The organism is Corynebacterium sp. HMSC074C04 (assembly GCF_001838295.1).
Taxonomy (GTDB): domain Bacteria; phylum Actinomycetota; class Actinomycetes; order Mycobacteriales; family Mycobacteriaceae; genus Corynebacterium; species Corynebacterium amycolatum.
On the sequence record NZ_KV836272.1, the window covers coordinates 1,153,047 to 1,210,717 of the forward strand.

The window sequence follows — 57,671 nt, forward strand, 5'->3', positions numbered from 1 at the left end:
GGCGAGCCACAGCAACACGAGTGCCGGGCCTGCAACGATGAGGATTGATAGCCCTGCAGCTCTATTCGCACTGCCAGTGCTTGCGGCGCTCGACCCCGTGGAACCAGCCCCAAGTCCAATCATGCGCTGCAACCACTTCAGTCCACAGGACACCTCACGGGCACGGCCTGCCAGCGCTCGCGAGCGCACCGCCGCCGAGCTGTCCGGCCAGATAGCGACTGCCGCAGCCGCGCCCCCAATGAGTACGGTCACGCTAAATCCCTCCCCCATAGCTGTTAATCTCCCCGTCTAATCCCCTGACTTTCCCCCGGGTTATTCCACCGGTTATTCCACCGACTGTCCCCCGCCGACCAGCAACTTCTGCAACGTTTCCCACCCCGGCCCCGGCCCGTCCCGAGCAGTCCAAACCTCCACCACCTCCGGTGGGTTACCGCACAGCAGCCCGATCTGTGCCAGCCGGCGAACATCAGCGCGTTCGACCACCAACACCACCTGCACCGCAGAGACCAACTGCGCATGCAGCCCGGCGCGACCAAGGCCACCGATCAGCCCCAAAGCCTCAAAGCGCGCGACGACATCCCCAATCCGGTTGGCGTGAATTGTCCCCGCCCCACCGCGATGCCCCGTGTTCAACGCAGCCAGCAGATCCACCACCTCGGCGCCACGAATCTCACCAACGACAATGCGGTCGGGACGCATGCGCAACGCCTGCTTCAGCAACTCCTGCTGCCCAATCGCACCGGCCCCCTCCAAGTTGGCGGCTCTGGTCACCAGCTTCACCACATGCGGATGCTGCGGTTGCAACTCCGGAGTGTCTTCGATGCACACAATGCGCTGATCAGGATTAACTTCTGAGAGCATCGCCGCCAATAGCGTCGTCTTTCCCGCACCCGTACCTCCGGCGACAATAAACGACAGCTGTCCCGCCACGATTCCCCGCAACACCGGCAGAATCTCCGGTGGAAACAGCCCGACATCGCACAACTCCGCAAGCCCGCGACGAGCCGGACGCAGCACCCGCAGGCTAATCTGAGTGCCGGTCGCTGACGGTGGTGAAAGCACCGCATGAACTCGCACACCACAGCCGCCGACACCACCAGGAATATGGCCGTCGGCCCAAGGTTGCGCGTCGTCAAGCCTTCGTCCGCACCGCGACGCGAGCCGCACCGCATACGCGCGCACCTCGCCCTCGTCCGCGAAGGAAATCTCGGCCCGCTCCAGTCCGTTGCCGGCATCGACCCAGACCTCGCCGGGCGCGGTGACCAGCACATCGCTGACACCCGGGCGGCGCAACAGCGCATCCAACACGCCCGCGCCCACTGTTTCCTCACGAATTGTGCGCAGAATCTCCAACACCTTCACATCGGAGACAACCCCCGCGGTCTCCGCGCGAATGATGTCGGCGACCTCGCTATGCGATGCCACCCCAGGCCGCTCCGCAAGCGCCGTCCGCACCGCCGCCAACAGCCTGACATCATCCATCGCCACCACCGCCGACAAGGGCAAACATCGCTTCCAATCCCCGCGTCAGCTTGCCGACGGCCCCAGCGAGCCCGCCCACATCTATCTCGTGAGCTACTTTCTTGCAGTACTCAATCTCACCAGCAATGGGCAGATCGAGCGCGTACTCAACCTCTTCGACACTGATATCGCGGTGCTGCTGGTGCCGAACCGCAAGACTTGGCGTGAATCCTGCCTGTGCACAGACGCTGGCCAGGTGTCCACCGGCTGCGATAGCTCGGACAGAGGTGGGCAGGATGATGACGGTGTCATCGGCAAGCGCGCCGAGAGTGGTGACGTACTCCACTTGCTTCGGGCAGTCCACGATGACCGTAATTCCGGCATGAATAAGGCAACTAATGGTGCTGGCAATGTGTCGAACATCGTCGGGCCTGTCGGTTCTGCCGGGTCTGTCGGCGCTGTCGAATTTGGTGGCCGCCGAGGCGTGGTTGTAAGCCGTCTCGGGCGTGCGACTGCGAGTCCACGTCAACACTTTCAGCGCGGGTGATCGCGGGCAGGATGGCAGTGCTTCGTAGAGTGCCGCCCCGTCGAGACGGCCATCAGCAGCCGAGAAGTCTTGCCACCTCAGTCCCGGTTCCGTTTCCATCCCGAGCACCAGATCAATACCTCCCGCCAGCGCATCTGCGTCCACCAAGCAGATGGGCCTTTCGCGGGAAAGAACCAATGCACTCGCTGCCGCCGTAATGGAAGCACCGGCACCGCCGACCGCAGGAACCACCATCAGGCACGTTGCCGTGGAATCGGTTGTAGTTGCTGGCACGTTCGGTGCGGGTTCTGTACCTGGTGCTGTAATCACGTCTGCGCTCGCAGGTAACGCTGGGGTGTGTTGGTGGTTCAGAAGGCTCGAGCTGTGTTGGAAATCGGAGAGCCTCGGACCATCCGGGTGGACCTCGGCTCGGCCGAGCAGTTCGACAATATCGACGTTATCCGCGGGCAAACTAGCGCTGTAAACAGGAGCTAAAACCTTCGCCACCTGCGTATCTTCCGACTCAGTATCACTGCGGACCAGAAAGATTGCTCCCTCACAATGAGGCCGCCCGGCTAATCTTCGGGCTGCCGACGCATCAACGAACACCGCTGGTGCCCGACGCCACAGGGCCGATGAAACTCCCGCTCCGGTCAATGCGGGCACTGACGCTGTGGCTGATACTGGTGGTGATGCTGGCGACGATGTCAATGCTTGTGCGGCCACTGGCGCTGTAGCCACAGGTGGCACGGTCTCTTGCACACAGTCACGACCGGTAGCAGCGACTATGAGTGCAACCTCTTCACGCAGCGCTTCATCATCGACAGCGTTGACTACTGGATTTGCTGGAGCCTCGGTTCGCTGAGCCATGGACAGTTTCTTGATTGCCATGGCCATAGCGTGCACTAAAAGGCGGATTCAATGATGCTCGCAAGGGGCCAAAACCTCGCTGTCTGTGGATAATTTTCAGACTGTGGATAACTGCAGAACGTCATGTCGCCTTTGCCTTATGGCTACTGCGCGGCCTGGCCAATGCAAGTTAGTGACTGCGTTTATGTCAAAAATGGCACGAAAAAAGGCCTGAAAGTGTCATAAACTCGCACAGTTTCACATTTGCAGCCCGCACTTTTACTACATACCCCTCAACATTGGGCCCAAAAAAGGGGCGACGCCCCGCGCCGGGGGGGGGATTGGCGCGAGGCGTCTTTAACCGGCTCGGGGGGGGATTGAGCCGGGGCGGCCTCGCAGTCTGTTTCTAAAAAGAACTAGAAGGGGCCAGCCACGTCCAAGTATTACATATCCCGAGGAATCTGCAAATACCTTTTAAAGGATTTAATGCCCAATATGTTCGATGTCACGATATTCGATGTCACGTCTCCCCGAGCCCGACATCCATGGGTAAGCTCAGAGTCTATGAACACCGGCGAGAACAGGGCTTCAACAACGCCGCAGCCGCACGCTTCTACGAACACAGGCATCGTGGACGATGCTCCCGCCACCGCTAACTCTCGCGTCGCTGCGTTCTTTGACCTGGATAAAACCATTATTGCCAAGAGCTCGGCATATGCGTTCAACAAGCAATTCCTCGAGCGCGGCATCATTTCGCCGACGGACATGTTGCAAATGGCACTCAGTCACGCCCTGTACATGTCACAGGGACACGATGAGGTACAAATGGAGGCCACGCGCGAGCAGTTTTCCGCCCTTATCGCTGGTCACAGTGCCAGGGAACTGCGCCAGGTCGCGATCGAAACCCTAGAGCAGAACATCACGCCGTACATCTACGCCGAGGCCTTGGAGCTCATTCGTGAACACCGCGCACGGGGGCATCAGGTGTTCATTATCTCGGCATCGGCTCGGCAGATTGTTGAGCCCATTGCGCAGGCACTCGGTGTCTACAACGTGGTGGCCACCGAGCTGGAGGTCCGCGATGGGCTCTTCACGGGTGAAACGGAGTTCTTCTGCCGAGGCGAAAACAAGGCTGTGCAGATGCGTCGGATAGCGGAAAAGCGCCAGTTCAACCTGGCCGAATGCTTCGCATACTCGGATTCCATCACTGATGAGCCCATGCTGGCTGCAGTCGGCCATCCCGTTGTGGTCAATCCCGATCGCGCTCTGCGCAAGATTGCGGCGGAGCGTGAGTGGCCTGTGCGCCAATTCCGGAATCCCGTCCCGCTGTTTCGCGCGCCGTCGAAACGCAATGCTGCAATTCTTGCCGGCGTCACACTGGCGCTTGGCGCGGGTGCGACGCTGTTGGCACTGCGCAAAAATGATGACGCCCCAACGGCCGACTAACCCACCATCCAGCAGCCGGCCCGCCTACACCGCTTCGGCGATACCGCGCGCTTCCACGGCACCGGCCTTCAGTCCCTCCAGATGCAGGAGAATCCACGCACGCAGGCCATCGGCGCTTCCCGACGCGAATCCCTCTGCGGCCTCGAAATACTCCTGGCGGTGGCGGGTCCAGTAGACCTCGGGCACGGCCAAGCCACGCGGATCCAGGCCGGTTGCGACAGTCGTCAGCCGCGAGGCGGCGCGGGCGATGATGCCGTTGTGGTACTCAAAGGGGCGCAGAGTCAGCAGTTCACCGTGCACAATCGCCGAGAGCACACCAGCATGGACCTGGCTGCGGCCAGTGATGAAGTCACCGAGCACGTGCAGACGCTGCTCCTTCATCGCAGACGAGAGCTTGTCGTCACCGACTGGACGTCCGGCTTTCATCCGTGCCTCGGAACCGTCTTCAGTCTCACCTGCGGGCGATGCGTTCAACGCAAACTTGGCCAGCACCTGCTGCGGAGCGCGCTGCCACACGCGGGTGGTCTCACCAATTGACTCCGGGGAAATGGTGTCGGCAACCCGAAGGGCTGCTGCGAGTACGGGATCGGTGATGTTGCCGTCGTCGGGAAGCGATGGCTCGCCGCCTTCTAGCCACGCCGATGCCCGAGCGCCACGAAGGACCGACTCGGAGCCGGTGACGTTGTGCTTGCGCAGGTTGGCCTTGTGCCGGTGGACGGCCTGGATGGCCTTGGCCGAGACATCAGCGGCATGTGCAACGCCGTCGAGCTGCCACAGGGGCGCAAGGGGGTCCTTGGGGTCAAGCTGCGGGATAGCAGCGCCGGAAGCACCGTCAGCGCCATCGGCACCCGATTCAGATACCTTCGCCTGCGCTGCCTCACGCTCTGCACGCTTCTTCGCCGACACGGAGGACACACCCAGGCTCATCCCAGCTAGGCCACCTTTTCCGACGCCCACACCATTGCCAGCACCGGCACCAACTCCATCGGCTCCACGCACGTTCTCAGGCTGATTGTTCATATCCCACACCCTAATTCTTCACCGCTAAGTAAGTGACAAACTTATATAGAAATGGTCAAAGATGAGAAAAACTTCAACGAGTTCTTGGCTTTTTCGCCCTTATGGCGCGCCCTACCCACAATCAGAGGTAGTATGGCAGTTTGTAACTGCAGTTTTAAAGTTTCAAACCATCTTTTCCAACCATCTGCGTAGGAGGAAGTACACGTGAGCAACGACGATACGAAGGGTCTCTTTACCGACGGCACCGAACCGCGTGTTACCGCTATCCCGCTGAGTGATGTGGATAGCAACGCATCGGGTGATGCTAGCGTCGGCCAGCTCGTGTCTAATGCTTCTTCGCAGATTTCCGCTCTGGTTCGCTCTGAGATTGAGCTGGCCAAGGCCGAAATTGCTGGCGAGGCTAAGAAGGGCGCAGTTGGCGGTGGCTTCTTCGCGGTTGCCGGCGTCGTCGCACTGTACTCCTCGTTCTTCTTTTTCTTCTTCCTCGGCTGGCTGCTGGATGTTTGGCTGCCAACCTGGGCTGCGTTCCTCATCGTTTTCGTTCTGATGCTGGTCATCGCCGGTGTTGCAGCACTGCTGGGTCTGAAGAAGGTCAAGTCGATCCGCAAGCCGGAGAAGACCATCGAGTCGATGCAGGAGCTGAAGGGGGTCGTGCCGTCGGGGTCGGCGAAGAAGTCTTCGCAGTCGAACGGTATGTACACCTAAAGGCTTGAAAGAAATTGGGCGGGACTTTGTTGGTCTCGCCCTTTTGTCTTATTCAGTCCCGGTTTAAGCCCTTCGGATAAGGTATTTTCCCCTCATGACCTCCCTCCGCGATTCTCTCACTGGCCCCTGGCGTCATCGTCTCATTCACGTCCGCGGCCAGCGCCTACACATCGCCGAGTGCGGCCGCCCCTCCGATCCGCTCGTGTTGTTTATTCACGGCTCGACTGGCGGTTGGTTTGAATGGCGCGAGGGTTTGCCGCTGCTTAACGACGACTCGGGCGATCCCCTCCCCGTGCACGCTGTGGCTATTTCTATGCGTGGCTACGGTCAGTCCGACCGAACACCGCAAGGCTACGATCCGTTTGAGGCGGCCCAGGACATCGCCTCATCGATTCGCTCGTTGGGGCATTCGACCGCGCTGCTGGTCTGTCAGGGGTTCGGCACCTGGGTGGCGTGGACGTTGGCTTCGCGGCAGCCCAATCTTGTCTCCGGAATTATTGGTTGTGGTGCTGCACATCCGAAAGTGTGGCTGAACCAGTTGAAGAGCCCGTGGTCGGAGGACTTCCGCAGTAGCCTGGCTCCTCTGCTGCGCCGTTCGTGGTGGGACTCGCGGCCACGGGTACCGCAGTTGCGTCGCAATAAGTTCAGCACGCAGGCGGCTGAGGCTCGCCAGCAGCGGCTTATTGACCGCATCGTGCGCGAGTCCATGTCCACCACCGGGCAAGGGTTTGCCGAGACCCCCGAGGGAAAACAGACCGCGGAACTCATGGCTGACAGCCTGGCCAGTGGGGCACTCCGCCCTGCACTGGCTCACATGAATTGGTGGACGCGACCGGCTCCGGCCGCTTTCCGCAAGTGGTTGAGTGCGGTGGAGGGCTCGTCGAAAAGCGATGAGCACACGGTGCTGCTCGTCGGCGAGCAGGACACTCGTACCCCACGTGCGCTAGTGGAGCTCAGCTCGAGTCACGTGCGCGTTGTGCCGGATTGTGGGCACTTCCTGCCGGCAGAGAAACCTCAGGCTGTGGTGCAGGCAATCAGGGATCACCTGCACTGGTTGCCGGAGGGGTCTTAGACTCAGGCTCGGCTGAAGCTAGCCGGAACTCTCCTGCGGTTGCAGCTGGGGCTGACCTGCCCACAGACACACAACTTTCCGCTTACCCCGCCACACACTCCTGCGTGCTGATCGCTCCGTAGTTATCCATCGCCTCATCGATGTGTGGCTGGACCTCGGCGTGCGTCAGCGCGTAACCAGTCTGGTCATTGTTCACACCGGCACCGAAGACCAAGCCCAGGATCTGGCCCTGCGGCGTAATCAGTGGGCCGCCCGAGTTACCGTGGCGCACATCTGCCTTCAGAACATAGGACTGACGCTCGTGCCTGGTCGACGAATAAATATCCGGGCCTCGAATAATGATGTTCTCCGTCACGCGCGCAGGTGTGGCCTTAAAGGGGCCGGACTCGGGAAAGCCCAGCACTACCGCGTCATCGCCCGGACGAGCTTCCTGATCCGCCCACTGCATGGGCTCCAGGGGCAGGTCGGTGGTTCTGAGCAGGGCGACGTCGTCAAGCGGATCGTAGTGCACGACGTTCGCGTCAGCCATGCCGACCACGGTTTCCAGCCGAACAGTGGTGGCGCCGGCGACCACATGCGCATTGGTCAGAATCAGATCCGGCGCAATGACAAAGCCAGTACCCTGCAGCAAACGTTCGCACTGCGGGGCCTCGCCCAAGACGCGGACGATGGACGGTCGAATACTGTCGACGACACCCTGTGAAATCACATTGGGGTCGGCGGGTTCATCGGGGACGTTCTGCTTGTAGCCGAAAGGCGGAGCGATGGCGGGCATTCCATCATCGCGAAGCTGACGGAGGATGCCACTGAAGCCGTCGCTCCATTCGTCGGGCGCGACCTGGTCAATGAGGTTCATGCCCTTGGACTCACGTACCCAGTCGGCGAACTGCCCGGGCACGGCGGTGGCCAGGGGTACGGCGATCATCCATGTCACTACCAGCGCAGTCACGGACTGCACGATGGCACCGAGGCTCGAATCCAGGCCGACGGCCAACGGCGAGCGAATGGTATTCCGCAGCGACTGCCCTGCCACTGTTCCCACCGCATGACCAATCAACGCCAACAGAATCACCGTGCCGAGGCCCAAGAGAACCTTTCCCGACTGGTTCTCGACCTGCGCCATAGCTAGCGGCGCCAAGGGCACACCAATGACCAAGCCCAGGACAACGCCCAAAATGGCCATAATCGACGAGACGGCGCCCTGCTGCCAGCCGACGATAAGCGTGAAAATGAAAATCGCCAGCAGCGCAACGTCAAACACAGCGATTGCAGGCATCATCGTCGGCCTCCCTTCAGTACGGACAGTTTTTCACCATTAGCGGAACGCGCGAGCACTGGCAAAAGTTTCTGCACGTTGGTGTCGTCCCACGGTTCTGACCAGCCGGCCACGTCTAGCAAGTAGGACAGCACGCCGCCGGTAAAGCCCCAAACGACGAAGTCACCAACCTTAAATGCCGGTCCTGTCCAGCCGTGATAGCCCAGCATCATGCGGTTGTCCGGATTCGTCAGATGGCTAATTGGCACATTGAGCACCGATTCCGTCTCTGCAGGGTCGACCACACGCAGCGGATGCGGTGCATGCCAATACGCCAACACCGGATTCACCGCGAAGCCAGTCCGCGAAATGTCAATCGAGTCCAGCACCCGCACCGGCGTCACCGTCTCTCGGTTCAGGCCGGTTTCTTCCTCGGCTTCACGCAGCGCGGTATCGATTTCATCCACGTCCTCGGGATCGACACGACCGCCCGGAAAAGCCATCTGGCCTGCATGCTTACGCAGGGTTGTCGCCCTGTGCGTAAGTACCACGCTGGCATCCTCCGGCCGTTGGTGCGCCTCCGCATCACCGCTGATCAGCACCAACACCGCCGACCGCGCCGGATTCCGCAACGGTTTCTCCTGCGTCGAGGAGTCTCGCCGCAACTTCGCAAACGCACGCTTCACGCTTGACGACGAAGCGGAGCGACCGGCCACCTGCTGCTCCGAGTGGCCTGTTGTGGCGTGGCTGGCGCTGCTGGCGTGACCTGCCGCGTCGTGATCAGCACTGACCAGGTGCGGCGGCAAACTATTGGTCAACCACTTCGGCAGATACAGCCCCGAGCTTGCGTCACGATTCCACGACTGTCCCTGAGTCACTTCAATGCACCTCGCACGAGATCAGTAATCTGCTGCGCATCGGTGAATTCACCAGGATGAATGGCCGCCACCGTGCCATCTGCCTTAAACACCACGGTGATGGGCACAACTCGCGGTAGATTCAACGCTGGTCCGACCACGTCGACCGTGTCCGAGTAGGTCGGTAGCTTCACTCCGATTTCCTGCAGGAAGGCTTGGCCACGCCCCGCCTCGCGAGCCGCATGCACCGTCGCCACCTGCACATCTGGGTTGTCCTTGGCCCATTGCTCGATAAGCGGTAGCTCTTGGCGACACGGCGCACAGTTCCACGCCCAGACATTAAGCACCGTCGGCTTGCCCGCGACGACCTGCCCCATGTCCACCAGTTCCACTTGCCCAGCCTCGTTGTCCTGGCCTGCTGAGTCTCCCGACTCCGCCAACAGCGGCAAGCGCACACCGGTCAGTGAGCCACTACCCGCTACCGCCGCGATCTCATCCTTTGACATCGCTGGCGCTGCCGGTGCACCATCCACTTCACCATCACTGCCAGCGCCATCACCATTGCCAGCGCCATCCGCACCGACACTCACACCAGATCCGGTCCCACCACCGTCGGCCTCGTCATTGCCACCAGTGGTATTCACAATCGCGAAAATCACCAGACCCACAATGCTAACTCCCGCGATGAGCAGCGTAATCAGCGATGCCGAACGGTTAACGTCCACCTGCCGATCCTCATAGTGGCCACCATTGTGACTATGACCGCCCTGCTCATTCACGAAAAGTGCTCCTCGACTAGTCCTGTGTCGCTGTGGTGTTGCGCGCGCTATCCCCGTCGTCAAGCGCGGAAAGTTCCTCCCCACTGTAGCCGTCATTAAGACCGGCCAGGTAGAGAAGCCATTCCCTGTCGTCTGACTTAATCAACTTCTCCGCAGTCTCCGGCTCCGCCGGACCCTCGACGCCATACGACGGGCAATCCGCTGCCAAGAAGCACGCCCCGCACGCCGCCCGGCGCGAATGGCACACCCGGCGACCGTGGAAAATCAGGCGATGCGAAAACCACGTCCACTCCGCGCGCGGTAGCACCTCCATCATCTCGTGCTCAACGCGCACCGGATCTTCCTGCTCTGTGAGGCCCATGCGCCGCACCAGACGCCCAAAATGCGTATCGACCGTCAAACCCGGCACCCCAAAAGCATTCCCCAGCACCACATTTGCCGTCTTTCGCCCCACGCCCGGCAGCTTCACCAGCTCCTCCAACGTGCCCGGAACCTCGCCGCCGTGCTGCTCCATCACCCCCTGTGCAAAACCGATGATGTTCGCGGCCTTATTCCTATAGAAACCCGTCGGCCGAACGAGCTCCTCGACCTCCTCCTGGTTCGCAACCGCCAAATCGGCCGGGCTGGGGTACCTAGCGAACAGCGCCGGCGTGGTCATATTCACCCGCACGTCCGTACACTGCGCCGACAGAATCGTCGCCACCGCGAGCTCATACGGATTACGAAAGTCCAGCTCACAGTGCGCATTCGGGTACGCCACCGCCAGCGTGCGGTTGATTCGCCGCGCGCGCCGCACCATACCCAGGTGCGTCTCCTTCCCCCGCGCCGCCGGATGCGCCCCCACCGCCCGACGCCTCTTCGACGTCAGGGATCCCTGCGGGTGCGTGGGCTGGGGTTTGTTTATCTGGTGCGTGCTTAACGACGATGCCTTGCCAGTCGTATCCATGGTCGTAGTGTATCGGCTACCCCGGATTGCAATTCGCGTGCGCACCTTTCGCGGGCCGAATCCTTAGTTTCATCCGGGATGCGGATAAGACCGGTAGCAGCTCGGGCATATTCGGTCAAAAACCAAAAAGTCATGCCCCACCACATCTTGGAACACCGTTAGCGAATTATTAGTTATAAATACACAGTTCAGCGGCTTTTCACCAGAATTCCCCACAGGCGCAGTGGCTCTTTTGCTACAGTGGTGCTTATCACATCTTGGTGACGGCGTAGTTTTGGGATGCATCTGTAGAGGCGATTTGTCGTGAAATTCGCCCAGGGATGAACCTGCCTTGAAAGCTGGCAGCGGCGTTACCGGGAAAGACCGAAAGTAGTGGGACTAGTGGGACGGGGTAGTTTCTCTTCCTGTTTGGCCACTGCAATCTGTAGTCGAGTGCTAATTTGGCGGCTGCTGGCCTGTATTTACGGTGGTTAGTGGCCAAAGACAGGAGAATTTTACCGTGGATGACGTCAAGGAGATTCTCTCCCGGGCCGGTGTATTTCAGGGAGTCGACCAGGAGGCTGTGCAGGCCTTGCTCGGCGAGCTCGAGACGGTTCGCTTCCCGCGTGGAACCACCATCTTCAATGAGGGTGAGCCGGGCGATCGGCTCTACATCATTATTGATGGCAAGGTGAAGCTGGCTCGTCGCTCAGCCGACGGTCGTGAAAACCTGTTGACCATCATGGGCCCGTCCGACATGTTCGGCGAGCTCTCCATCTTCGACCCGGGCCCGCGCACCTCTTCGGCGGTCTGCGTCACCGAGGTTTCCGCCGCATCCATGAGTGCCGATCAGCTGCAGGAATGGGTTGGTTCACACCCGGATGTTCCAGCTCAGCTGCTGCGCATGCTGGCCCGCCGTCTGCGCCGCACCAACAATTCACTGGCTGACCTCATTTTCACCGACGTCCCAGGTCGCGTTGCTAAGTCCCTGCTTCAGCTGGCCAATCGCTTCGGTGTTCAGGAAGGTTCTGCTCTCCGCGTGAACCACGACCTGACTCAGGAGGAAATCGCACAGCTCGTCGGCGCCTCCCGGGAAACCGTGAACAAGGCTCTGGCAGAGTTCGCCCACCGCGGCTGGATTCGCCTTGAGGGCAAGTCCGTGCTCATCTCCGATACGGAGCGTTTGGCTCGACGCGCACGTTAGCTTGTTGCGCACGTTAGCTTGTGGCGCACGTGGCGCTGCCCAAACGACTCACATCCCGCAGCCTCTGCTTTTGGATCCTCGGTTCCCGTAGGAGCACATGAAACGCATGAGGCTCGCGGGATTTTTGTTGTCTTCCCCCGCTGGCCTGGCATGCTGACCTGGTATGCCGGCCGAGTTTGGCGCACTTATCGACGCTTTTCCACCACTTATCGATGCTTTCCCGGCACCTATCGATGCACCATTCACCGATTTCTCCTTGCATCAATCACTTATCGATGCGCTGTTCACTTATGCGCGCGCTATAGCTCATCGACAAGTGGATACCTCATCGATAAGTGATTGGGCTGGCCCCGACGAGGCCAACCCACCCAACCGGCACTAGCCCACCCCAACCAGCACTACCCCAAACAAAAAGCGCGCAACCCGCAAAACTGCAGGTCACACGCTCTTTTCATGCGGTGAGTCAAGCTCAGCTTCACTCAAGCTCGGCTTCAGCCTAGCCTCAATTAAGCCCAGCCCAGACCAGCCCAGCAACTGGCCCAAGCCGAAGCCAAAGCCAAAACCCAAGCCGAAGCCGAAGCCCAGCAACTACTCCCCGTGATCGCGCAGGTAGCGCAGGGTCACACGAGTCGACTGCTCAGCAGCATGACGCAGCACCGGATCGACATCGGTGTAAATCTCATCCACAATCTGGTCGACCGTAGCTTCGTCGCCCAGCTTGGCAACGGCATCCTTCACCTGCTGAAGGCGCAGCTTACGACGCTCAATGTACTTCTGCGTCATTACAGTGATGTCCGGCAGGTCAGCACCATGACCAGGCAGCAGACGAACACCCTTGCCGCGCGAATCCAGCATTTTCAGGGTTTCCATGTACTTACCCAGGTCGCCGTCGGTCTCCGAGATCATAGTGGTGTGGCGGCCAGCGATCGTGTCACCGGTAACGATGCCTTCAACATCGTCCTCACCATCACCAGTGTGGATGAAGAAGCAGACGGAATCAGCGGTGTGACCAGGGGTTGCCACGACCTCAATCTGCGGAGTCACTCCGTCGAGGACGATACGTTCGCCGTCGATAAGCGGATCCTGACCTCCCGCGCAGTACTGAGACTCCAGCTCACGAATCGGCGCGCCGGTGAGCTGGCGGAAACGTGCGGCGCCATCAGCATGGTCGCCATGACGGTGCGTCAGCAGAATCAACGCAACGTCGCCGGCATAACGCTGGAGGACGTTCAGGTGTCCCTCGTCCTCCGGGCCCGGATCGATGACAATGCTGCGGCTATCCCCCTCAGCCTTAATAACGTAGGAGTTCGTACCCTCCAGCGAAGAGTAGCTGGGGTTCGGGCACAGAACGACGCCCACAGACTGAGAAATCTGACGCAGTTGGCTATACGCAGGATGCTCCATGTCCTCTATCCTACGTGGTTGCGCAATCCGGGGAGCGCGCCACGTCGTCCAATTCGGCTCATTTGGGTGTAAGCACGCTTTACGACGCCCCGGAGAACGCAACATTCCCGCTGTTCACGGCAGCAAACACAGCAGCTACTGGGCTACTTCAACGATGATCTCGACTTCCACGGGAGCGTCCAGCGGAAGCTGATTCACACCCACTGCCGAGCGAGCGTGCTGGCCGCGTTCGCCAAAGACGTCGCCGAAGAGTTCCGAGGCTCCATTGATAACGCCCGGCTGACCAGTGAATCCGGCGGCGGAGTTGACGAAGCCGACGACCTTCACGATGCGGGTGACATTGTCGAGGCCAACCTCAGCATCGACTGCGGCCAAAGCGTTAAGAGCGCAGGTGCGGGCTGCCTCCTTGGCCTCCTCAGCAGTGACTTCTGCGCCGACGTGGCCGACGTGGGTGAGCTCGCCGTTAACGAATGGGAGCTGACCGGAGGTGAAAACGAGGTTGCCCGTGCGCGTTGCGGGTACGTAGGCCGCCACTGGCGCGGCAACTGCAGGCAGGGTAAGCCCCAGGGCTTCGAGGGCCTGGGAAGGAGTGCGAGATTCAGAGTTGCTCATTTAAGTTAAGCCTTTCCATGGCGGCTGGGGGCCGGGCGAATAAAGCCGGACAAAGCAAGATGGCAGCCAACAGTGAGTCAGCTGCCAATCGAAAGCACAACCGCCGTTGTTAGTTAGGTGCTAGACACCGAGGTAATTAGTCAGCCTTCGGGCGCTTGAAGTAACCGACGTGGTTTTCGCCGGTCGGGCCCGGGAGAACAGTGACAAGTTCCCAGCCGTCCTCACCAAAGTTGTCCAGGATGGCCTTGGTGTTGTGAATGAGCAGCGGTGCGGTGAAGTATTCCCATTTAGTAGTCATGGAAGCTACTTTATCTGTCCCCCAGCCTCGCGCGCCGGGGGTTTAGTTTTACTTCGGTCTAAGTTCGGTTTTTACTTAGCCAGCTTTGCCTTGCGCTGAGCTGCGTACTGCTCAGCGTAGAAGTCGGCCCACGAAGTAATTTCCGGGTGCTCGCGCAGCATTGCGCGGCGCTGACGCTCGGTCAGGCCACCCCAGACGCCGAACTCGACGCGGTTATCCAGAGCGTCGGCACGGCACTGCAGAACCACTGGGCAGTGGCGGCAGATAACTGCGGCTTCGCGCTGTGCGGCGCCGCGAACGAACAACTTATCCGGGTCAATATCGCGGCACTTAGCGCGCGGGACCCACTCCTGACGATCGCGGAAGCTCTCTACACCGAGCTCGTAGTCTGGCGTAGTAGCAGTGCGGTTGCGATCGGGAATCGTGGCGGTCATTGTAGCCTCCTCGTGCCTGCGATTTTCGTTATTTCGAAATAGTTTCAACTAAATAGTGCTGAAATTTTGTTGTAAGTCTATTCACACCACCCAAATAATGTCGATTGGGTCACACTGGGAGGGTGGACGTGGCGCAGCTCTAAATACAACAATGCAGGTGGGGCAACTTTTTCCAACAAAAGCACGGGGGTGATTTGCGTCACTATGAAAATCTTTTTCCGGAAACCACCACACGACGAGTTGCCCGGTATTGTAAGGGCGCTCGTAGCACTCCGCCCCCGCTCGCCAGGCGTTTTTCTGGGCTCGCCGGGCATGCCTCTAGGCGGATTTTCGAAAACTCACTTCGGCTCAATCCGCCCTACCTTGTAGTGTGATTGCTGTGAATAAAGGTTCGACGCTGTTCAAGCTCTCCGTTGCCACTGTGTTGGCTGCGTTGATTGTGGCCAGCGCCCTCTTTCCTCTTGTGGGCGGCTCGGCCTACCTCGTCGCGCGCACGGCTGATGAATTCGCGTCGGCGTCGCGGTCGGTGATTTCTAAGGACGCACCAGGGGTCACCACTATTACGGATCGGAATGATCAGCCAATTGCGTGGCTCTATGATCAGCGGCGGTTTAATGTGCCGTCGGAACGCATCTCGCCCGCTATGAAGGACGCGCTGGTCAGCGTGGAAGATAGGCGCTTTTATGAGCACTCTGGTGTGGACTGGAAGGGCACTGCTCGTGCGGCGGTAAAGAACTTCATGTCCCAGTCGGTGCAGGAAGGCGCCTCCACAATTGAGCAGCAGTTGATTAAGAACCACACGCTGCTGGTGGACGCAGAGTCGGAGTCGGAGCGCCGCGCTGCTACTGCCACGGATTATGGTCGCAAGATCCGCGAGATTCGCATCGCGTTGGACCTGGAAGATGAGCTGACGAAAGACGAGATTCTGACTAAGTACCTGAACTTGGTCCCCTTCGGCAATGGCGCTTTCGGCGTGGAAGCTGCAGCTCAGACATACTTCGGCATTCCCGCGTCGGATCTGAATGTCCCGCAGGCCGCTCTGCTCGCGGGCATGGTTCAGCAGTCCTCCGGGCTCGATCCGTATACGAATCCGGAAGGTGCGCATGCACGGCGTAACGACGTGCTTGCGGCTATGGAATCCACGGGGGCAATCGGCCCGCAGGAGGCTCAGGACGCCAAGGCAGCTGATCTCGGCATCCTCCCAGAGCCTCAGCGCCTGCCGCAGGGCTGTATCGCGGCGGGCGATCGCGGTTTCTTCTGTGACTATGTGGTCTCCTACTTGGAGAACCACGGTATTGAGACCGAGAAGCTCAAGCGCGGTGGCTTCCATGTGAAGACCACACTGGACCCGCGTGTGCAGGACAGCGTGCAGGAGTCTCTGCGTCAGCAGGCCTCACCGACTGCGGATGGCGCAGCCGAGGTTATGAGTTTGCTTGAGCCTGGGGATGACTCCAGGAAGTTGCTCGCGATGGCGTCGTCACGCGTATACGGCCTCGATGCGGAACAAATGCAGACCGTGCAGCCGCAGCCATTTACGCCGGTGGGCAATGGCGCGGGCTCGATTTTTAAGATTTTCGCGGCGACGTCGGCGGTGGAAAAGGGGCTGGGTATTGACACCAACTTCCCGGTGCCGCGTCGTTATGAGGCCTCCGGGCTGGGCACCGGTGGCGCAGAGGGCTGCCCGCCGGGCCTGTACTGCGTGGAGAACGTAGGTAGTTTCCCGCCGTCGATGTCGCTACGTGAGACGCTCGCACGGTCGCCGAATACTCCTTTTATTCAGATTTCGGAGCTGGTCGGCGTCGATGGCGTGATGGACATGGCGGTACGCCTGGGCATGCGCTCATACACGGAGCCGGGCAGTTTTGATGGCGAGTCCTCGGTGGCGGACTATGTCTCGGAGCATAAGCTCGGCTCGTTCGTGCTGGGTCCGACGCCGGTGAATAACCTTGAGCTGTCCAATGTCGCTGCCACCCTGGCCAGCAATGGCCGCTGGTGCGAGCCCTCTCCAATTGAGTCGATCACGGACTCCAAGGGCAATGCGGTCAAGCTGAATGTGCCACCGTGCGAACAGGCAGTGGAGCCGGGTGTCGCGCACGCGATTGCTAATGCGCTCAGCAATGACGCCACCGATGGCACCGCGAAGGATGCCGCGAAAGAGCTGAATTGGGAAGGTCCAGTCGCGGCTAAGACCGGTACCACCGAGTCGAACCAGTCCGCGGCATTCCTGGGCTTCACCGGCGGCCTGGCCGGATCGGTGTACGCCTACAACGACACCCCGACTGTCACGGAGCTGTGCACGTCGCCGCTGCGCCAGTGCCCGAACGGCAACCTCTTTGGTGGTCGCGAGCCCGCGCGGACATGGTTCGGCGCAGTCGGCCCGGTCATCGAGGACTATGGCGGAAAGAACCTCCCACCACTGGATTCGGACTACGGACTGGGTACCTCTATCACCCAAATGCCGAATGTGGTGGGCATGCAGAAGGCCGAGGCCCGGGAGACCCTTAAGAAGGCCGGCTACAAGGTAGAGGAACGCACAGTCTCCCTCACCGGCGAGTCGCGCGGAATCGTGGTCGGGTTGGATCAGCCGCCGCTACTACTCAAGGGTGGCACCGTCACGATCCGCGTGGCCGATGGCACCCGCCGTCCGACCCCGCCACCAGCGCCGTCGCCGCGGCCGGACTCGACGACGTCCCGGCCGGATCCGCTACCGCAGTTCCCTCGCCCGAACACTCCGCCAGCGCCGAGCTTGCGGGATCTGATTCCGCTGCTGCCGTTCTAGTCCGCTTTAGTTCGCTCTGGGAGGCAGCTCCAACCCGCGCCAAAGAAACAGCTCCAACGCTTATCGCCGAAAAGGGAAAACGGCGAAAGGTCGCGCTAGCCCTGCAGGGCAGCCTTAACGGCCTCGGAAAGCCGCTTGCCATCGACCTGGCCAGCGGCCTTTTCCTTAGCCACCTTCATAACCTGGCCCATGATCTTCATGCTCGGCGCATCATCGCCAGCAACCTCGGCCACGGATTCCGCAACGAGGTTCTTCACGGCGTCGTCGTCAAGCTGTTCCGGCTGGTAGCGGGCGAAAACCTCTGCTTCGGCGAGTTCGGCGTCGGCAAGTTCCTGGCGGCCGTTCTCGGCGTACATCTCAGCGGACTCGCGACGCTTCTTGACCTCCCGCTCGATCACACGCAGCACCTCGTCATCGGTGAGCTCGTGCTTGGAGCCGGAAACCTCCTCGGTCTGGATGGCGGCCTTCAGCATGCGCAGCGCCGCGACGGTTTCCTTGTCGCGGGCCTTCATTGCGGCGGTCATATCGGAGACAATTGTGTTCTTCAGTTCACTCATACGCCCTAGATTACCGCTGTAGTTGATAGTGTCTCTGTCATGACATCGCGCGCTTTTTCCAACCGAATTCTGCGGTCTGCCGCAGCTATCGCCACGCTCGGCTTGACGACGTTCATCTACGCGAACCAAATCGAATTGCGCGCATTCAAACTCCACCGTGTGCAAGTTCCCGTGCTGGCACCCGGCACGCTCGCCCGAGCGGGAAAGCGCGAGGGTGAGCCTTTTCGGATCCTGCATGTCTCCGACTTCCACATGCTCCCCGACCAAAAGCTGAAGCAGAAGTGGGTTGCCAGCCTCGATGTTCTGAACCCTGACCTGGTGATTAATACCGGCGACAACCTGGGCAGCGACAAGGCCGTTCCCAGTGTCCTCGCAGCGCTCGGCCCCCTGCTGAACCGTCCGGGTGCCTTCGTGTTCGGTACGAATGACTACTTCGCGCCGCGGCCTGTCAATCCGCTGAAGTACCTGACAGGCAAGAAGCGCAAGCCCTCACGCGTCGAACTGCCGTGGCGCGGCATGCGCGCTGCGTTTATCGAACACGGTTGGCAGGATGCCACCCATGCCCGGCTGGAGTTTGTGGCGGGTGGCGTGAAGGTGGCGCTGTCCGGTGTGGATGACCCTCATCACGAGTTGGAGGACTATTCGCAGATTGCCGGTGCCCCGAATGCGGATGCCGACATCGCTATCGGCCTGTCGCACTCGCCGGAGCCCCACGTGTTGGATGCTTTTGCGGAAGACTGCTACGACCTGGTGCTTTCCGGCCATACCCACGGTGGTCAGGTCTGCCTGCCCGGAGGGAAGGCCATTGTGACCAACTGCGGTATCGACCGCTCGCGGGCCTCGGGGCTGTCGCGCTGGACCGAGAAGACGTGGCTGCACGTTTCTAATGGCCTCGGCACTTCCCCTTACGCCCCGGTGCGCCTGTTCTGCCGCCCATCCGCGACCTTGATTGAGGTTGTGGAGCGGGATTCGTAGTTCGTAGGGTGCGACAGGGCCTGTGCCCCCCCACACACAGCCCGTTAAGCAGGCGTTTTGCATTCTTGCTCGGCGTCGGGCTAAAGTAAGTCCTCGCAAGCACAGCGCTGGAGCTATGCTCTAGCTTGTGTCTGTGGCCTCGGGGTATGGCGCAGCTTGGTAGCGCGCTTCGTTCGGGACGAAGAGGCCGTGGGTTCAAATCCCGCTACCCCGACCATTTAGAACAGGTTGGTGATTTGCACTTTTCAGAAGTGTGGATTGCCAGCCTGTTTTTCTATGCGCATCCTGTCACCCGTTTGTCACCTATTCATCCGTTCATATGCTGCCAGGTCGATTCCCATCCCCGAATAAGTGGCGTGAATCGCCGTAGTTTCAAGATTTGCATGTCCAGGCCAATATCGTACGGTATTTACCGGCACTTCCCTTCCGAGCCAGTTACAAGCCGCACTATGCCGCAGATCGTGCACAACGAACCGGCCGTCACGACTCCCAGGTTTTGAGCTCCTTTGTCGTCCGCATCAAGCTTCGACGTCTTCGAGAAATTCGAGGTCTGCCCCAAGATTGAGCCATTGCACGGCTCGGACCTCTCGACTCGCTGTCAGCATCCTCGAAAAAATCGAGAACGACGATAGAGCAATCACCATTGAGGAACTCGTTCAGCTGTCCGTTGCCTACCAAGTACCAATTCAGGCAATCGTCACACCGTGGGAATCCTTGGGAATGGAAAAGCGCCCACTACCGTCCGGAGCCGATCGGAACAGTTCCGAAGGGAACATCCAGAAGTGGTTGTTCCATGGCAATTACCCCACATATCCAGACGTCATCACACGAGACGGATCCTCGCTTGAAGGTGCTACCAGCACCTTGATGTCCAGTGCCCCACCGCACTCAACGAACTAGCGAAATCCCCCACCCCAAAGACTTATTAAAAACTCACGAATGAAGCACTTAAAGGGGTTCTAATTCCGATTCAGGTGGCAATCACTTCATTCATTGATGAGGTTTCACAATGGATCGGATTCGATCCATTTACATACTTCGATGATTTCGAGAACAACTCCCAGTCACTTTGGCCTCCGGATTTGAAAGAACAGCTCTTTGCCACTGAGCTACCTGATGCTGCTAAAAAGCTAGAGTTACTCAAGCAAGCGCATAATACCGTAAAGCACCTACTACACGAAGCCAAAGATGGTCTATTAACAGACCGTCGCTGCACCACGCCGGAATTCCCAGCCTGCGTCGAAGAATGGGTGCAGCCTCAAGCGATAAAACTCATAAATTGGACTCGAATTGAATTGGCGATCGAACATGCAATTAAAAAGCAGTAGGCCTCATCAATCAACGGGTTTTCGCAGCTGATACCGTTAGGTTAGATTTAGCCTCACCTAGCGAAGGCAAAGGACGAATGGAGAACATTTCGCCGTCTGGAAATGGGACGCTCGAATCCATCGCACGGAGAATCGGTGATTTTATACAGGATCGAAATTAACCAGCATCTGGGCCGGGCTAGTTTTTAGGACCGGGTGGTTTGAGTGCCTTCCTGGGTTTGGGCCTCTGGTTCGCCTCCGCGCAGCTGACAGGCACGGTGCTGCGGGATATTCCCGTCGATGACTCCGGGCAAGCCTCCGCAACGCAAAGCACCGTGCTCCTGGGGCAGCGGTGCGGGCCTTAAGCGAAGGCATGGCCAACGCCGCGCAGTGGTCGCTCGTCTCCGCCACCGCATTCCTCGCTCTGGGCTTTGTTGGTGCACTTAGGGTTCGCCGTGCTGCGGGGGAGAAGGGTGCCCCCCGCAAACAACGCCGATCTCGGTTCCCGCGTTAATCGCGTCCCGAACTGATTTTCCACCCGCGTGCTGCTTTGCGTTGCTGCCAGAAGTGACGGTAGATACCGGGGACAACGGAAAGCTCAGAATGCGTGCCCAGCTGGCTGACTTGCCCGTGTTCATCCAAGACTACGATTTGATCAGCAGATTTGATTGTATCCAGCTTATGGGCGATGACAATAAAAGTAGATTGCTCCCGTAGCTCGTCCATCGCAGCAAGGATGTTTGCCTCATTTTCTGCATCGAGCGCGGAAGTAGCCTCATCAAAGAGTACAATCGGCGCTTGCTTGAGAAGCGCGCGAGCTACAGATACGCGCTGGCGTTCACCACCGGATAGAAGCCGCCCGCCTTCACCAACAGGAGTATGCCACCCTAGGCGGTTGGCAATAGAAGTCACGCCTGAAAGATCAGCTGCGCGGAAGACTTCCTCATCGGAGGCGTCGGGACGACCAACGCGGATATTAGCGATTAACGAGTCGTCGAAGAGGTAGACATCCTGAAAGACCATGGACAGTCTGGACATTAACTGTTCGGTTCCAAGCTCGCGGATATCTACGCCGTCAACCATCACCGCCCCGGAATCTACATCCCAGAATCGCGAAATAAGGCGCGCAATTGTGGTCTTTCCGGAGCCAGAAGGACCGACAATGGCGGTAACGGTGCCTGGTCGAGCACGGAAAGCGATATCTACCAATACTGGTTTATCGCCGTATCCAAACGTGACATTACGCAGCTCTACACTTCCCGAACCATCGCCTGGGCGCGGAGTAGTGGGTTCTGGCAGGGAAGGGGCATCGGTGATGAGCTCAGTTTCTGTGAGCGCGATACGACCTGCGTCTAAACCGACGAAAGAAGAACCCAGCTGCTCAAGCGTGCGGGTAAACCTCAAGCTGATTCCGATGATCGCAATTGTTTCTAGTGGCGATAGGGCGCCTTCAACGGCAAGATCCGCGGAGACCATAATGAGAGCCACGATGAAGATCTGCACTACTATGCCGTTGAGTAGCAAAGCTAATGTGGATACCCATAGCTCGCGTATTCGTGCTTTATGGTCGATTTCTAGCGCTTGCTCTAGTGGCGCAAAAACTTGTGATTGTCCTGCCGCGCGCAGGGCTGGTTGACGGTTAGCAAATTCTACGATGCGCTGGGAGAGCTCTTTACTCGGCCCGAGTGCGCGGTTCGATGCTTTCTTACGAATCCATGCAGCCAACTGCATCACCACGAGCGCCAATGGTGCGATGATAAGAAGGACCAAGCCCAGCTTCGGGTTCCAGAAACACGCTCCTACTAACAAGGTGACAAGTGCCGCGCTATCGCGGTATATCGTTCCTTGAGTATGCGCAATGGTCTCGGCCGCCACCATAAAGCGATCTGAGACGAGGCGAGATAGGCCGCCGGTATTAGCCGGTACGAACCAGCCGAGCGGTAGCGTTGCTAATTTATCACCCACAGTCGTGTGCGCGGTTCGGATGAAATCCAAGGCCGTGTGGTAAGAGGCCATGGTTGCGAAAAATCGTAGCGCAAAAGCTACGAGCGCAATTGCCAAAAGAATCCACATCCATGGTGCGATCGTCGTATCCCCATCGAGTGCCTTTGTAAGTGGCACGAGCGTGAGAACAGCGAGGCCGTCAAGCACGCCAACGATAAGCGATAGACAAGCATGCCTTTTATTGAGCTTATGGCCTACAGGACTTTGCAGCTTTTTGACACTGCGAGTGAGTAGCGGATCAAGAAGACGCGAACTAGCAGGCGTAGTGGCATTAGACATGAGAATTATCCTTCATAGGCTCGAGGCAGATTATTTGGTCTACGCCTTGGATGGACTCCGGCTTGTGGGCGATGACCAAGACGGTCTTGCCTCTGACGAGTGTGGCTAGAGCTGCTTGAATTTCTGCTTCGCAGTCAGGATCAGTTGCCGCAGTAGCTTCATCTAGGATCAAGATTGGGGCATTGGTAATAATTGCCCGTGCAATAGAAATACGTTGCTGTTGTCCACCGGATAAAGAGATGTCCTCACCAACAACGGTGTCGAGCCCAGCCGGTAAAGCGCGAATATCAGCAGCTATGTGCGCGGCCTCTGCTGCTTGCCAGATCTCTTCATCGCGAGCTTCTGGGCGTGCAAGGCGAATGTTTTCCCGAATACTCATGCGCAGTAAGTGAGGATCTTGTAAGACGAAAGCCACAGTGCGGTACAAACTGTCGAAAGTGAGATCACGGATATCCACGTTGTTGATAGTGATTGTGCCCGAATCTGGATCCTGGAAACGCGCCAGCATCGTTGCTGCTGTGGATTTGCCAGACCCGGAGGGGCCAATCAATGCCGTGACAGTGCCTGCGTTTAGTTGCGCAGAAAAGCCTTGGAGGACTGGTGCGTCTGGGGCGTAGCTAAAGCTGACCTCATGGAACTCCACCTCCATGTCTTGACTACTGGCATCGAGGCTCATTGAGCCTTCTTTCACGTGGGAAATTGTCATGACTTCATCAAGGCGCAACGCCGCATTGCCAGCGAGCTGGTAAGACCACAACATTCGGCCGACGGTTTGAATCGTGCCCGGGATCACCAGCGCAATCAACGTTGTTGCGATGACTTCAGCGACCGTGACATAGCCACCAGCTATCAGCAGGGAACCGACTCCTACATTGATAAGAATGAGGACAGGAACCGCCACCACAGACTCTGAGATTGCGGAAACACGCAGAAGCGGACGTACCCACTCGTAATAGAATTCCGCGAATTTTTGGGCAGCTTCGCGATATCGAGCGTGGGCTTTGCCAACGGTGCCGAAAGCCTTGACGACGGAAATACCTTCGGAGAACTCCACCGCAGTCGCAGAGACCTCACCCAGATAATTATCCATTTCCGCAGTTTTTGTGCCCATATCCTTCATTGAATACGCTTGGATTGCTAGGAAAATGGGCACAGTGGCAATAGAAAGTAGACCAAGGCGCCAATCCAAGATAAAGGCATAAACCAGAAGCGCGAGGGGCGTAAAAATCGCGGCAACCTGCTCTACAGGAGCATGGGCTGTCAGGGTGTGCAGAGTTAACGTATCGTCCTCGACGGCTTTGCGAACTTTGCCGGAATTAGTCTGGCTAAACCACGAGAGTGGTGCTTTCGCAATAGCGGTAATAATTCGGCGCCGGTTAATCCCCACCAGCTTCGCATCAGCGAAGTGGGTGATCGCAAGAGCAAGGAAATAGAAGAATAGCTGGCCCAAAAATGCAGCAAGTAGCCATTTCACAATGGACGCGACGTCATCAGTATTGCCGTCGATTAGAGCATTTCCCAGTGCCACCAACGCGACGTAGGGTGCTACGGCGAGTACCGAGGATACAAGCGCGAGAAACTGTGCGAAGTAGATGGTTGTTTGCACTGGGGCCAGTAGCTTTTTTAGAGCGACCTGGCCGGCTTTTAGTTTTGCGCGAGCCTCTTCTTCCGGTGACGCACCGTGTGATTCTGGTGCGTGGGTTCCGCTTGATTCTGTGGAACTTTGTTTTACCTCAGACATTTCTTTCTCAATTCTTGTTGATGTCAGTCATATCGATGATTCTGGTGACTGATTCTTGGATGAATTCGTGGTCATGGGTGATGACGATGACCACTGCTCCGCTTGCTGCAAGAGATCGAAGTAGCGCAGAGATGGATTGCAGTTGGCGCCAGCCCACGCCAGAGGTAGGTTCATCGAAGATGTAGATCGCTGCTTGCTCGGCTTGGGCTGAAGCTATGGCTAAGCGTTGCCGTTGCCCACCGGACAGAGACTGCGGATGCCGTTGAGCCATTCCTGCCAGATCGAGGCGATGGAGAATCTCATTGACATCGATGTGGTCCCGCTTCTTCTTTGCCAGTCCGAGCGTGACTTCTTCTTCGGTGGTGGCTGCGAATAATTGGCGGCCAACATCTTGCATCACCATGTACGCGGCACGTCTGCGGGCAGCCGCTCCTACTCGTTTGCTGTTCAAACGGAGACTACCGCCGCGTTTGGGAGAAGCAAGACCACAAATGATCCTAGCGAGAGTGGTTTTTCCAGCGCCGTTGGGCCCGATTAAGGCGGTGACTTCGCCGCTGGGGAAAAATGCGTGGTCAATGTTTAACACCTCATGTGTGCCATAAGAAAAACAGATGTTGCTTAGCTCGAGTCCGCTCCGCTGGGGATCGGCGTTTTCGAGCGTGGGTGGTACCGGCACGCTCGCGGGCAGGGGAACGTGGTGTAAGCTGCGTAGCCCCAATTGTTTGCGTTCGGGTTCGTCTAAGGCATAAAACTCCTGAGCGTGGAAACTCCGCGTTATTTTTCCCTGAGTCAAGTAAATAACTTGGTCAGCGATATCTTTTAAGAAAAAGAGGCGGTGATCAGCGATAATGATCGTTGTGCCTAATTCCTTCAAGCGGTGTAGCACGCGTGCAAGAATATCGATGCTTTCCATGGAGAGATTGGACGTGGGTTCATCGAGAAGCACGAGACTGCCCGGGGACACAAGCGCGCATGCGCATGCCACGGTTTGTAACTGTCCACCGGATAATTCTTTGAATCGCCGGCCCCGAAGATCGTTAATGCCTAGTAGCTCGACCGCTGATTGAATCCTCGACTCAATTTCTTTGGGATCTACACCAAGGTTTTCTAGCCCGAAGGCCAATTCTGCATTGACGCTTTCAGTGAAAAATTGTGTCCTTGGATTCTGGAATACTGAGGCGCTGAACTCGATGGCTCGGGACAGCGGTTCTTCCGCAGGGGTAAAAGCCTGGTCATCCTTTATAATAGTGATGGTGCCTAGTAGCTCTCCTGGATTGAAATGGGGGATGAGTCCGTTGATCAACTTGAGTACCGTGGACTTTCCCGATCCGGAATCACCGGTAATCAGTAGACACTGTCCTGGAGAGACAGAAAAAGACACATCAGATACGCCTTGAATGCCTGGTCGAGCTCCCAATGGATATGTAAAAGAAACGTTGTGGGCGTCTACACTGGTTGCGATACTGCGTTCGTTCATAAGTGGACCTCCGTGGGAAGCCAGACAGAGGCAACAACGAGGCCCAACCCAGCTAGTGCAGTTGCATCGACAAGCTTGAAGGAAAGATCGGCGGTGGTGGTTGGGCGTGCGGGTCCTCCCAATCCCCGGACAAGAGCAGAGGCAGCGAGCTCATCACCAGCGCGGACGACGGCACCTAATAAGGGGATGACCAGCATCGCGGACGATTGTGTGGGCTGTGTGATCCAGCTTTTTACTCCAGGCTGGAGACCCCGAAGGACCATGGCATCGCGGATGGCTTTGGCTTCTGCCACGATGATCGGCAAAACGCGCAGGAATACCGCCGGTGGAATGGTGACCCAGCCTGGTAAACGCAGGTCCCGCAGTGCTGAGGTCAACGTGGATGGTGTGAGAGTGAGCAAGCCGAATGCGCCGATGGACATGCTGATGACAAAACGGCTTAGCCACGAAAAAATTGCCGCTGAAAAAGCGAAAAATGTGGAGCCAGGAAGCTGTAATAGGCCCCAATACCCTAGATAGGATAATGCAAAAGCGCACAGGCAAATAAGACCATAGTGTGGCTTTACTGTAGCTAGTGCGATGGAGCTGAAGGCGATAGAAATCAGCAGTGTCGGTAGGTGGCCGTGGCTGAGAGCTACCGCATTGATTACTAGAACAGAAAGCAGCACGGTCCGTGGATCGATCGAAGATCGACGAAGCACGCCCTGTTTTTGCAGGCTCACAGGAGACCAGCGCTTTCAAAGTGTTTGCGGCTGACGCGAACTCCGACCTTTCCGCCGATAAAGCCGACGATGAGCGCACAAATGGCCAGTACTCCAATGGTCCATGGCTGGAAGATATCCGACATAGCATCGGCATATTCTTGCCCCATTTGGTCTGCGATATCGACGTAGTAGGAGTCCGTATCCAGAATTAGCGGGATAAAGGCAAAGAAATCCAGACACAGAAGACGCCGTAGGCAATAGGGAAGGACTTGGCAATACTGAGGTGGCTTTTTGTAATAATCAAATCCGCGATAAACCCTAGAATTATGCTTCCCAGCAGGGTCCAGAAGTAGTGTCCGGTGAGCATGAATGCTAGTCCGTTAATACCACCGACGAGGGTGAAAGCACCCATTTTGGGCGTGCGGGCGGCATAAAGCGCTAGCACGATTCCGTTTGCGATTGCCGCGATGAACCATCCAATAAACATGAATTGTGGTCCTGCGAATCCAATCATTCCGCTTACAAAGGTGATCACAAAGTAAAGTGCAGCAAAGATGCCAGCGTTGATGAGATCTCTGGTGTTTAAACGTGCCGTCAACCCACTGGATGAGCTTGTACTCCGTGTGGACGTAGAGGACTGTTGGGTCATAGTAAACCTCGATTCCTGAATAGTAAGCAAGGTAAGGCTCACCTAAGATGTATAATACTTTTTATATACTGTTTCTAGTTTTGATCTGAAGATTCACCGTTAATGGGGGTGAATGCAGATAAGCGGTTTTAGGGATCATAGAATAACTATGGGTCGGGCTGGTTTTTAGGATCGGCCCAGGTCAAGACATCAATGTTGATCAGTTTGCGCATCAGATTGAGATAGGTTTGGTCAGTCGGTGAGAAGACCGCCAACATGTCAACGAGCTGATCTAGCCGGTAGTAGGCCACCGAGTAGTCTGCTTGGCAGGCCGCAACACCAAGAGCACAGGCAATATATGTTTTGCCGGCCCCAGTCGGGGCGAGGATATGAATGTTGGTTGGGTTTTACCGCCAGTTCGTTGCCGCGATTCTCTTCAACTGCCGCAGGTTGATACCTCGTTCTTCTGCCCTGGTAATTTCAGCCAGGCTGGCGTTTGGAGTAGCGGAACTTGGCTAGGCTGATTGCTTTGGCGATATTGCGTTGTTGGCGTTGCGCATAGGCTTCGTCGACTGCTGCGAGGAAAATGTCTTCTGGCAGGGGTCGGCATAGGCTTCGTCGCTGACGATCTCGTAGAAGATATCCGCAAATGTAGATACGCGGAGTTTGCGCATTTTCGCCCGCATCACTTCATCATCAATTGTGTGCAACATGCACTAAAGCAGCTTGGTCGGCCACACCCTTTTGAATACTGCTTAAAGTCAACGCGCAGGAGCGGGCAGAACAGGTCCGCTCCTGCGCGAATTGACGTCAATTACTTAGTTCGCCGGTGGTCGGCTCATCATGTAAAGCACCATTTTTGCTTTGGTTAGTGCTTTAACCGCATGTGGTAGGCGCGTAGGAAAATGCACCATTCCACCGGGACGCAACGTCACCGTTTTACCGTCCCCGCTGATTTCGATTTCACCTTCAAGGGCTTGAACAATCACTGGCATCGCGGCGGTGTGCTCGGATAGTTCCTCTCCCTCGTCGAACGAGAACAACACCACGTTCACCCCTTCAGCGCGCATTAGCGTTGTAGAAGTGGTTGAGTTCGGACAATACTCAACGCGCTGCGCAAGGTTTTCAATAAACCCCAGTGCGCCGGCTGATGATGGTTTGAGTTCAGTCATAATCAGCTCTCCTTTGCTTCCAGGTTAGCGGCGGGTTTGCGCGCGACGATAGCGATGCCGGTTAAACTGTCGCGGTATTCGTTGAACGTTGCGCGCATATCCAATATACGGCGACGCAACTCCTTATCACGCGCAACGTTACGCATAATTCGCGCAACTCCGACTATGCCTTCATCGGCTAGATTACGACGTGGGGATAGCAAAGCCATCGGCTCATACCCCACCCACTCGATACAAAAACCCGCCTGCTCTAACAATCCGCACCATTCACTGCAAGTAAGAGGGCGAGCATTAACCCTAATCGTGCGGGCTAGGCGCTGTCGCAACTGGTCCGCAAGCGCCGCGTCTATGCTGTCAGGGGTGAGTCCAAGTTCGTGGATCGCATAGCAACCGCCTGGTTTAAGCAGTCGGAACGCTTCGGCGATGATCCCTCGCTTGCCTTTATCGCCTTGCATGGTCAGCATCGCTTCACCAACCACAACCTGAACTGATTCGGACTCAAGGCCGGTGTCTTGCGCATTGGCATTTACAACTGTGCCCCTCGGCCCAACAACGGCCTGCACTCGTGCGACGGCATCTGGATCTTGATCCACGCCCGTGTAGGAGGCGATTCCTTGCTCAAGCATGAGCATGGCCGTACGTCCCAATCCCGGAGCGAATTCCAACACTTTCTTGCCAGATAGATCGGCCGCAACCAACAATCGATTCGTTAGTTTCAATCCGCCCGGGCGTAAAACTCGCTTGCCAGCCCGTGCAAGCACCCAATGGCCTGCCGCAACATGAGTTGACCGGTCATTTTGCGGAAGGCAGGGTTCATTTTTATTTGTGCCCATAATACCAACATTACCAGAGCCACTTAGGCAAGTCTAACCTAAGGGTCGTGTTGTGTTGTTAGAGAGGATTGCGCAGACTCACTCAGCGCCCTCACCATTGGAAAGACGTATTACAAACATAACGAGGGAGCGAGTCGCCATATGCGAGCGATCTCCAACGCCGCCCACAAAAATCTTCACCTCGGTTTTTCTGGGGCCCCAAAATCTGGGCATATTTGCAAAAATGGAAGTTTTGTAAATAGGGCTTAGTTGAATGTGTGCTATTTGCTAAAGATCTTGTTCTTTTGCAACTTCGAAACATGGTCGATAAAACGTTAGGAATAAGATGATGGGAACCTACAAGCCGCTGCGTGTCTTGTTTCATAAGACCAACTTGGACGCTGCCAGTGCTGTCAATGCAGAACGTAAAAACCGTCTGAATAATCCTGCGACCGTAAAGTACCCGTACCACGTTGGAAATAACCCCCTATTCGCTGTTCTCACTCGCAACATCTATGAGTTGTCGGAAACCATATAGAAAACAGAACAGGAAATTCGCGAAGCGTGGAATGTGTTACCTGGCGTGACACAAAATCACTATTTCTACACACTTCTAGTCGGAGCTCTACGCAGACATCAGCCGTCGTGCCGTTTATAGCGACGACCCAGAACCAGCGCAGATGTGGAGGTTGATTTACGTTGACAAATTCCCAGCAGCATGAACGCGAAGTGCTCTACTCACAAATTGAGAATGGATATGGGAGCGTAGTCTACTCTCACGCTGCACAAGAAGAGCAACGCACACGACTCACCCGGACCGAACACCGTATCAAAGTGGCCCAGATTGTGCTGTCCGCGCTTTCAGCCGCTGGACTGGTAGGAGTGTTCTTTACCCTGCAGATTTGGATAGCCTCCATCACTGCGGTTATCACCTTCTTCCTGCTGGTTCTCAACTCGTACAGCTTCCGGCTCGAGATCGGAGCCAAGGCAGCACGACACCGCAAAGCCGGTGATCAACTGTGGCTCCTTATACGAAAGTACTTGTCCCTTCTGGTAGATTTCCCAGAGCTCGACATCGCCGAAGCCCGGAAGCGTCGTGACGTGCTGATAGCAGAGACCGCTGAGGCCTACTGCAATGTGGAACGTACCGATGATAAGAGTTTCAGTACCGCCCAAAAACCCTTAAAAGAGGACGGACTGAAGTAATTCACCAGAGAAGAACTCAACAAGCTTTTGCCGGAGGCACTTCAGAAATAGCCCCTCAACCCGAACTTGACAACGCAAGCTACAATCAGCACCCGGTAGGGCTATTTTTGCCATAACCGCAGTCACTAACTTGAAGCAGCCCACCGCCGCCGCCCATCACCCGTTCATTTATTTATTCACTACTGGATCCAGGAAAACTGCATCCGCACAGCCTTTCCCCGCTCCCCCAAATGCCCCTTTCACCCCGCGTGGAGCATTTTCGTGGCTGTTAGTCTGTAGAAGTACGAACCTTTTTAACAGCAATGTGAAAGTAGCCCCCAAGTGACGCACCTGGCAACAGCTCTGGCATCAGCCAGCTCCTTTACAGCCAGTCCGCCGTCGGCGACCGCACCACCAGACCAGACATTGGCTTCTGAGTTTGCGTCCGGCGGCGTATCGGCAACATTGAATTCTTTAGATTCCGTTCTTTCTGCCCCGGCAACGATTACCCCCCAAGCAAGCAGCTCCGCAGAGCACGCAACAACGCTCGCAGCTCAAGCAGCTCAAGCAGTTCAAGCCACCCAAGCAGCCCAAACTTCCGCCAACAGCCTGACCCTCCTTTCGGTTTCGCTGTTGGTCGCGGTTGCCCTGGCGCTGACCCCGCTGTTTGTGAAGCTTCTTGGTCGTCACGCAGGCTGGCCCATCGTCGCGTTTTTTCTCGCGTCGGTGGTCCAGCTTTCGCGTGTAACGGGCGATATTCTCGACGGCACCACCTTCACCTGGTCCCGCGTCTGGTCCCCGGAACTGAACGCGGCGTTTGCGCTGAAGCTCGATCCCCTCTCCATGGTGTTCAGCTTCTTGGCGCTGTTGGTGGGCTCGATAGTCTTCATCTACTCCACCGCGTATTTGCCGCCGAAGAAATCCGCGATGAGCTTCTACGTCCTGATGACGGCGTTCATGCTGGCGGTTTTGCTCCTCGTGCTTGCCGACGACATCATGCTCCTCTTCATCGGGTGGGAACTGGTCTCGATGGCGTCGTTCCTGCTCATTGCGAGGTCGGGCTCGTCGGGCGAGCTGGGCTCGTTGCGCACACTCCTGCTGACCTTCACCGGTGGCCTGCTGCTTCTGGCCGCCCTCGGCGGTGCGGTGTGGCTAACCGGTTCCACGAATCTCACCGAGGTTTTGGCTTCGCCTGAGTGGGAGGCCAACCCGGCAGCGCGCAGCCTCATTGCCGCGCTGGTGGCCCTGGGCGCTTTCACGAAGGCAGCTCAGTTCCCCTTCCACGCCTGGCTTCCAGAGGCCATGGCGGCGGCAACTCCCGTCTCGGCTTTCTTGCACGCTGCGGCCGTCGTCAAGGCAGGCGTTTACCTGCTGATGCGTTTTTCCACGGTCTTCGCGGACGTGCGCGTGTGGCAGTTGCTGCTGATCGTCATGGGTATGTGGACGGCTGTTGCCACGGCCTACTTTGCGCTGCAGCAGACTGACCTGAAGAAGCTGATTGCGTACTCGACGGTCTCGCAGTTGGGTTGGATTGTCGCCACGATTGGTGTGGGCACGAAGTTCGCGATTATGGCTGCGGTTGTGCACACCATTGCGCACGCGATGTTTAAGTCTTCGCTGTTCATGATGGCTGGTGTGGTTGATCACCAGGCAGGCACGCGCGATATTCGTCGCCTCGGTCCGCTGTGGAAGCAGATGCCGTGGAGCTTTGGCTCGATGATTTTCGGTGCGGCATCGATGGCGGCAATTCCGCCGTTCTTCGGCTTCATGTCGAAGGAAGGCATGCTGACCGCATTCGAAGGTGCGCCGCTCAGCAACACCGGTGTCGTCATTCTGCTGACGGTGGCGGCGATTGGTGCGATTGGTACTTTCGCGTACTCGGCACGTTTGGTGTTCGGTGCATTTGTGGATGGTCCGCGCAACGTGGACCACATCACTGAGGCTCCAATTTCGCTGTGGCTCCCGGCTGCCATCCCTGGCGTGCTTAGCCTTCCAGCCGCCTTCGCTGCCGGCGCTATTTTGAACCGCCCGCTGGACCGCGTGGCCGATACGGTCGGTCAGCTTCCGGCTGGCACGACTCAGGAATCGCACTTGAGCCTGTGGCACGGCGTGAATGTGCCGCTGATCATCTCTGTGGTTGTGCTGGCTGTCGGCGTGGGCTTCATCTTCACTCGTGCCCGCGTAGGCGCCGTCATGGCAGACCGCAAGCTCTTCCCGTTCACTGGTGTGGAGGCAATCAACGCGTCGCTGAGCGTCTCGCAGCGTGTGGGGCGCGCGATGGGCAAGGTGGCGCGTTCGCATCAGCCATCGCGTCACCTGTTGCCGCTGCTTGGTTTGCTCGCGGTGTACGCCCTGGTTATTGCAATCGCTCCGGGTGTCGGGGGCGCTCCGGTGCTGCCGAAGATCGACGGCATCGATCACCTGACCGATCTGATTCCGCTGGTTGTTGTCGTGATTGGCGTGTGGGCCACGCTTCGGGCGAAGAACCGTTTGCAGGCGGCTGTGCTGCTCGGCGTCACCGGTGTTGGTGTCACGCTGCAGATTCTCCTGCTGGGCGCACCGGATGTGGCATTGACGCAGTTCATGGTGGAAATCCTGACTGTCGTGCTGATGATGCTGGTGCTGCGCTTCCAGCCGCGTGCGTTCTCTGAGACCTCGAAGAACCGCCGTGCCTCGGCGGCGGTTGTGGCAGTTGCCGTGGGCTTGGCTACGTTCGGCGCGGTGTGGTTCCTCACTGGCCGTCGTCAGATGCCTGAGGTCGCGCAGTGGTACATCGATAACACTGAGAAGGTCACGGGCGAGACCAACATTGTCAACGTGATCCTGGTTGAGTTCCGTGCTTTCGATACCATGGGTGAGCTGGCGGTTCTCGGTATGGCGGGTGTCGCGATGGCGGCGGTTGTCACGTCTATGCCTCGCTTCCCGCACCTGCTCGATCAGCCTTCCCCGCTTGCGGAGCCCGCTCTGAACTCCATCATGATGCGTTGGCTGGTCCGCTGGTTGGCTCCGCTTCTGTTCGCCCTGTCCGCTGTGGTTCTCTACCGCGGCGGTACCGCTCCGGGCGGCGGCTTCAACGCGGCGCTGATTGGCGCCGCTGCCGTCATGCTGATTTACCTGTCCAAGGACCGCGACGAGCTGGTCTTTGGCGAGAAGATCCCGGCAGTGCTCAGCGCTGCGGGTGTCATCACGGCTATCGGCACGGGCTTCATCGGTTTCGCCAAGGGGTCGTTCTTGGCACCGCTGTACGGCGAGTTCCTGGGTCAGCACCTCACCACGGCATTGCTTTTCGACGTCGGCGTGTACCTGGCCGTCATCGGCATTGTGGCAACCGCGCTGAATCTCCTGGGCGGCCCGAACCGTCCTGGTGTGACCGGGTCGGACGATGTGATGCAGGATCTCTACTCAGACCGCTCAAGCTTGCGGGTGCCGCCGGAGATGGGCGTGTTCGCCTCAGAAGCGGAGAGCGCTCCAGCCCCCGCCCCAGCTCATGCCACCGTTGAGGAGGCCAAGAAGTGATTATCGCCATCATGGCTGCCGTCCTCGCAGGCGGTGGCACGTACCTGGTGCTACAGCGCGGCATGCTGCGCACCATCATCGGTATGACTCTGATTTCCCATGCCGCCAACCTGATTATTTTGTCCACGGGTGTCGGCGCCTGGCGCGGCGAACCGCTGCTGGGCAACGAGACCACTGCGGGCGCTGGCGCTGCCGAGCAGATGGCTGACCCGCTGCCGCAGGCATTCGTGCTGACGGCCATCGTGATTACCATGGCCGTCACCGCGTTCATGCTGGCTCTGTCTGGTTTGGGCCGCGATGACGACACTCGTATCCATGAGGACCGCGAGGCTATGCGACAGCTGTCGACGGCTGGTCGTCGTGCGGGTAAGCACATTCCGTCGGACTCGGATTCCACGGTCACCGGCACCCCAGGGGTCTCTTCGGCTCCGAATAAGTTCCCGCGCGAGACCACATTCGGCGGTGACGAGAAATGGTAGAAGCCTCTGCAATGACCTCTGCAATGTCCCCTTCAACTCTGTCTTCGCTACTGCCGCTGTTTGCGGCACTGCCGCTGATTCTGTCGGCGGTCGCAGCCATTCTGCCGAAGCTGTGGATGCGCGCGACGATGGGCATCGCCGTTCCGGCACTGTCGTCGCTGGCTGCGTTTTGGGTGATGTTCTACGTCGCTGACAACGGCCCGGTCGGCCACGGTGTGGGCGCGTTCCCCGGTGGTATCTCGATTCCTTTCTTGGCGGACACGTTCTCCATGCTGATGCTGGGTGTGGCCGCGGCTGTGGTTGCCATCGGTAACTGGTTCGCCCACGTCGCGGGCGAAAACACTTCGCGGTTCTTCCCCTCCCTGACGCTGATGATGTTGTCCGGTATGTCGGGTGCTTTCCTGACTGCCGATTTGTTCAACTTCTTCGTGTTCATGGAGGTCATGCTGCTGCCGTCCTATGGCCTGATCGCGGTAACCGGTACCTGGCACCGCCTGGCTGCTGGCCGTAACTTCGTGCTGGTCAACCTCTTGACCTCCACGGTGCTGCTGATTGGTGTCGCGCTGATTTACGGCTCGGCGGGCAATGTGAACATCGCAATGCTGGCCGACATGGCCAGCGAGGGCGGCCCCGGCGGCACGGGTGTGGTCGCGCTGGGCATTGTCATCATTGCGCTGTGTGTGAAGGCTGGTTTGGTTCCGGCGCACACATGGCTGCCGAGGACGTACCCGTCGACAAGCCCTGCGGTGATGGCACTGTTCTCTGCGGTGCACACGAAGGTTGCGGTGTACATGCTCTTCCGCATTTACGTCGTGATTGTGGGCATGAATCCCTCCTGGCACTGGCCGATCATTATCATCATGGCGATCTCGATGCTGGTCGGCGCGTTTGCTGGTCTCGCGGAGAACACCATGCGTGAGGTGCTGGCCTACCAGATGGTCACGGGTATGCCGTTCATTCTGATCGTGTTGGCGTTCACGGACGCTAACGACGGGGGCAGCGCCAAGGCTGCCCTGGCTGCGGGTATTTTCTACGCAATCCACCACATGGTGACTGTCGGCGCCCTCATTCTGGGCTCCGGCGCGGTGGAAGAGACCTACGGTACGGGTACGCTCTCTAGGCTTTCGGGGCTTGCTCGCCGCGACCAAGCGGTTGCCTGGGTGATGGCGGCAATGAGCTTCTCCATTGTGGGCTTCCCACCGTTTTCCGGCGTGTGGGGCAAGGTGGGCATTGTCTTTGCCTCTGCCGCCACTGGCGATGCTCGCTCGATTGTTGCGATCACCGCAATCATCGTTGCCTCACTGGGCTCGCTGCTGGCCATGATTCGCCTGTGGCGCGCGGTCTTCTGGGGCCGACCCATGCAGGGCGTGGATGATTCGGTTCGTGTTCCGGGAACGCTGGTTGCGCCGTCCGCCATGCTGGCAATTGTTTCCGTGGCCATGTTCGTCGCGGTCGGCGCCGTCACTTGGGCGACCACCGGCGCGGCCGATGCGCTGCTGAATATTGATGGCTACCGCGAGGCCACACTCGGCGGAGTTGAAAACGCCATCGGAGGTATTTACTGATGAAGTTTCTACACGTTATCCGCTATTCCCTCTGGCTGGTCTGGCAGGTTGTTGTAGCTGCGACGGACGTGGTGCTCGATACTCTGCGCCCGAACCAGAAGCAGCAGCCGGTGCTCATTGGACTGCCGCTGCGTGTGAAGTCTGACCTTGAGGTCACTCTCTTTGCCGAGTCCATCACCATGACCCCGGGCACGCTGGTCTGCGGCGTCCGTGAAACCGATGCGGGACGGTTGTTTATCATCCACGCGATCTTCGGTGCCGACCTGGACGCGCTGTACGACTCCCTCTACGACATGGAGGAGCACCTCGTCCCCCGCCTCCGCGATGTCCCCCGCCCGAAGGCATTTGTCTTCGAGGAATACAACGCAGACCAGTTCATTGACCCGGATGCCGTCGTCGGTGTTGCCGCTGAGGTCGACCATGGTCTGCCACTGCCGGATGGCATTGCCTCCAATGGCGAAGACAAAGGAGCACGCTCATGAATGACACATTGATCGATCCCACCGCAGTACAGGTAATTAGCGGCATTGGCATTGCTCTGTGTTCAGTGGCGCTGCTTGTGGGCGTGGTGCTGATCTTCCGGGTCAAGGGCAATGTCTCACGCGCAGTGCTTTCCGACGCCGCCTTCTACCCCATGGTGGGAGTGTTCCTCACAACTGCCATGCTGCGGACTACAGCCATTACTTTCGATATTGCAATGCTGGCGGGCTTGCTTGGCATTTTGTCGACCGTGGGCCTGGCCCGAGTTATTTCCCGTGGCCGCCGCTAAGACCGATTAAGGACGAATCGCACTATGAGTATCGCTTCAATCCTTGTAACTATCTTGTTTGCCGTGCTGGTCATTGGCGGATCTCTGTACCTGCTCCTGGCGGGCGTGGCCATGTGGCGCTCTAAAGATGCCCTGAGCCGGTTGAACCAACTTTCCGCCGGAATCATGGTGGGCATCCCCGCGCTGGTGATTGCCAACTTGGTCTTAGAGGCCGACCAGGGCGATCTGACGTGGGGCAAAACCCTCACCGCCATTCTGGCCATTGTTGCTGTCCTGGTCGTCGCTACCGTCGCCTCCGAAGTACTTGGACGCGCGGTGCTGGGTGCCCGTGACGGCTCCGCTGAGGACTACGTCCCGGAGCGGTAGCTAGCGGCGCGGGAAACGTCCTGAACACACCGTTAGCGGCCAGTTTCACAGCGACCCCTCAGCGCGCTCCGACACCCCCTTTAGGCCACCCGGCCTACCCAAAAGGGGGTATATTTCCCCACACTTTTGGCCTCCCACAATGTGATGTACCTCTCATGGGCTATGGCCCGCTCGTTAACCCCGCTTATGCCCCTAAATTGAGTGGCAGTTTTTGCCATTTACTAAACTTTGGTTTCCCTTACTTAGGGAACCCTTAGTTATCATTTGTGATGAATTTGCCGTTTGCCTGCACCTTTGTGACACCAAGAACAAAACAATCAATGCAATCCCGGTAAATTTTAAGAAAACAACGCTTTTGTCATCCGATATTCAGGCAGAGGCCGGAGTCGTCACAGACACCACAAAACCGCCCTCTTTCCAATGTTTTTAGGCGAATTTGAGCGAGCTTTGAGGGACGCAACCGACCGAAAGCGGATCGAGGCACTTATTTTTTCATTGCAGCCCCTTGCCCCATCGGTTAACTTAATTTCTGTGAGTCAGCCAAGAGCGACTCAAAATCTTTACCCCCGAGAACCTAAGGATTTTCTCATGTCCTGCTCCGCAGAAGATATCGCAACCATCCTCGAAGCCCTTCCGGCCGTCACCGTCGAGAGCCCGCTGCCGGCTTTCGAGCAGCTGGCTGGCAACGACGTCAACTTCGCTAACGTCGGTGGCGACCTGAACCTGCCGTTCGGTAACGACTTCCTGGACATCTCCGTCACCGACGACCACTCCACCCACGACTCCCACGACGTCGAGGTTTCCGACTTCCTGAACCCGGAGACCACCGTCGACAAGTCCGACCAGCGTAAGTTCGACTTCCTGAACCCGAGCATCTCTGGCATCGGCGCCAAGTAAGCTCCTGGGCTTCATGGCAGGACAATAGCTCCGCCAATCCTTGACACAATAAACCGCCAGTCTCTAATAAAGACTGCGGTTTATTGTTCAGTTAAAACCGATATTCTTCATTTCGTTACTGTCTAAAAGGAACACCAAAAATGGACGTCACTCCTATCGTTGAGGTTCTGGAAGCAATGCCTTCCGGCCCGACCGTCAACGTCACCTTCGAGATTAACCCGACCATCGATGGTGACCTGACCCTCCTGGAAACCGGTGACTGGAACGCTCCGTTCGGCCGCGACTTCATGGACATCAACATCACGAACGATCAGTCCACCCACAACGACAACTCCACCCACGTCTCCGGCGTTGAGGCTGATAGTGTCTCCGACGCTGCCGAACAGGGTCGAGAGGTGTCCGAGTCCGCCGAAGAAGCCGACGAGGCTGCAGCTGCTCCGAAGTCGCTTTTCAACGGCTCCCCGAGCCTGCCGGGCATCGGTGCCTAAAACAGCTCACACTTAGGGTTGTTCCTTAGCCGCCCAAACCGGGCCGGCGTGCAGGCAACCACAAAGCCGTGGCTGTCATGCACAGACAGAAGTTTTAAATAAAGCGTTAGCCCTGCAGATGGTTCAACCATTTGCAGGGCTAACGCTTTTCTATTTACTTTGATCTACCGCGTGACTGTGCAGCTCTACTCTGCGGTTTTACTGCACAGCCCTACGCGGTTGCTTTACTTCGTTGCCTTAAAGCGCTTTTCCACCTCGGCACCGAGCCAGGAATCAACGTTGGCCCAGTACTGATAGACACGCTGCTCCACCTCTGGGGAGACACCCTGCATGGCACCGACGATGTTGTTTGCCAAGCGATCGCGCTCGGTATCGTCCATCACGTTGCGAACAAGGTCGCCTGGCTGCGAGAAGTCATCATCCTCAGGGTGCTGCACGTAGGCGCCAGCGTAGAACTCTTCGCCCACGCTCTCCCACTGACCAAAGGCACCAGCATCGACCTGGCCGGTGTGACCGGAGCGCACTGGGCAACCAGCAGCCTTAGCTGCAGCCGCAGTATCGGCCTCCGGACCGCGAGCAGTGGCGTTGGAGCCGTGAACCGGCAACTTCGGATCCGAGTAGTAGTACGTGGCCGCACCATCCTGCGAGAAGGAATTCACTGGGCAGCGAGACTGGTTCACCGGCAGCTGATCGCTGTTGACGCCAAGACGGTAGCGGTGCGCATCAGCGTAGGAGAACACACGCGCCAGCAGCATCTTGTCCGGCGAGAAGCCGACACCCGGGACCGTATTCGACGGTGCGAAAGCGGCCTGCTCAACCTCAGCAAAGAAGTTGCCCGGATTGCGGTTCAGAGTGAAGTGGCCGACCGGAATCAGCGGGTAGTCCTTCTGAGACCAGGTCTTGGTCAGGTCGAACGGGTTCACCTTGTAGCTGGCGGCCTCGTCGTAAGGCATGATCTGCACCTTGACGTCCCAGGTTGGGTAGTCGCCGCGCTCAATCGCCTCGAAGAGATCCTGGCGAGCGTGGTCGGTGTTTTCGCCAACCAGCTCGGCGGCTTCATCATCCGTCAGGAACTCCCAGCCCTGGCGAGTCTTAAAGTGGTACTTAACCCAAAAACGCTCCCCTTCAGCGTTAATCCACTGATAGGTGTGAGAACCGAAGCCATCCATATGACGGAAGTCCTTCGGAATACCGCGGTCACCCATCAAGTAAGTGACCTGGTGAGCGGACTCCGGAGAGGCAGTCCAGAAATCCCACTGCATATTGGCGTCGCGCAAACCTGTGTCCGGCAGGCGCTTCTGAGAGTGGATGAAGTCCGGGAACTTAATGCCATCGCGGATGAAGAACACTGGCGTGTTGTTGCCCACGATATCGAGGTTGCCCTCTTCGGTGTAGAACTTCAGTGCAAAGCCGCGCACGTCACGCCAGCCATCCGGGGAGCCCTGCTCACCTGCGACAGTGGAGAATCGCGCCAGCATCGGCGTGACCGTGTTCGGCTGGAATACTGCAGCCTTGGTGTACTTGGAGACATCCTCGGTGATGGTCAGTTCACCGAAAGCACCTGCACCCTTAGCGTGAACAACGCGCTCCGGAATGCGCTCGCGGTTGAAGTGCGCGAGCTTTTCCAGCAGGTGGATGTCGTGGAGGTTAATACCTCCCTGTGGGCCATTGGTTAGCGAGTGCTGCTCTGTAGGAACCGGCGCACCGTTGAGGCGAGTGGTCGGACCATTGGAACCTTCATAGAGATTGGACATGGGGATTTCCTCCTAAAGACAGGGGCTAGATGGCAGTCACAACATGCCCTGACGTTTTCCACCCTACACGAAGTTTCATATTTTTCCTATTAGTCTCCCGCGATTGATATGTGGCCTTAATTATTAGTCCGATTAGGTTCGCTGTATCAGCCGCAAACACTCGGCCCTAAAAAGGGCAAAATTCCCTCCGCGAAAACCACACGCGATGGCCGTCGAAAAGCACTTACCGCGCTTTCATGCAATACCTATCAGCACTGAATAAAAGGTATAGCCAGCACTACCACTGCCCACGGGGGTTAAGGGTAGGATTTCACGCGTACCACGCTGTCAATTTGGATTCTGATCGGATACTTCTGCAGACATGAAAAAACAAGGGAGGGGCGCAAAAGCGCTCACAGTCTTCAAGTACACGCTGGCGTTGCTGGCGACCGTTGCGCTTCTCAAGATCGCATTCTTCCCCGCTAACGACGAGGACTATGCGCAAGCAACCGGTGATTTCTCCCAGCCCACCACGGAGCTATCCCCTCAGCGGATCAATAACACGCAGAAGCTGTCTGCCACCATCGTCCCGGACGAGCCCACCGTGATCCGCGCCAACGCTTCCGGTGAAATCACTGACGCCTATGTCAACAGCGGCGGCAACGCCGTAGAGGGGCAAAACCTGCTTCAGGTGAAGAAGACCTCGGTATCTGAGACTGCCAGCACCTCCGGCGGCGCGGATTCCGATGAAGAAAACGCCGCAGCCGCCGCACCCGAAACTACCGTGACTTGGGGAAACATCACCGCTAAGGCTTCTGGCACTGTGCAGTGGGATATCGTCATCGGCCAGACGGTTGAGATCGGCCAGGAGATTGGCACGATTTCGCCGAACAGCTTCCACGCCGTAGCACCTATTAAGCCGAGCCAGCTGTACACGCTGGGAGACTCGATTAACAATGGCCGCCTCGCTATCACCGATGGCCCGGCACCGTTTTTGTGCGATTCGGTGAAGACCGTCACGGGAAGTAGCGCGGGCTCGCAGAACACTGGCGCCGGGGATGGCGCTGGCATGGGCGCCGCCGCTGCTGGAAATTCCTCGGGCGGCCCACAGCTACGCTGCGATATTCCCGCAGATCAGACCGTCTACGAAGGTGTTCCTGCCACGCTGATTCTTGGCAGTGGCACCACCTCGGAGGTCCCGGCACTACCGGTGACCGCAGTGGAGGGACGCTTCCGCGAAGGTGTCGTCTACGCTCCAGCTAAGGATGGCGGCAAGCCCACAAAGATCAAGGTTGAGCTGGGCGCCAACGATGGCACTTTCATTGAGATCAAGCGCGGCCTGAAGGAAGGCCAGCAGGTCTTGGAGTACGTGCCTTCCTACAAGGACGAGTCCGCCGGCGACGGCACTGGTGATGGCAGCGACACTGGCTTCGATGAGTCCGGCGATGACGCTGGCTCTGAAAAGTAGGCCCGCGCCATGCTTAGTTTGACCGCAGTCACTCGAACAGTGACGCTCCCCAATGGCGAGGAGCTGCCTATTTTGAAAGGCATCGACCTCGACGTGCCACGCGGTGAGCACCTCAGCATTGTCGGCCAGTCCGGTTCGGGTAAGTCAACGCTGCTGAACATCATTGGCATGCTCGATTTGCCGGATTCTGGCACGTACACGTTCGACGGCACTGATATTTCCACTTTGTCGGACAGGAAACGCGCTGCACTTCGTGGCGATAATTTGGGATTCGTCTTCCAGCAGTTCAACCTCTTCCCCTCCCGCACCACGCTGGAAAACGTCGAGGTTCCGCTGATGTACGACCGAGGTGAGAAGTTCTGGAATCGCACCGAGCTCGCCGCCGCGATGCTGGAGCGCGTCGGCCTGGGCGATCGCCTAGAGGCCACGCCTTCCCAGCTTTCCGGTGGTGAACAGCAGCGTGTGGCTATTGCCCGCGCGCTCGTACGCCAACCGCAACTCATTCTTGCCGATGAGCCCACCGGTGCGCTCGATGTCGACACCGGCAAGATCGTCATGAATTTGCTCGAAGAAGTCGCGGCGGAAAACAACGCCGCATTGATTCTAATCACACACGATTTAGAGGTCGCCGAGCGCGGCGATCGGGTGCTTGAGCTTCGCGACGGTCAGTTGCACGCCGACTCCGTCCTACTATCTGCTGCCAACGCTATGCAAGGCTCCGAGGAGGCTGCTGATGACGACGAATAATGAAACCGAATCGAAGTCACGGCCTTCCTTCCTCTATGCAGCAACGCCTTATCTCGGCGCTCTGCTGGAGGCGTGGCATGAGCTGCGCATTAACCGTGGCCGCATCATGCTGTCGCTGGTCAGTGTGGCTGCCGCAGTGTGGGCGATGACCACGGTTATTGCACTTGGCAATATTCTCACCAGCTCTCAGGATGCGGTCACCGCACAGAGCACGGGTGTCGCCGGAACGGTCACTTTGACTGCCGGAGCGGGTAGCTCCGATTCCGAGGAAGGCAGTAACTTCGGCGACAGCGGCTTCGGCGACGGCAGCGCCGGCACAATGGCCGATAGCTTTGGAAGCTTCGGCGGCGAGGGCACCGGCGGAAACGGTCCGGACGATTTGAGCGTCCTCAACCCGGACGGGTCTATCAATGACGCCTTTTCCACTGCCACGCATCGCCTGGTGAAGACCACCCATGCCAACTTGTGGTCCCGAGTTCGCATGCAGCCAGCGACACCCGAGCAAAATATGGATGACTGCGCTCCGGATGATTACGAGTGTTTTTCGCCAGGTACTCCCGAGCTGATCGCCGCTGACCCCGGTTGGTTCGATATCTACGCCCGCACCATCGTGCAGGGACGTCGTTTGGAAGATGCCGATGGCCAGCGCTTGATGAACCCCGTGGTGGTCAACGACCAGTTCTACGAAAGTCTGGGCAACCCAGCGCTAGCCGACCATCCAACCTTCAGGTTGAAGGAAACGGGTAACACCACCTTCACCGTGGTGGGAGTGTATAAGTCTCTGGGTTCATGGGACGCCCCGAGCATTGTCACGCACTACGATTCCTTCCTCAACGCCGGCTACGAAGGACAGGTGGGTGAGCCGCAACTTCTCGTCGCGACGCCTGAAGAATCCGCGAAGGAGAACCAGAAGGCGCTGCACAACATTTTCCAGGCGGAGCTCGGCCCCAGCTGGAAGGTGAATACCTCCCTGTCGGAGAAGGACACGCAGATTTCCCAGGAGATGAATAACACCATCACCACTGCGCTCGGCATTATCGGCGGCATTGTGATTGCGCTTGGTGCATTGGGGCTGCTCACGGTCTCGATTGTCACCATTGGCCACCGCGTCCGTGAGATTGGTATTCGTCGCGCAATGGGCGCGTCGGCAGGCAGGATCTTTATCTCTGTGTTCCTGGAGTCGATTGTCGCCACGACGGTGGCGGGTGTGGTTGGCGTGATTGCCTCGATCATCACGGTCAAGCAGCTGCCGCTGGATAAGATGCTGGCGTTGCCGCTGGAGACCGGTGCCGTGGCCTACCCCGTCACGGCCGCTGTGATTGGCGTGCTGGTCGCAACATTAGTGGGTGCCTTGGCGGGCATCATCCCCGCCACTATTGCCGTCCGCGTCAAGCCCATCGACGCCATCCGCTTCTAGCATTTCAGCCCCTAGTTCGCCTGGCTGCGTCGCCTCCTGCTTTTGCAGGTGAGGCCACGTGCAGCCAGGCGAATTATCTTTAGGTTTTAAGTTGCTAAGCTATGTCCATGACTCCCGCACGCCTCGTCTCTAATGACGAATACATCACGCAGCTGGCGCTGAAAGCCGGCCGCGGTGATCAGGCTGCGCTGACGGAGTTCGTGCGGCTGACCCAGAAGGACGTGTGGCGTCTGGTCGCACATCTGGGCGGCGTTGATGCTGCGGATGATTTAACGCAGGAGACGTATCTGCGTGTGATGGGGGCGCTTCCCCGCTTTGCGGCGCGTTCTTCTGCCCGTACGTGGCTGTTGTCGCTGGCCCGGCGCGTGTGGGTGGATTCGGTCCGCCATGATTCGGCACGCCCGAAGAAGTCCGCGATGGAAGTGGAAAACGCTGCCGAGCAGTTCACAACCGGCGAGTCGTGGTCAGAGCTCGCTGACGCCCGCGTGCTGCTGGAGCAACTGCCGGAGGAACGCCGCGAGGCACTCATTTTGACGCAGGTGCTGGGTTACTCCTACGCCGAGGCCGCGGAAATCGCAGGGTGTCGTGTGGGCACCATTCGCTCGCGCGTCGCTCGTGCGCGCCGCGATTTGGTTGCCGCGCTTGACGACGGCGACAGCGCCAACGGCGACTCTGCAGCTGTGTAAACCCGCTCCCCCGATGGGCGTTGACCTTTCTTCTACCCCATTTTTGGAACACTATCGCGCGTGATTGCTCAGTTGAGCGTAGGTTTTGCCTTAACTGATAGTTTTATACATTTCCTTATATTCGCGATACGAAATGGGTATATGAACTGCCCAGTACGCATACGTTCCATCTTTTCCGACGAGATTAGCTTTGTTTTGGGCCACCACCGACCAACTCACTGAGGAGCAAATTTCCCCATGAATAGACCTTCATGGATTTTCACTGTCACTGCCGTTATCACGGCTACAACCGGGCTACCGGCCTACGCCGCCACCATTAACCAAGGTGATCCGGTTGTCATAATTCACGCTAATGGACCACAAGCTAGCGTCTGTACAGCCGGCTATGTCGACAAGACCAATTCGCAAATCTACACAGCAGGTCATTGTGGACAAGAGGGAGACACAGTGACGGATGGGACCTTTCAGAAAATTGGAGTTTTCCAACCGTCTCCCACCTATGACCATTCACTAGATACGGGAAACGATATTGGAGTTGTCTCGCTTGACGATCCCGCTACTGCAGGCGTGAATTCGTATTCGGGCGACTCAATGCTATCCCCCACAGATGTTCAAACTGGCGAGACTGTCTGCATCTACGGAAACACCACGGGGAAAGTTTCCTGCGGTTTAGCTGCTGATCGAGATGCATACAAAACCGACGACAATGCTCTGCAGGTTCAAAACGTACACGCTCAACGAGGCGATTCCGGAGGGCCAGTATGGGTTCCGGATAAAGGTGCTGTCGGTGTTGTTTCAACTACCTGGAACATCATCGATGGGAACGGGCAGCAGCTGGGTTCCTATATCACCGCTAATTCACCCTGGTAAGAGGGCTGTGTTTGCGTAGGGCTTCCTGATGGGGTGGGAAAAAACAAGCCTACGTCTTTTTACAGCCCAATGGGTTCTGTGCAGTCACCTGCACAGAACCCATTCTTGTTATTAGGCCTGCTGGCGCCGAGCCCAGAACCAACCGCAGGCTGCGATTACCGAACCAAACAGCGTCCAGAGAAGAACTCCGTTTCCACCGGTCTTTGGCAGCTTGCCGGTCTTGGTGTCGGTCACCTGCATAATCATGAGTTCACCGGAGCCTTCGGCCTTGATAAGCGGGCTACTGCCGCCTACCACCGAGACGGTGTACTCCTTAGTCTTTTGATCGATTGAGATTTCAAAAGCTACTGGCTCTGGCAGCAGGCTGAGGCCTGCCGGTGCCATCGTTTCTACGAGGTAGAAAGTGCCAGTTTCAGTAATTTCAATTGACTTCTGATCAGGCGTGATGGTGTAAACCGGTCCTCCACTGAAATCCGGTTGACCACCAGCCGAGGGGTAGATATCGAAGGTCGCACCACCGAGTCCCGGCAAAACCTTGACTCCCTCACCATCGACATACTCCGCCTTTTCCAAGGTCAGCTTGCCCGGCTTGGAGTCCGGCGCTTCGTAGTTATCGACGACACAGGAAATGGAAGATAGGACCTTGTTGGATTCCGACATCTTTACGCGGAAACCGAACTCGCCCACATTCTCCACCTTGAGAGGTGAAGTCTTCCCGCCTCGGGTTTGGGTACACACAGCGTTGAAGTCACCGGTGGAATCCAAGGTGTCACCGCGACGGAACAGGGTGTAGCCCTGCTTCTGCGTCTCAGTCAGAACCAACGACTGCTCCCGCTCGCTTTCAATGTTCCACGATGCAGTGCCCTTATCCGATTCGGATCCGGAGGTCACCTTCATCGACTGGTGAACCAACGGGCCATTACCAGAACCGATGACATTGTCATTTGCGGACAGGGTGAACTCCCAACCAGGGGCACCGTCTTCGAGAACCTTGCCGTTTTCATCGACAATCCTCTTCTTGACCTTCACTACACCGTTGCAACGAGAAGCAAGTTCTTCACCGATCTTCTTCATCTGCGCGGCGAGCTGTGAGTACTGCCCAATCCGAATGGTGTCGCCGGCACCGGAGATATCCTCGCCCATGGTCTTGACACCACGTGTACCGTAGGTCCACCTTGACATGTTCGAAGTGACTGTCACTTGCGTCCTATTCGGCAACCGTTCAAACACCTGCAAAGCCCGATTCGGCGCCAGCATCGCGGCTCTCTCTAGGTTCGCCATAATGAGCTCGCCGCTATCGTTTTGTCCTTTACGTTCCTTGTCGTTGTAGTTTGCTTCTCGCGCGCCCTGAATCCCGGAGTTGATTCTGTAGTAGACACCAGGTTGTTGCGGAACTTCGGCATTCAGATCGATGCGTTTGATGTCCTTGAGGACATAGTCTTGCTCAACAACCCAATTTTTGCCCGTATTTCCGCCAAGCGTCAGATCAACCATGATCGGTTCAACACGGGTACCGGCAGCTTTGAGTTCGTTGGCTGCCTTGATTGCGTCGTTGAGAGCACTAGCCTGAACGAATTCACCACCGATGCCCTTACCCTTGATTGTCGAGGAGGTCGTGGGCATACCATCCGTGATGAAGTACACCACGTCGTAGTCGTGATTCTTGACCTGCTTCAGGCCCGCTTCCCAGTTCGTAGCGCTGTTATTTGAGTTATAGTTCCAGTTCTGAACTATGTTCCTTGCCTGCCGGACACCCTCATCCGACTGCATTGAAATATAGGGTGGGTTCTGACCGTGTGTCGTTCCAGCCTGATTAGCCGGACCGCTACTTGCGAAGTTATAGATGCCGAGCTCAGCTGGGGTGCCCTGCAGGGAATCGATAAATGCATTCGCGGCCTTTTTAGATGCTTCGAAACCATTAGTATCTGCGTAACGGAGCGATGTCGAAAGGTCTGCCACTACAGCAATGCGCAGACCACAACGCTGCGGCATCGGCGGGTTAGCAACTCGACCGTGCACCCACTGAGCTCCATCTGGTGGCGAGATAATCTCCGGTGGTTTTGGCTCGCCCTTTTTCTCTCCGTAGACGTCAAGAGTGACCTTCAAATTCTTGTTCTGCGAAAGATTGTTAGTGAAGGTGAATACCGCATCCTTCGGCACTACGGCAGAGTCAACCGGCTTGCCATCCTTTACCGGCACGACTTCCATAGTGATGAAGCCGTTGCCAATATTGACGTTGCGCTTCTGCAAGGTCACGCCTGGCTCGATCTGGTCCAGAGTGAGGTTGTACTTCTGCGGATCCAAGAAGGTCGCGTCAGTCTCGATACGCACGGTTGCGTACTTCATGTGAGATTCCTCAGTCACCTTAGCCGTAAAGGCATTGGGCTTCTTCGGATCTACTGGGTCAGCTTTAACTGCAAACTCGTGACCGATGGCATCAAAGTGACGCCCGTCGACAGCCGGTGGTTTGGGGTCTTCGGGAGAATCTGAGCAGTCTTTTACTTCGCCGCTCAGGTTGAAAGTCCACTCGGTACGAGTGTTCGGAGCGAGCTTAAACCCTGGCTGCGCTACTGCAGTGACCTTGACTGTACCCGGCTTGTTCTGCTCGTATACGTGGGGGCCAGCCGGCCTCTTCTCTGCGTTGAGGTAGTAATCAACACCCTTAGTGTCCGGGATATTGATGTAAGCCTTTTCCACGCACTCCGGTGCAGTCGCGGGATCGACAAGAGTTGGGTCCGCGGGAGTTACCGTTCCGGGTTCTGGCTCCGGATCCTCCGGCTCGGTGGGTTCAGTGGGGTCAGTCGGCTCCGTTGGGTCAGTAGGATTGGTAGGTTCCGTCGGGTCAGTTGACGGATCTGTCGGCTCACTTGGGTCGGTTGGCTCAGTAGAGCCGTCGGGAGTACCGCGGAGGGTTATGGCCACGTCGCCAGTTGCTTTCTGGGCAGTATAGCGAAGGCTCAGCGTGACTTTGTCGCCCGCCTTTACTGCTTCGTTCAAACCCTTGTGCACAACTTCAAGCGGCGCCTGTCGGGGATTGCCACTCGGGGTAATCTGCGGAGCAATCTTCTTCCCATTAATCTTGAGTGTATATTCCTGAAGATACCCTGAGCCCCCAACATTGAATTGCAGGCTGTCAATAGTCGCATCGCTGTCGATTGTGAACTCGTAATCAGGAGTGGGGCGACTATTAACATTCTTAAACTCATACTTCGGCGGAGACGTCGGAATGACCTCTGTCTGCGCCTGCGCCTGCGGCACGGTGGGAGCAAAAGCCTGACCGCTGACAACGAGAGCTACCGCTAGCAAAGCAGCCAAGAACATGCGAAGCGTAGTTCGCATTGAATCCGGCAAGCGGAATGTTGTCGAAAACATTAGTTCTTCCCACTTTCTGAGTTCTTCTTGCTAGCAGCGATAATGACGAATCCTCCGCCGATTAGTGCTGCAGCGACGGCTACCAGCCCTGCTACCTGCACACCGGTGAGTGCCAGGGAGCCAGATCCTCCGCTACTTCCCGAGCTTGAGGATGAACCCGACGAGCCCGAAGGCGTCGAGGTACCAGGCTCACCAGGTGGCATGGAAGTAGTCGACGTTGTCGTCGAGGTTCCCGGTTCACCCGGAGTTGTCGGAGTTGTCGGCGTCGTCGGAGGCGTCTTCGGCGGGGTCGATGTTCCCGGCGTAGTCGGCGGTGTTCCCGGTGGCGTTGTCGGAGGGGTCTTCGGCGGAGTCGTTGGAGGTGTCGACGGTGGTGGCGTCTCCCCCGGCTTATGCGACTTCGCCACAATGACGCCCTCTACCGGCGTGGAGTCATAGCCCGCACCGTAGAACGGCACCGATACCAAGAAGGAGTTGATCTCCCGGTAACTGTCATTCGGAGCCGTCGAGGTCACAAGATAGATGCCCTCCGGCAAATCACTGAATTTAACAGAGCCGTTTTCGTCAGTGACCTGGCTGAAGTGGAGGTCTTTCGGCCACTCGGCAAGCTCAGCTGCGGTGGCGTTTTCCACCTTCTCGCGGTCCTGCTGGCTCGCCGGCGAGATTCCCTTGAGACGTTCCAGATGAATGGTCACGCCAGAAATAGAGCCCGATGCCGACGAATTATCATCGTCCGGGTTTCCTGGGCTCAAGGTAATTCGCACAATGTCAGTGCCGCTCGTTGCTGAAACGCCCGGAGCGTCCACGCGTCCAACAATCCTGGCCGCGTTGGCGTCATTCGCGCCAACTGCACCCATCACTGCAACCAGAGCGCAGGCAGCTAAGAACGCAGCTATCCGGTTCCAGGTGGATGTCAAATATTTATTCATTGTCGTTTTCCCACCACGAAGTGTTGTTATTATCCTCGGACGCTGATTCGCTGCCGTCAGCGAGTTCATCGCTGTCTGCGTCGCCATCAGCAGTCTCGACGTCCGCGTTCTCGGCGACGTCGTCAAGCTCTTCGTCGGCGTCGAGGCGTTGGCGCCAGAGCCACCACGCAAAGCCTGTGCCAAGCACAAACACCGCTACGAGCAGGGCGTACATCCACCACTGCCATCCAGCTCCGTGCGTTTGGTCGAAGACATTGCTTTCCGACGGATCCATCGGCACTTGGTGCCCACGCACTAGCAGACGATGCGTGTTGATTCCGTAAGGGGTGCAAGTGATGAGGGTGATGTAGTCCTGGCCGTCAACGGGACGAAGATCATCGGTCTCATGCGGAAGTACAACCTTGATTTGATCAATTTCGTACTTCAGCTTGTGGCCTGCGACCTGGATATAGAAGGCGTCTCCCTCTTTTGCTTTCCGCAGGTTATCGAAGAGCGTTACGTTAGTAAGTCCGGTGTGACCGGTAATGATGGAGTGGGTTCCAACACCGCCGACTGGAAGATCGGATCCGTATAGGTGTCCGAGCCCCTTGGCGAGCACCTCATCACTGGTGCCGTGGTAAATCGGCAGGTCGGCCTGAATCTCTGGGAAAATCAGACGCGCCATCACGTCGGTAGCGTTTAGCTGATCGAGATAAGCGGCGTACTCGGGGTTGTGGTCATTAACTTCGTTAAGCCACGGGTCCAGAATCGGGCCGGTGGTTTGGCGCTCGTTGTAAGCGTGAGCGCGTTCCCACTGTTCATCTTTAACTTCTTGGGGTACGGACTTTTCCAGCTTGGCAAACTCTTTGGCCGCCTTAGAGGTGCCGTAGTTGTTCAATGCCGTGGAGACAACCGGGTACAGCATCACAAGCAAGCCCACAATCACCAAAATTGCGGGGAGAACCATGCTGTTCTTTTTCGCCTGCTCAGGCTGTTCAGGCCGCTCAGCTGATGCGTCCCGCGTCAGAGTAGACGCAGAGTGTTTACCCACGGAGGAACTCCCAAGAAGTCAATCAAAAAGGGATGTGGCCTTTCTCTTTCTCACCGGCGTAGAGATGCCTGCTGTTGAAAAAGAGCACATCGAAAGGCCGCAACAGTAATTTCAGTGATGCGCAAACTACAGGAATGGCGTGCGCTGTTGAACGCACGCTATTCCCTCAACACTGGAGCTAAAGCGCTCCAGTGGCCGAGCCTTTACTCGGATTTAGTTCTTGGAACCGCGGCGGGCGAACCATGCACCAGCTGCGACGATAGCTGCACCGATAGCAGCCAGGATGCCAACACCGGCACCACCGGTCATCGGCAGGTTCGGGGTGGTGTCGTCGGAGTTAACAACCTCACCCGGGTTAGCGCCGACCTGGACGGATGCCAGCTCGTAAACACGCTCCGGGGCAGTCTGCTTAGCAACCAGCTTGAACTCGAGTGCCTCCGGCAGCAGCTCCTTACCCTTCGGAGCCTTGGTCTCAATCAGGCAGTAGTGGGACTGTTCGCCTTCGACAACCTCAGCGTTGTCTTCGAAGTCGTTGACGTGAAGACCGGTAATCTTGACGATACCGTCCTGGCCAGAGACGAAGGTGGTCTTCACCTCGTCACCCTGCTGGCCGTTAACCGGAGTCCAGGAGTCCTTCTTGGTGGTGTCAATGTCGGAGCACTTCTGGCCAGCAGCCTGGCGGACAATCTGGAACTCGGCACCTTCCAGAGCGTTGCGGTCGCCATCAACCTTCTTGAACTGCACGCCACCCCAGTAGGTCTTGACCTTCGGAGTCTCCTTCGGAGTGCTGTTCTCGGAACCGTCCGGGTTGTTCTGGAAGACCAAACCGGTGTTCGGCGCGATGTCGGTAGCTTCCTTGAACTGCGGCTTCAGCGTGGTGGTGATGGTAACGACGACCTTGTCACCAGTACCAAGAGTCTTTGCAACGTCTGGCTTCAGGTTGACATCGACATTGTTGCCCTCGAAGAACTTACCGTCGCGGTCGTCGGTTTCGGACAGAGCCCGCTCCGTACCATCTGCCTTGACAACCTTGACATCAACCTTGGTGACTTCCAGCTTCGGGTCAATCTGGTCAGTGATCTGGAACTGGGTACGCTCCGTGTTCGGCTTCAGCTGGCGAGCGGTACCCGTGACGGTGTAGACCAGCGCTTTGTCGCCGGCGTTCTGGTCCTTGTCCTTAACGGTCTTGGTCGGCTCTTCATCCTTGTAGTTCTTCGGGAATGCGTGAACGTCGTAGTTCCAGGTGGTGCCCTGAGTCTCGTCGCCTACCTTGCCATTGCTGGTCATCGGAACGAAAGCGATGAACGGAACAGCCGGGTCATAGCCTTCCTTCGGACCGGTCTCAACAACCAGGTAAGCGCCAAGAGCCAGATCCTGGCCAACGTTCCACTTGCCGTCCTGGTCGGTCGTGCCGGTTGCGACCTGCGTCAGGGTACCGTTGTCAATCAGAGCCTGAGTCGCCTGGGTACCAGTAGCGAACTCGCCAGCCTTCAGCTTCGAAGCAGCCAGCAGACCCTCGTTGGTGGTGACATCGATGGGGGTAGCGCCATCTGCAGTCTTGTTGATCTTGTAAACGGTGAAGCCGACACCTGCGAGCTTCTCGCCACCATTGGCAATAACGTCCTGGACGTCAGCTTCGGTACCAGACGGCTGACCTTCGCTGGTCGGGTTACCGAACTTATGAATGGTGAGCGAGCCCTTGGCGTCCTTATTTACCAGAGGGGAGTTGCCGGCAGCCTGGTTGACGGCAGTGTCCTGAGCGATTGCAGCCGGGGCGGAGACACCCATCGACAGACCGACGATGGCAGCGAAGGTTACCGAGCGGGCGGTACGAGAGAACTTATTCACGAAAACAGGTCCTTTACAGAAGTCCAAAATGAAGCGACAGGCTTCAATACGTCTCGCGATTCACTCCAGACGGCGACACCAACGTTCCCCGACTTGCCAAAACTGAGATTTTCCTTAAGGGAAAGACCAGTCTGTCTAACCTTTTAAGCCTAAGCGTTATGAACTTTAACGTTTACTGGCTGAAACATTGCAGTTCAAGCCCATTGCTCGCTCAGTTAATAGCGCTCAGTGAACCGCTTATAAATAACTCAACTCGTTTCACTTCCAATCGATACCCGACGGTTACACACCGCCAAACCAAGCATCCAAGAAACCTACACAAACATAAGAATTGCAAGAGATTAATATCTTTTTATCGAGGTCACAGCGGTTTTTTCCAATCGCAGCCAAACCCCTCTCAATTCCCCACACAATCAAACCCACCCAAAAATGGGGGTAGGCAATTGCCCTATAGCGATGGCTCCTATGTCTAACCATTACCGCCGCAGAGCACGCCGGGAAAATGAGGACTTATCAACCTTCTTGTGTTTGCTGTCACAGCATCGTCGGTAAGCGAAAGCAAAAACCGTTTGAAGCAAAACGCCCCGCGGTGCACCACCCTGTGCTAGGACCTGTAAAGCACAGAGGCAGTAAGCGACACGGGGCGCGCTGTGGCGTCACAAGAGGCGTTTAGAGAACCGCCCAGTAGTGAACATCGTTGTAGCCGTTGAGCTTGAGGACGTCACCAATCTGATCGACCTTCTTCTTGCCCTCAGGGGTCATGCCATCCGGCATGATCTGCACGTCAGCGCTGTGATCGCCGGTGAAGGTGATGTTGACGTAGTCCTTGCCATCGCGGTGCTCAAGCTCGAAGACGTAGCGGTTGACGGCTAGCTTGCCCGAGTGGAGGAACCCACCCTTGCCCGGAGCGACAACTGCAGTGTCAGCAGAGTTTGCAGGTGCAGCTACTGCCTGTGCGGCAGTGGCAACCGGAGCGGCAAGCACGAGTGCGCCCACACCCCAGACACCGATTTTCTTCAACATGCTCATAGGTACTTCCTTATCTTCTGTGTTTCTGCAGGGTTTCTGCAGATTTGTTCTGTGTTTTTCTGCGACTGCCGGCGCCGCCGTTGTTCGACGGCGTTCAACAGCCACAGCCAATGAAATTGGTCAACTAGTTGAGGCTGAGCCCCAGCGCCCTAGTGCTCTGATCTAGCGCACTGGATTAGCGCACTGGAGTGGCCTCGACGATGATGTTGTCGGCGTAACCCAAGGTGCCGCCGACGAACTCGCCTCCGCAGGTGATGAGGACCAAGCGGTTCTCACCAACTGCGTCGTTGACAGCCTCGGGCATCTGGGCGCCCTTGACCACCTGGATTGGATCCTTGCTGACGGTGAAGTCTCGGCTTTCGCCATCTACCTTCACCGTGACAGTGTCACCAGCCTTCAGGTCAGCGAAACGTGCAGCGTAACCATCGCCCTGGTCCACCTCATTGACGTGGCCGGTAATGACGGACGATCCAGCAGCACCTTTCTCACCGGGAATCGCGGAGGCGGAATACCAGCCCAGGCGCGAAACATCGGTCGGCGGAATCAGAGATCCTTGATCAGTCAGCTGAACGAAATCAATCGGAGCCGACTTACCATCAATGAGCATCTCCATCTCGTGCACAGCTCCCCGAGAACCCTGTGCTGGAGTGGGCAGATTCTCCTGCGCACCATCGAGCGTCGAATCATTGCGATTGATCTGGCCAATCACCAGCAGAGCGATAACGCCGATTAACGCGATAGCGGCGATATACATTCTTGGCTGCTTCCACCAAGGCACGCTTTGTAGGTCTTCGACTTGGCTGTCGGCCGGGTCTTCGGCCTGGTCAAACGGATCAACGTGGTCGAGTGCGCCAGTTTCGGTTTCCGGTTCGATGCCTGGTGTGTTTCCAGGTTCCTTGCCGGTCTCGTCCGAGCCAAACTGATCAGTCATGGAATCTCCTTAGTTGGTGGCTACCGTCGGCAGAGCGTGAGTAGCCAAACCGGTCGGGCCAGACGGAACCGAACTAATTGCACGTCGTTCCGAGTTCGGAGCCAACGGCTTTCCGTGGTTCTTCTGCTTATCCTGGCCAGTGCCACCGATGATGGTGACGTTGGTGTTGTTCTGCTCCGAGTGCTGATTAATCACAGTGGTCGGGGTGGCAGAGTCGCTGGTAGGTGCAGAGGAATCGTCGTTAGGCGTGTTCTGCTTGCCCTCATCCTTTGGATGCTCAGATGGCGTGTTCTCCGGGGTCTTGCCGTTCGTGACAGTCTGCTCCGCAGAGTTGATGTCCTTGTGGACAGCAACTTCCTTGCCATTGGCATCGGTCAGAGTCTCGAAGGCAACCTGAGAAGCGCAGTCGCCGTCGGTGATGATGATCGGAACATCAACCGTGCCGGCGGATGCCGTCGGCACAAAGTGCAGGCGGCTCCTAGCGCCAGTGGACTTGCCCGTCTCCTTGCACATCAGCTCACCGGTCAACGTGTACTTCGTGCCCGGCTTCAGGCCAGTGAAGTGCACGGTGTCGATGACGACAGCACCCTTCTCGACCAGACCCTTGCCGGCAATACCGGCAGTGGTCGTGATAGCTGGGTTGTCCTCAGATTGAGCTGGGGTGCTCGGGTGGTTCGGCTTGCTCGGCTTTTCCGGCTGGGCAGGCTTGCTCGGCTTGGACGGCTTTTCCGGCTGAGCGGGCTTAGTCGGCTTGCTCGGCTTTTCTGGCTGAGCGGGCTTGCTCGGCTTGCTCGGCTTTTCCGGCTGAGCAGGCTTAGTCGGCTTGCTCGGCTTCTCCGGCTGAGCAGGCTTAGTCGGCTTGCTCGGCTGAGCAGGCTTAGTCGGCTTGCTCGGCTTGGACGGCTTCTCAGACTCGGACGTAGACGGAGTTGTCGTCTCAGACGGCTCTTCCGGCTGTGTCGTCTCCGGCTGCTCGGACGGCTCATCGTCGCTCGGCGTTGCCGGAACCGTGGACGTGGTCGGCTCAGTCGAGCTGGTCTCCGGTGCGGTCGTCTCCTCGGACGGAGTTTCGCTTTCCTCAGTCGGGGTGTCTTCCGGCTTCTCCGGAACGTCGCCGGTCACGGTCTGGCTAGCGTCGTTGATATCTGCGTGGTCAGCGATCTCATTGACCTGACCAGCGCTTTCCTTACCAGTCGAGTCGACCTCATCAGAGGTCAGGTGCTCGAATACGACAGCCTCGGCAACAGGAGTCTGAACAGAGTCAGACACCTCAAGAGTGACAGTCACAGTACCGCTTGCCGACGTCGGCTTGAACGTCGCCTCGCCATGACCAATCACAGAGCCATCAGCCTTATTAACAAGTTCACCGGAGAGGGTGTAGTTCTTACCAGGCACCAGGCCCTCGAAATGTACGGTGTCGACAACCTTGGCATTAGCCTCAATGCGGTTGCCCTGAAGCTCAGCTACCGTGCGTAGCTCCGGCTCCAGCGGCGTATCAGCGGGCTCGCTCGGCTTGGACGGTTCGGTAGTCTCAGTCGGCTCGGTCGGCTCCGTGGTCTGCGACTCAGTGCTGTCAGTCGGCTCGGTCGGCTCCGTCGGGGCAGCCGGCTTCGTGGACTCGGAGGCGTTAGGAGTAGTCGTCGAAGAGCTCGGCTGCTCTTCGCTTTCCGACGTCGTCGGAGCCTCAGACTCACTGGTCTCAGAAGTAGCGGTCTCGCTGGACGACGGCTCCGTTGTTTCCTCGGTTGTCTCCTCGCTCGTCGGAGTTTCTTCGGAGGTCGTCGGCTGTTCCGGCTTTTCGCCGTGAACGGTCTGAGCTGCGTCGTTAATGTCCTCGTGGGAGGCGATTTCTACCGGCTGACCATCGGCGTTGTCCTGGCCATCGGCGGTGACCTCTGTCGAGGTCAGCTTTTCAAATGCAACAGCAGCGGAAACCGGCTCATCCACATCATCGGAGACGGTAATCATGACAGTCTGTTCACCCGAAGAGGTCTCCGGAGTGAATTCGACGCTGCCGGTACCCAAGATGCGATCAGCATTGGTCTTGTCCACCAGGGTGGCATCCAGGCGGTAGTTCTTACCCGGAACCAGGTCAGTGAACTTCACGATGTCCTTAACCACAGCGCCCGCAACAATCTTGTTGCCGTTTAGGCGAGCCTGAGTGGAGATCGACGGCTTAAGTGTGGTCGGCTTCTCCGGCTCGGACGGCTTGGTCGACTCGGACGGGGTCGTGGTCTCCGTAGGCGTGGTCGGAGTAGTCGGCTTCTCTGGCTCGGTTGGCTGTTCCGGTTCGGTCGGCTTCTCCGGTTCAGACGGCTTCGTCGGCTCTGCTGGAACCTCACCGGAAGACGGAGTGACATTGTCAATCACAATGATGTCTTGTTTCTTACCATTGTTGAAAATGTAGCCAGTGCGGTTCGTACCGTCGACGGTGCCCTGACCGACGTTAGCCGGACCAGTGAGGTAGTCGTAGACAGCCTTCGTCGATGGGTTGTGAATGCCCTTGGAGAAGTCAATGTCATCGGAGAAGTGCCACAGAGCGAATTGAGTTGCGTTATTCGCATCCAGCACATTCAGACGGCCTTTAACTCCAGCTGCCTTCCCCAGTTCATCCAAACCAACAGCTGGCGAACCGTGGTGCGCAATCCAGTTGAGCTTCCGGTATCGGTCAAAGTCGTTCCGCAGCTTATTATTGGTATCTGTACTGCGCGAGAACTGACTGAAGTTCTGCACACGACCGGTGTCATAAAGATCACCGCCGACGCTGGCCTCAATGCAGTAACCCATTTTGTGGCTACCAAATGGAGTTGCAGCCTCGTCAAATGCCGCAATGAGTGGCCCAAAATTACGGACATTTCCATTGGCTTCAACACCCTCAACGGTTCCAGGAACACTCAGAATCTTCTGAATCGTCAGGGTTTCGCCAGTGTCCTCTGGCTCCTGCGCATGCGCAAGTATCGGAGATTTAGCGAAGAAAAGAGCGAGCACAGCCATGAAGCTAAAAAGCGCCAACCAGCGCTTCTCGTTTGTAAAACGACCGAACATGAGCCCTCCCCCTTCCTTC

General features: G+C 57.5%; 47 protein-coding genes, 1 tRNA gene and 3 pseudogenes. 22 read left to right on the forward strand and 29 right to left on the reverse strand.

Features of this window, described 5'->3' with window-relative positions; all coding sequences use genetic code 11:
* The 3 genes and pseudogenes from HMPREF3011_RS09505 to HMPREF3011_RS09515 form a co-directional block, all read right to left on the reverse strand.
* A pseudogene (locus HMPREF3011_RS09505) lies at positions 1–252 on the reverse strand (bacterial type II secretion system protein F domain protein); the annotation flags it as partial.
* Between the two features lie 72 nt (positions 253–324).
* Positions 325–1,482 carry a TadA family conjugal transfer-associated ATPase gene (locus HMPREF3011_RS09510; protein WP_083327089.1) on the reverse strand — a complete coding sequence of 386 codons (1,158 nt, stop codon included), beginning with the start codon at positions 1,480–1,482 and terminating at the stop codon, positions 325–327.
* Positions 1,475–2,878 (reverse strand): CpaE-like family protein, encoded by a 1,404-nt coding sequence (locus tag HMPREF3011_RS09515; RefSeq protein ID WP_246821496.1) that lies wholly within the window; start codon positions 2,876–2,878, stop codon positions 1,475–1,477. The genes HMPREF3011_RS09510 and HMPREF3011_RS09515 overlap by 8 nt, the downstream gene beginning before the upstream one ends.
* A gap of 522 nt (positions 2,879–3,400) precedes the next feature.
* Here HMPREF3011_RS09515 and HMPREF3011_RS09520 point away from each other — a divergent pair.
* Positions 3,401–4,282: an HAD family hydrolase gene (locus HMPREF3011_RS09520; RefSeq protein ID WP_083327090.1), complete on the forward strand. Its 882-nt coding sequence runs from the start codon at positions 3,401–3,403 to the stop codon at positions 4,280–4,282.
* Between the two features lie 24 nt (positions 4,283–4,306).
* On the opposite strand, the gene HMPREF3011_RS09525 is transcribed toward HMPREF3011_RS09520, so the two are convergent.
* A complete protein-coding gene (locus HMPREF3011_RS09525; protein WP_083327091.1) occupies positions 4,307–5,302 on the reverse strand; it encodes a Fic family protein in 996 nt (331 codons plus the stop codon).
* Positions 5,303–5,506: 204 nt separating this feature from the next.
* On the opposite strand from HMPREF3011_RS09525, the gene HMPREF3011_RS09530 reads away from it, so the two are divergent.
* Both HMPREF3011_RS09530 and HMPREF3011_RS09535 read left to right on the forward strand, forming a co-directional pair.
* Complete coding sequence (locus tag HMPREF3011_RS09530; protein WP_016421928.1) at positions 5,507–6,007, forward strand: phage holin family protein; 501 nt, start codon at positions 5,507–5,509, stop codon at positions 6,005–6,007.
* A gap of 94 nt (positions 6,008–6,101) precedes the next feature.
* Positions 6,102–7,079, forward strand: coding sequence for an alpha/beta fold hydrolase (locus HMPREF3011_RS09535; protein WP_070841440.1), 978 nt, complete (start codon positions 6,102–6,104; stop codon positions 7,077–7,079).
* 82 nt (positions 7,080–7,161) lie between these two features.
* Here the strand turns inward: HMPREF3011_RS09535 and HMPREF3011_RS09540 are convergent, their stop codons facing one another.
* From HMPREF3011_RS09540 to nth, 4 genes are read right to left on the reverse strand one after another with little or no spacing between them, the layout of a single operon-like run.
* Entirely contained in the window at positions 7,162–8,358 is a 1,197-nt protein-coding gene (locus HMPREF3011_RS09540; protein WP_070601314.1) for a MarP family serine protease, read from the reverse strand.
* Positions 8,355–9,212, reverse strand: a complete 858-nt coding sequence (locus tag HMPREF3011_RS09545) for an NUDIX hydrolase (protein ID WP_016421925.1) — start codon at positions 9,210–9,212, stop codon at positions 8,355–8,357. Before HMPREF3011_RS09545 ends, HMPREF3011_RS09540 begins: the two co-directional genes overlap by 4 nt.
* The gene (locus HMPREF3011_RS09550; protein WP_070841441.1) at positions 9,209–9,970 is read right to left on the reverse strand and encodes a TlpA family protein disulfide reductase; all 762 of its coding nucleotides are present in this window, start codon (positions 9,968–9,970) and stop codon (positions 9,209–9,211) included. The genes HMPREF3011_RS09545 and HMPREF3011_RS09550 overlap by 4 nt, the downstream gene beginning before the upstream one ends.
* Before the next feature lie 16 nt (positions 9,971–9,986).
* Positions 9,987–10,916: an endonuclease III gene (gene nth / locus HMPREF3011_RS09555; protein WP_371259572.1), complete on the reverse strand. Its 930-nt coding sequence runs from the start codon at positions 10,914–10,916 to the stop codon at positions 9,987–9,989.
* A 499-nt stretch (positions 10,917–11,415) separates the two neighbouring features.
* Here nth and glxR point away from each other — a divergent pair, with 499 nt between their 5' ends.
* Positions 11,416–12,099: a CRP-like cAMP-activated global transcriptional regulator GlxR gene (gene glxR, locus HMPREF3011_RS09560; RefSeq protein WP_005511668.1), complete on the forward strand. Its 684-nt coding sequence runs from the start codon at positions 11,416–11,418 to the stop codon at positions 12,097–12,099.
* Between the two features lie 588 nt (positions 12,100–12,687).
* On the opposite strand, the gene HMPREF3011_RS09565 is transcribed toward glxR, so the two are convergent.
* The 4 genes from HMPREF3011_RS09565 to HMPREF3011_RS09575 form a co-directional block, all read right to left on the reverse strand.
* Positions 12,688–13,503, reverse strand: coding sequence for an MBL fold metallo-hydrolase (locus tag HMPREF3011_RS09565; RefSeq protein ID WP_070841442.1), 816 nt, complete (start codon positions 13,501–13,503; stop codon positions 12,688–12,690).
* A 135-nt stretch (positions 13,504–13,638) separates the two neighbouring features.
* Positions 13,639–14,115: a RidA family protein gene (locus tag HMPREF3011_RS09570; RefSeq protein ID WP_005511683.1), complete on the reverse strand. Its 477-nt coding sequence runs from the start codon at positions 14,113–14,115 to the stop codon at positions 13,639–13,641.
* Between the two features lie 136 nt (positions 14,116–14,251).
* Positions 14,252–14,413 carry a Sp36 family protein gene (locus tag HMPREF3011_RS11145; protein WP_005511670.1) on the reverse strand — a complete coding sequence of 54 codons (162 nt, stop codon included), beginning with the start codon at positions 14,411–14,413 and terminating at the stop codon, positions 14,252–14,254.
* A 71-nt stretch (positions 14,414–14,484) separates the two neighbouring features.
* The gene (locus HMPREF3011_RS09575; protein WP_005511664.1) at positions 14,485–14,847 is read right to left on the reverse strand and encodes a WhiB family transcriptional regulator; all 363 of its coding nucleotides are present in this window, start codon (positions 14,845–14,847) and stop codon (positions 14,485–14,487) included.
* Between the two features lie 370 nt (positions 14,848–15,217).
* On the opposite strand from HMPREF3011_RS09575, the gene HMPREF3011_RS09580 reads away from it, so the two are divergent.
* Positions 15,218–17,626 (forward strand): transglycosylase domain-containing protein, encoded by a 2,409-nt coding sequence (locus tag HMPREF3011_RS09580; RefSeq protein WP_070841443.1) that lies wholly within the window; start codon positions 15,218–15,220, stop codon positions 17,624–17,626.
* Positions 17,627–17,721: 95 nt separating this feature from the next.
* Here the strand turns inward: HMPREF3011_RS09580 and HMPREF3011_RS09585 are convergent, their stop codons facing one another.
* Positions 17,722–18,183 carry a GatB/YqeY domain-containing protein gene (locus HMPREF3011_RS09585; protein ID WP_049189436.1) on the reverse strand — a complete coding sequence of 154 codons (462 nt, stop codon included), beginning with the start codon at positions 18,181–18,183 and terminating at the stop codon, positions 17,722–17,724.
* 39 nt (positions 18,184–18,222) lie between these two features.
* On the opposite strand from HMPREF3011_RS09585, the gene HMPREF3011_RS09590 reads away from it, so the two are divergent.
* From HMPREF3011_RS09590 to HMPREF3011_RS09600, 3 genes are all read left to right on the forward strand, one after another.
* The gene (locus HMPREF3011_RS09590) at positions 18,223–19,158 is read left to right on the forward strand and encodes a metallophosphoesterase (RefSeq protein WP_070841444.1); all 936 of its coding nucleotides are present in this window, start codon (positions 18,223–18,225) and stop codon (positions 19,156–19,158) included.
* A gap of 140 nt (positions 19,159–19,298) precedes the next feature.
* Positions 19,299–19,375 (forward strand) — tRNA-Pro (locus HMPREF3011_RS09595).
* Between the two features lie 757 nt (positions 19,376–20,132).
* Entirely contained in the window at positions 20,133–20,486 is a 354-nt protein-coding gene (locus tag HMPREF3011_RS09600; RefSeq protein WP_070546331.1) for a hypothetical protein, read from the forward strand.
* Positions 20,487–20,975: 489 nt separating this feature from the next.
* Here HMPREF3011_RS09600 and HMPREF3011_RS09605 read toward each other — a convergent pair whose 3' ends face one another.
* The 8 genes and pseudogenes from HMPREF3011_RS09605 to HMPREF3011_RS09640 form a co-directional block, all read right to left on the reverse strand.
* Positions 20,976–22,748 (reverse strand): ABC transporter ATP-binding protein, encoded by a 1,773-nt coding sequence (locus HMPREF3011_RS09605; protein WP_070546329.1) that lies wholly within the window; start codon positions 22,746–22,748, stop codon positions 20,976–20,978.
* On the reverse strand, positions 22,741–24,489 hold the full coding sequence (locus tag HMPREF3011_RS09610) for an ABC transporter ATP-binding protein (protein ID WP_070546327.1): 1,749 nt from the start codon (positions 24,487–24,489) through the stop codon (positions 22,741–22,743). Before HMPREF3011_RS09610 ends, HMPREF3011_RS09605 begins: the two co-directional genes overlap by 8 nt.
* A 7-nt stretch (positions 24,490–24,496) precedes the next feature.
* On the reverse strand, positions 24,497–25,966 hold the full coding sequence (locus HMPREF3011_RS09615) for an ABC transporter ATP-binding protein (protein ID WP_049181699.1): 1,470 nt from the start codon (positions 25,964–25,966) through the stop codon (positions 24,497–24,499).
* Positions 25,963–26,688, reverse strand: a complete 726-nt coding sequence (locus HMPREF3011_RS11580) for an energy-coupling factor transporter transmembrane component T family protein (protein WP_049181703.1) — start codon at positions 26,686–26,688, stop codon at positions 25,963–25,965. The genes HMPREF3011_RS09615 and HMPREF3011_RS11580 overlap by 4 nt, the downstream gene beginning before the upstream one ends.
* Positions 26,685–27,319 (reverse strand): annotated as a pseudogene (locus tag HMPREF3011_RS09625) (MptD family putative ECF transporter S component). The gene HMPREF3011_RS11580 and the pseudogene HMPREF3011_RS09625 overlap by 4 nt, the downstream one beginning before the upstream one ends.
* Positions 27,320–27,501: 182 nt before the next feature.
* Positions 27,502–28,011: pseudogene (locus HMPREF3011_RS09630) on the reverse strand (ATP-binding protein); the annotation flags it as partial.
* A gap of 105 nt (positions 28,012–28,116) precedes the next feature.
* Complete coding sequence (locus tag HMPREF3011_RS09635) at positions 28,117–28,470, reverse strand: cupin domain-containing protein (RefSeq protein WP_049181708.1); 354 nt, start codon at positions 28,468–28,470, stop codon at positions 28,117–28,119.
* Positions 28,471–28,472: 2 nt separating this feature from the next.
* Positions 28,473–29,303 (reverse strand): class I SAM-dependent methyltransferase, encoded by an 831-nt coding sequence (locus HMPREF3011_RS09640; protein WP_070546323.1) that lies wholly within the window; start codon positions 29,301–29,303, stop codon positions 28,473–28,475.
* 678 nt (positions 29,304–29,981) lie between these two features.
* Between HMPREF3011_RS09640 and HMPREF3011_RS09650 the strand changes: the two genes are divergently transcribed.
* From HMPREF3011_RS09650 to HMPREF3011_RS09690, 9 genes are all read left to right on the forward strand, one after another.
* Positions 29,982–30,488, forward strand: coding sequence for an SLATT domain-containing protein (locus tag HMPREF3011_RS09650; protein ID WP_141764758.1), 507 nt, complete (start codon positions 29,982–29,984; stop codon positions 30,486–30,488).
* A 588-nt stretch (positions 30,489–31,076) separates the two neighbouring features.
* Complete coding sequence (locus HMPREF3011_RS09655; RefSeq protein WP_070546380.1) at positions 31,077–33,983, forward strand: DUF4040 family protein; 2,907 nt, start codon at positions 31,077–31,079, stop codon at positions 33,981–33,983.
* Complete coding sequence (locus tag HMPREF3011_RS09660; protein ID WP_070546318.1) at positions 33,980–34,462, forward strand: sodium:proton antiporter; 483 nt, start codon at positions 33,980–33,982, stop codon at positions 34,460–34,462. Before HMPREF3011_RS09655 ends, HMPREF3011_RS09660 begins: the two co-directional genes overlap by 4 nt.
* A gap of 11 nt (positions 34,463–34,473) precedes the next feature.
* Positions 34,474–36,027: a monovalent cation/H+ antiporter subunit D family protein gene (locus tag HMPREF3011_RS09665; protein ID WP_168162079.1), complete on the forward strand. Its 1,554-nt coding sequence runs from the start codon at positions 34,474–34,476 to the stop codon at positions 36,025–36,027.
* Positions 36,027–36,509: a Na+/H+ antiporter subunit E gene (locus HMPREF3011_RS09670; protein WP_016421915.1), complete on the forward strand. Its 483-nt coding sequence runs from the start codon at positions 36,027–36,029 to the stop codon at positions 36,507–36,509. The genes HMPREF3011_RS09665 and HMPREF3011_RS09670 overlap by 1 nt, the downstream gene beginning before the upstream one ends.
* Positions 36,506–36,796, forward strand: coding sequence for a monovalent cation/H+ antiporter complex subunit F (locus HMPREF3011_RS09675; RefSeq protein ID WP_005511667.1), 291 nt, complete (start codon positions 36,506–36,508; stop codon positions 36,794–36,796). The genes HMPREF3011_RS09670 and HMPREF3011_RS09675 overlap by 4 nt, the downstream gene beginning before the upstream one ends.
* 24 nt (positions 36,797–36,820) lie before the next feature.
* Entirely contained in the window at positions 36,821–37,162 is a 342-nt protein-coding gene (locus tag HMPREF3011_RS09680) for a monovalent cation/H(+) antiporter subunit G (protein WP_016421914.1), read from the forward strand.
* A 588-nt stretch (positions 37,163–37,750) separates the two neighbouring features.
* Positions 37,751–38,059, forward strand: a complete 309-nt coding sequence (locus HMPREF3011_RS09685) for a hypothetical protein (protein ID WP_016421913.1) — start codon at positions 37,751–37,753, stop codon at positions 38,057–38,059.
* A 140-nt stretch (positions 38,060–38,199) separates the two neighbouring features.
* Entirely contained in the window at positions 38,200–38,547 is a 348-nt protein-coding gene (locus HMPREF3011_RS09690) for a hypothetical protein (protein ID WP_016421912.1), read from the forward strand.
* A gap of 224 nt (positions 38,548–38,771) precedes the next feature.
* On the opposite strand, the gene HMPREF3011_RS09695 is transcribed toward HMPREF3011_RS09690, so the two are convergent.
* Complete coding sequence (locus HMPREF3011_RS09695; RefSeq protein ID WP_070841446.1) at positions 38,772–40,301, reverse strand: catalase; 1,530 nt, start codon at positions 40,299–40,301, stop codon at positions 38,772–38,774.
* A gap of 361 nt (positions 40,302–40,662) precedes the next feature.
* Here HMPREF3011_RS09695 and HMPREF3011_RS09700 point away from each other — a divergent pair, with 361 nt between their 5' ends.
* The 5 genes from HMPREF3011_RS09700 to HMPREF3011_RS09720 all read left to right on the forward strand — a co-directional run bounded on the left by HMPREF3011_RS09700 (position 40,663) and on the right by HMPREF3011_RS09720 (position 45,468).
* A complete protein-coding gene (locus HMPREF3011_RS09700) occupies positions 40,663–41,748 on the forward strand; it encodes an efflux RND transporter periplasmic adaptor subunit (RefSeq protein WP_070767446.1) in 1,086 nt (361 codons plus the stop codon).
* A 9-nt stretch (positions 41,749–41,757) separates the two neighbouring features.
* Positions 41,758–42,495: an ABC transporter ATP-binding protein gene (locus HMPREF3011_RS09705; RefSeq protein WP_069359045.1), complete on the forward strand. Its 738-nt coding sequence runs from the start codon at positions 41,758–41,760 to the stop codon at positions 42,493–42,495.
* Complete coding sequence (locus tag HMPREF3011_RS09710) at positions 42,482–43,912, forward strand: ABC transporter permease (protein ID WP_070841447.1); 1,431 nt, start codon at positions 42,482–42,484, stop codon at positions 43,910–43,912. Before HMPREF3011_RS09705 ends, HMPREF3011_RS09710 begins: the two co-directional genes overlap by 14 nt.
* A 101-nt stretch (positions 43,913–44,013) precedes the next feature.
* Positions 44,014–44,598, forward strand: coding sequence for an RNA polymerase sigma factor (locus HMPREF3011_RS09715; RefSeq protein ID WP_172954594.1), 585 nt, complete (start codon positions 44,014–44,016; stop codon positions 44,596–44,598).
* Between the two features lie 237 nt (positions 44,599–44,835).
* The gene (locus tag HMPREF3011_RS09720; protein WP_070841448.1) at positions 44,836–45,468 is read left to right on the forward strand and encodes a trypsin-like serine protease; all 633 of its coding nucleotides are present in this window, start codon (positions 44,836–44,838) and stop codon (positions 45,466–45,468) included.
* 111 nt (positions 45,469–45,579) lie between these two features.
* On the opposite strand, the gene HMPREF3011_RS09725 is transcribed toward HMPREF3011_RS09720, so the two are convergent.
* The 7 genes from HMPREF3011_RS09725 to HMPREF3011_RS11605 form a co-directional block, all read right to left on the reverse strand.
* Positions 45,580–48,840: an LPXTG cell wall anchor domain-containing protein gene (locus HMPREF3011_RS09725; protein WP_141764759.1), complete on the reverse strand. Its 3,261-nt coding sequence runs from the start codon at positions 48,838–48,840 to the stop codon at positions 45,580–45,582.
* Positions 48,840–49,769 (reverse strand): isopeptide-forming domain-containing protein, encoded by a 930-nt coding sequence (locus HMPREF3011_RS09730; protein ID WP_070841449.1) that lies wholly within the window; start codon positions 49,767–49,769, stop codon positions 48,840–48,842. Before HMPREF3011_RS09730 ends, HMPREF3011_RS09725 begins: the two co-directional genes overlap by 1 nt.
* Positions 49,762–50,775, reverse strand: a complete 1,014-nt coding sequence (locus HMPREF3011_RS09735; RefSeq protein WP_246821554.1) for a class C sortase — start codon at positions 50,773–50,775, stop codon at positions 49,762–49,764. The genes HMPREF3011_RS09730 and HMPREF3011_RS09735 overlap by 8 nt, the downstream gene beginning before the upstream one ends.
* Before the next feature lie 237 nt (positions 50,776–51,012).
* The gene (locus tag HMPREF3011_RS09740) at positions 51,013–52,647 is read right to left on the reverse strand and encodes a SpaH/EbpB family LPXTG-anchored major pilin (protein ID WP_049190894.1); all 1,635 of its coding nucleotides are present in this window, start codon (positions 52,645–52,647) and stop codon (positions 51,013–51,015) included.
* Between the two features lie 669 nt (positions 52,648–53,316).
* Positions 53,317–53,676 carry a hypothetical protein gene (locus tag HMPREF3011_RS09745; protein WP_005511660.1) on the reverse strand — a complete coding sequence of 120 codons (360 nt, stop codon included), beginning with the start codon at positions 53,674–53,676 and terminating at the stop codon, positions 53,317–53,319.
* 175 nt (positions 53,677–53,851) lie between these two features.
* Positions 53,852–54,607, reverse strand: a complete 756-nt coding sequence (locus HMPREF3011_RS09750) for a class F sortase (RefSeq protein WP_070841451.1) — start codon at positions 54,605–54,607, stop codon at positions 53,852–53,854.
* A gap of 9 nt (positions 54,608–54,616) precedes the next feature.
* Positions 54,617–57,652: a VaFE repeat-containing surface-anchored protein gene (locus tag HMPREF3011_RS11605; RefSeq protein ID WP_070841452.1), complete on the reverse strand. Its 3,036-nt coding sequence runs from the start codon at positions 57,650–57,652 to the stop codon at positions 54,617–54,619.
* Positions 57,653–57,671: the final 19 nt, after the last annotated feature.

Bases quoted from the DNA above. Each gene is read 5' to 3' on its own strand.
- HMPREF3011_RS09690 (WP_016421912.1), top strand. From the start codon at position 38,200: ATGGACGTCACTCCTATCGTTGAGGTTCTGGAAGCAATGCCTTCCGGC.
- HMPREF3011_RS09665 (WP_168162079.1), top strand. From the start codon at position 34,474: ATGACCTCTGCAATGTCCCCTTCAACTCTGTCTTCGCTACTGCCGCTG.
- HMPREF3011_RS09725 (WP_141764759.1), bottom strand. From the start codon at position 48,840: ATGTTTTCGACAACATTCCGCTTGCCGGATTCAATGCGAACTACGCTT.
- HMPREF3011_RS11145 (WP_005511670.1), bottom strand. From the start codon at position 14,413: ATGACTACTAAATGGGAATACTTCACCGCACCGCTGCTCATTCACAAC.
- HMPREF3011_RS09700 (WP_070767446.1), top strand. From the start codon at position 40,663: ATGAAAAAACAAGGGAGGGGCGCAAAAGCGCTCACAGTCTTCAAGTAC.
- HMPREF3011_RS09615 (WP_049181699.1), bottom strand. From the start codon at position 25,966: ATGAACGAACGCAGTATCGCAACCAGTGTAGACGCCCACAACGTTTCT.
- HMPREF3011_RS09730 (WP_070841449.1), bottom strand. From the start codon at position 49,769: ATGAATAAATATTTGACATCCACCTGGAACCGGATAGCTGCGTTCTTA.
- HMPREF3011_RS09590 (WP_070841444.1), top strand. From the start codon at position 18,223: ATGACATCGCGCGCTTTTTCCAACCGAATTCTGCGGTCTGCCGCAGCT.
- HMPREF3011_RS09710 (WP_070841447.1), top strand. From the start codon at position 42,482: ATGACGACGAATAATGAAACCGAATCGAAGTCACGGCCTTCCTTCCTC.
- HMPREF3011_RS09605 (WP_070546329.1), bottom strand. From the start codon at position 22,748: ATGTCTAATGCCACTACGCCTGCTAGTTCGCGTCTTCTTGATCCGCTA.
- HMPREF3011_RS09675 (WP_005511667.1), top strand. From the start codon at position 36,506: ATGAATGACACATTGATCGATCCCACCGCAGTACAGGTAATTAGCGGC.
- HMPREF3011_RS09720 (WP_070841448.1), top strand. From the start codon at position 44,836: ATGAATAGACCTTCATGGATTTTCACTGTCACTGCCGTTATCACGGCT.
- HMPREF3011_RS09520 (WP_083327090.1), top strand. From the start codon at position 3,401: ATGAACACCGGCGAGAACAGGGCTTCAACAACGCCGCAGCCGCACGCT.
- HMPREF3011_RS09680 (WP_016421914.1), top strand. From the start codon at position 36,821: ATGAGTATCGCTTCAATCCTTGTAACTATCTTGTTTGCCGTGCTGGTC.
- HMPREF3011_RS09510 (WP_083327089.1), bottom strand. From the start codon at position 1,482: ATGGATGATGTCAGGCTGTTGGCGGCGGTGCGGACGGCGCTTGCGGAG.
- nth (WP_371259572.1), bottom strand. From the start codon at position 10,916: ATGGATACGACTGGCAAGGCATCGTCGTTAAGCACGCACCAGATAAAC.
- HMPREF3011_RS09685 (WP_016421913.1), top strand. From the start codon at position 37,751: ATGTCCTGCTCCGCAGAAGATATCGCAACCATCCTCGAAGCCCTTCCG.
- HMPREF3011_RS09585 (WP_049189436.1), bottom strand. From the start codon at position 18,183: ATGAGTGAACTGAAGAACACAATTGTCTCCGATATGACCGCCGCAATG.
- HMPREF3011_RS09515 (WP_246821496.1), bottom strand. From the start codon at position 2,878: ATGGCAATCAAGAAACTGTCCATGGCTCAGCGAACCGAGGCTCCAGCA.
- HMPREF3011_RS09575 (WP_005511664.1), bottom strand. From the start codon at position 14,847: ATGACCGCCACGATTCCCGATCGCAACCGCACTGCTACTACGCCAGAC.
- HMPREF3011_RS09640 (WP_070546323.1), bottom strand. From the start codon at position 29,303: ATGGGCACAAATAAAAATGAACCCTGCCTTCCGCAAAATGACCGGTCA.
- HMPREF3011_RS09745 (WP_005511660.1), bottom strand. From the start codon at position 53,676: ATGAGCATGTTGAAGAAAATCGGTGTCTGGGGTGTGGGCGCACTCGTG.
- HMPREF3011_RS09695 (WP_070841446.1), bottom strand. From the start codon at position 40,301: ATGTCCAATCTCTATGAAGGTTCCAATGGTCCGACCACTCGCCTCAAC.
- HMPREF3011_RS09570 (WP_005511683.1), bottom strand. From the start codon at position 14,115: ATGAGCAACTCTGAATCTCGCACTCCTTCCCAGGCCCTCGAAGCCCTG.
- HMPREF3011_RS11605 (WP_070841452.1), bottom strand. From the start codon at position 57,652: ATGTTCGGTCGTTTTACAAACGAGAAGCGCTGGTTGGCGCTTTTTAGC.
- HMPREF3011_RS09535 (WP_070841440.1), top strand. From the start codon at position 6,102: ATGACCTCCCTCCGCGATTCTCTCACTGGCCCCTGGCGTCATCGTCTC.
- HMPREF3011_RS09635 (WP_049181708.1), bottom strand. From the start codon at position 28,470: ATGACTGAACTCAAACCATCATCAGCCGGCGCACTGGGGTTTATTGAA.
- HMPREF3011_RS09670 (WP_016421915.1), top strand. From the start codon at position 36,027: ATGAAGTTTCTACACGTTATCCGCTATTCCCTCTGGCTGGTCTGGCAG.
- HMPREF3011_RS09750 (WP_070841451.1), bottom strand. From the start codon at position 54,607: ATGACTGATCAGTTTGGCTCGGACGAGACCGGCAAGGAACCTGGAAAC.
- HMPREF3011_RS09705 (WP_069359045.1), top strand. From the start codon at position 41,758: ATGCTTAGTTTGACCGCAGTCACTCGAACAGTGACGCTCCCCAATGGC.
- HMPREF3011_RS09715 (WP_172954594.1), top strand. From the start codon at position 44,014: ATGTCCATGACTCCCGCACGCCTCGTCTCTAATGACGAATACATCACG.
- HMPREF3011_RS09540 (WP_070601314.1), bottom strand. From the start codon at position 8,358: ATGATGCCTGCAATCGCTGTGTTTGACGTTGCGCTGCTGGCGATTTTC.
- HMPREF3011_RS09525 (WP_083327091.1), bottom strand. From the start codon at position 5,302: ATGAACAATCAGCCTGAGAACGTGCGTGGAGCCGATGGAGTTGGTGCC.
- HMPREF3011_RS09565 (WP_070841442.1), bottom strand. From the start codon at position 13,503: ATGGAGCATCCTGCGTATAGCCAACTGCGTCAGATTTCTCAGTCTGTG.
- HMPREF3011_RS09610 (WP_070546327.1), bottom strand. From the start codon at position 24,489: ATGTCTGAGGTAAAACAAAGTTCCACAGAATCAAGCGGAACCCACGCA.